56 protein-coding genes, 3 pseudogenes and 1 riboswitch (2 of these 60 running past the window's edge) are annotated in these 57,036 nt (G+C 59.9%); of the genes and pseudogenes, 46 read left to right on the forward strand and 13 right to left on the reverse strand.

Annotated elements, in window-relative coordinates:
- The 20 genes and pseudogenes from GT748_RS00530 to GT748_RS00620 form a co-directional block, all read left to right on the forward strand.
- On the forward strand, positions 1-632 hold the 3' portion of the coding sequence (locus GT748_RS00530) for a CHC2 zinc finger domain-containing protein (protein ID WP_368034033.1). The gene continues 13 nt to the left of window position 1, outside the view; the window shows 632 of its 645 coding nt (coding positions 14-645); the start codon falls outside the window, past its left edge; its stop codon occupies positions 630-632.
- A gap of 13 nt (positions 633-645) precedes the next feature.
- Positions 646-1,944, forward strand: a complete 1,299-nt coding sequence (locus GT748_RS00535) for a virulence-associated E family protein (protein ID WP_161213383.1) — start codon at positions 646-648, stop codon at positions 1,942-1,944.
- Between the two features lie 252 nt (positions 1,945-2,196).
- Complete coding sequence (locus tag GT748_RS00540; protein WP_005933759.1) at positions 2,197-2,394, forward strand: hypothetical protein; 198 nt, start codon at positions 2,197-2,199, stop codon at positions 2,392-2,394.
- Between the two features lie 5 nt (positions 2,395-2,399).
- Positions 2,400-4,064: a recombinase family protein gene (locus GT748_RS00545; protein ID WP_161213382.1), complete on the forward strand. Its 1,665-nt coding sequence runs from the start codon at positions 2,400-2,402 to the stop codon at positions 4,062-4,064.
- A gap of 90 nt (positions 4,065-4,154) precedes the next feature.
- Positions 4,155-4,241: pseudogene (locus tag GT748_RS00550) on the forward strand (Maff2 family mobile element protein); the annotation flags it as partial.
- A 66-nt stretch (positions 4,242-4,307) separates the two neighbouring features.
- Positions 4,308-5,174, forward strand: coding sequence for a VirB6/TrbL-like conjugal transfer protein, CD1112 family (locus GT748_RS00555; protein ID WP_021661448.1), 867 nt, complete (start codon positions 4,308-4,310; stop codon positions 5,172-5,174).
- A 14-nt stretch (positions 5,175-5,188) separates the two neighbouring features.
- On the forward strand, positions 5,189-6,091 hold the full coding sequence (locus GT748_RS00560; RefSeq protein WP_044993544.1) for a hypothetical protein: 903 nt from the start codon (positions 5,189-5,191) through the stop codon (positions 6,089-6,091).
- Positions 6,092-6,514: a PrgI family protein gene (locus GT748_RS00565; RefSeq protein ID WP_021661450.1), complete on the forward strand. Its 423-nt coding sequence runs from the start codon at positions 6,092-6,094 to the stop codon at positions 6,512-6,514. It begins immediately after the preceding gene.
- Positions 6,444-8,867: a VirB4-like conjugal transfer ATPase, CD1110 family gene (locus GT748_RS00570; RefSeq protein WP_044993546.1), complete on the forward strand. Its 2,424-nt coding sequence runs from the start codon at positions 6,444-6,446 to the stop codon at positions 8,865-8,867. The genes GT748_RS00565 and GT748_RS00570 overlap by 71 nt, the downstream gene beginning before the upstream one ends.
- A 2-nt stretch (positions 8,868-8,869) precedes the next feature.
- Entirely contained in the window at positions 8,870-9,505 is a 636-nt protein-coding gene (locus tag GT748_RS00575; RefSeq protein ID WP_044993548.1) for a hypothetical protein, read from the forward strand.
- Entirely contained in the window at positions 9,493-10,509 is a 1,017-nt protein-coding gene (locus GT748_RS00580) for a DNA cytosine methyltransferase (protein ID WP_021661453.1), read from the forward strand. The genes GT748_RS00575 and GT748_RS00580 overlap by 13 nt, the downstream gene beginning before the upstream one ends.
- A complete protein-coding gene (locus GT748_RS00585) occupies positions 10,510-12,408 on the forward strand; it encodes a C40 family peptidase (protein ID WP_021661454.1) in 1,899 nt (632 codons plus the stop codon). It begins immediately after the preceding gene.
- Positions 12,409-12,431: 23 nt separating this feature from the next.
- Positions 12,432-12,713, forward strand: coding sequence for a DUF4315 family protein (locus GT748_RS00590; protein WP_003510898.1), 282 nt, complete (start codon positions 12,432-12,434; stop codon positions 12,711-12,713).
- Positions 12,703-13,215: pseudogene (locus tag GT748_RS15870) on the forward strand (SH3 domain-containing protein); the annotation flags it as partial. The gene GT748_RS00590 and the pseudogene GT748_RS15870, both read left to right, overlap by 11 nt.
- Positions 13,216-13,329: 114 nt before the next feature.
- Positions 13,330-13,881 (forward strand): annotated as a pseudogene (locus GT748_RS15875) (DUF4366 domain-containing protein); the annotation flags it as partial.
- A complete protein-coding gene (locus tag GT748_RS00600) occupies positions 13,878-15,974 on the forward strand; it encodes a type IA DNA topoisomerase (protein WP_021661456.1) in 2,097 nt (698 codons plus the stop codon). The pseudogene GT748_RS15875 and the gene GT748_RS00600, both read left to right, overlap by 4 nt.
- On the forward strand, positions 15,964-16,491 hold the full coding sequence (locus tag GT748_RS00605; protein WP_021661457.1) for a hypothetical protein: 528 nt from the start codon (positions 15,964-15,966) through the stop codon (positions 16,489-16,491). Before GT748_RS00600 ends, GT748_RS00605 begins: the two co-directional genes overlap by 11 nt.
- Before the next feature lie 12 nt (positions 16,492-16,503).
- Positions 16,504-18,363, forward strand: coding sequence for an antirestriction protein ArdA (locus GT748_RS00610; protein WP_021661458.1), 1,860 nt, complete (start codon positions 16,504-16,506; stop codon positions 18,361-18,363).
- Positions 18,364-19,030: 667 nt separating this feature from the next.
- Positions 19,031-19,696, forward strand: coding sequence for a class I SAM-dependent methyltransferase (locus GT748_RS00615; RefSeq protein ID WP_161213381.1), 666 nt, complete (start codon positions 19,031-19,033; stop codon positions 19,694-19,696).
- Entirely contained in the window at positions 19,693-20,508 is an 816-nt protein-coding gene (locus GT748_RS00620) for a class I SAM-dependent methyltransferase (protein ID WP_021661461.1), read from the forward strand. The genes GT748_RS00615 and GT748_RS00620 overlap by 4 nt, the downstream gene beginning before the upstream one ends.
- Before the next feature lie 96 nt (positions 20,509-20,604).
- On the opposite strand, the gene GT748_RS00625 is transcribed toward GT748_RS00620, so the two are convergent.
- The 3 genes from GT748_RS00625 to GT748_RS00635 all read right to left on the reverse strand — a co-directional run bounded on the left by GT748_RS00625 (position 20,605) and on the right by GT748_RS00635 (position 22,672).
- Entirely contained in the window at positions 20,605-20,940 is a 336-nt protein-coding gene (locus tag GT748_RS00625) for a DUF6050 family protein (RefSeq protein WP_044993578.1), read from the reverse strand.
- 92 nt (positions 20,941-21,032) lie between these two features.
- Positions 21,033-22,382 carry a relaxase/mobilization nuclease domain-containing protein gene (locus GT748_RS00630; RefSeq protein WP_021661463.1) on the reverse strand — a complete coding sequence of 450 codons (1,350 nt, stop codon included), beginning with the start codon at positions 22,380-22,382 and terminating at the stop codon, positions 21,033-21,035.
- On the reverse strand, positions 22,343-22,672 hold the full coding sequence (locus GT748_RS00635) for a plasmid mobilization protein (protein ID WP_021661464.1): 330 nt from the start codon (positions 22,670-22,672) through the stop codon (positions 22,343-22,345). The genes GT748_RS00630 and GT748_RS00635 overlap by 40 nt, the downstream gene beginning before the upstream one ends.
- A 360-nt stretch (positions 22,673-23,032) precedes the next feature.
- On the opposite strand from GT748_RS00635, the gene GT748_RS00640 reads away from it, so the two are divergent.
- From GT748_RS00640 to GT748_RS00670, 7 genes are all read left to right on the forward strand, one after another.
- The gene (locus GT748_RS00640) at positions 23,033-23,623 is read left to right on the forward strand and encodes an MptD family putative ECF transporter S component (RefSeq protein WP_073261251.1); all 591 of its coding nucleotides are present in this window, start codon (positions 23,033-23,035) and stop codon (positions 23,621-23,623) included.
- A complete protein-coding gene (locus GT748_RS00645; RefSeq protein ID WP_021660624.1) occupies positions 23,623-24,345 on the forward strand; it encodes an energy-coupling factor transporter transmembrane component T in 723 nt (240 codons plus the stop codon). The genes GT748_RS00640 and GT748_RS00645 overlap by 1 nt, the downstream gene beginning before the upstream one ends.
- A 13-nt stretch (positions 24,346-24,358) precedes the next feature.
- Positions 24,359-25,822: an ABC transporter ATP-binding protein gene (locus tag GT748_RS00650; protein WP_073261249.1), complete on the forward strand. Its 1,464-nt coding sequence runs from the start codon at positions 24,359-24,361 to the stop codon at positions 25,820-25,822.
- A gap of 7 nt (positions 25,823-25,829) precedes the next feature.
- Complete coding sequence (locus tag GT748_RS00655; RefSeq protein WP_083546628.1) at positions 25,830-26,783, forward strand: helix-turn-helix domain-containing protein; 954 nt, start codon at positions 25,830-25,832, stop codon at positions 26,781-26,783.
- 111 nt (positions 26,784-26,894) lie between these two features.
- The gene (locus GT748_RS00660; protein WP_161213380.1) at positions 26,895-28,661 is read left to right on the forward strand and encodes an ABC transporter ATP-binding protein; all 1,767 of its coding nucleotides are present in this window, start codon (positions 26,895-26,897) and stop codon (positions 28,659-28,661) included.
- A 1-nt stretch (position 28,662) separates the two neighbouring features.
- Positions 28,663-30,411: an ABC transporter ATP-binding protein gene (locus GT748_RS00665; RefSeq protein WP_161213379.1), complete on the forward strand. Its 1,749-nt coding sequence runs from the start codon at positions 28,663-28,665 to the stop codon at positions 30,409-30,411.
- A gap of 22 nt (positions 30,412-30,433) precedes the next feature.
- A complete protein-coding gene (locus GT748_RS00670; protein ID WP_073261312.1) occupies positions 30,434-30,805 on the forward strand; it encodes a metal-dependent transcriptional regulator in 372 nt (123 codons plus the stop codon).
- Positions 30,806-30,866: 61 nt separating this feature from the next.
- Here GT748_RS00670 and GT748_RS00675 read toward each other — a convergent pair whose 3' ends face one another.
- The gene (locus GT748_RS00675) at positions 30,867-31,196 is read right to left on the reverse strand and encodes a helix-turn-helix domain-containing protein (RefSeq protein WP_021661500.1); all 330 of its coding nucleotides are present in this window, start codon (positions 31,194-31,196) and stop codon (positions 30,867-30,869) included.
- Between the two features lie 489 nt (positions 31,197-31,685).
- Here GT748_RS00675 and GT748_RS00680 point away from each other — a divergent pair, with 489 nt between their 5' ends.
- From GT748_RS00680 to GT748_RS00705, 6 genes are all read left to right on the forward strand, one after another.
- Positions 31,686-32,111, forward strand: a complete 426-nt coding sequence (locus GT748_RS00680) for an RNA polymerase sigma factor (protein ID WP_021661499.1) — start codon at positions 31,686-31,688, stop codon at positions 32,109-32,111.
- Positions 32,104-32,346, forward strand: a complete 243-nt coding sequence (locus tag GT748_RS00685; RefSeq protein WP_003510855.1) for a helix-turn-helix domain-containing protein — start codon at positions 32,104-32,106, stop codon at positions 32,344-32,346. Before GT748_RS00680 ends, GT748_RS00685 begins: the two co-directional genes overlap by 8 nt.
- Before the next feature lie 393 nt (positions 32,347-32,739).
- Complete coding sequence (locus GT748_RS00690) at positions 32,740-32,952, forward strand: excisionase (protein ID WP_438819071.1); 213 nt, start codon at positions 32,740-32,742, stop codon at positions 32,950-32,952.
- Between the two features lie 88 nt (positions 32,953-33,040).
- On the forward strand, positions 33,041-34,234 hold the full coding sequence (locus tag GT748_RS00695) for a site-specific integrase (protein WP_021661497.1): 1,194 nt from the start codon (positions 33,041-33,043) through the stop codon (positions 34,232-34,234).
- Between the two features lie 322 nt (positions 34,235-34,556).
- The gene (locus tag GT748_RS00700; RefSeq protein WP_021661495.1) at positions 34,557-34,739 is read left to right on the forward strand and encodes a hypothetical protein; all 183 of its coding nucleotides are present in this window, start codon (positions 34,557-34,559) and stop codon (positions 34,737-34,739) included.
- A 26-nt stretch (positions 34,740-34,765) separates the two neighbouring features.
- Positions 34,766-35,077 carry a spore coat protein gene (locus tag GT748_RS00705; protein ID WP_044993598.1) on the forward strand — a complete coding sequence of 104 codons (312 nt, stop codon included), beginning with the start codon at positions 34,766-34,768 and terminating at the stop codon, positions 35,075-35,077.
- Between the two features lie 573 nt (positions 35,078-35,650).
- Here GT748_RS00705 and GT748_RS00710 read toward each other — a convergent pair.
- Positions 35,651-36,493 (reverse strand): mechanosensitive ion channel family protein, encoded by an 843-nt coding sequence (locus GT748_RS00710; protein WP_021661492.1) that lies wholly within the window; start codon positions 36,491-36,493, stop codon positions 35,651-35,653.
- Positions 36,494-36,755: 262 nt separating this feature from the next.
- On the opposite strand from GT748_RS00710, the gene GT748_RS00715 reads away from it, so the two are divergent.
- Positions 36,756-37,109 (forward strand): OadG family protein, encoded by a 354-nt coding sequence (locus GT748_RS00715; protein WP_021661490.1) that lies wholly within the window; start codon positions 36,756-36,758, stop codon positions 37,107-37,109.
- A 33-nt stretch (positions 37,110-37,142) separates the two neighbouring features.
- Positions 37,143-38,309, forward strand: a complete 1,167-nt coding sequence (locus GT748_RS00720; protein WP_021661489.1) for a sodium ion-translocating decarboxylase subunit beta — start codon at positions 37,143-37,145, stop codon at positions 38,307-38,309.
- A 100-nt stretch (positions 38,310-38,409) separates the two neighbouring features.
- Here the strand turns inward: GT748_RS00720 and GT748_RS00725 are convergent, their stop codons facing one another.
- On the reverse strand, positions 38,410-38,655 hold the full coding sequence (locus GT748_RS00725; RefSeq protein ID WP_059003961.1) for a hypothetical protein: 246 nt from the start codon (positions 38,653-38,655) through the stop codon (positions 38,410-38,412).
- A 285-nt stretch (positions 38,656-38,940) separates the two neighbouring features.
- On the opposite strand from GT748_RS00725, the gene GT748_RS00730 reads away from it, so the two are divergent.
- The 9 genes from GT748_RS00730 to GT748_RS00770 all read left to right on the forward strand — a co-directional run bounded on the left by GT748_RS00730 (position 38,941) and on the right by GT748_RS00770 (position 47,674).
- On the forward strand, positions 38,941-41,316 hold the full coding sequence (locus tag GT748_RS00730; RefSeq protein WP_021661486.1) for an ATP-dependent helicase: 2,376 nt from the start codon (positions 38,941-38,943) through the stop codon (positions 41,314-41,316).
- A gap of 13 nt (positions 41,317-41,329) precedes the next feature.
- Complete coding sequence (locus GT748_RS00735; protein ID WP_021661485.1) at positions 41,330-41,992, forward strand: dTMP kinase; 663 nt, start codon at positions 41,330-41,332, stop codon at positions 41,990-41,992.
- 23 nt (positions 41,993-42,015) lie between these two features.
- Entirely contained in the window at positions 42,016-42,906 is an 891-nt protein-coding gene (locus GT748_RS00740; protein WP_021661484.1) for a DUF2156 domain-containing protein, read from the forward strand.
- A complete protein-coding gene (locus GT748_RS00745) occupies positions 42,906-43,760 on the forward strand; it encodes a GNAT family N-acetyltransferase (protein WP_073261314.1) in 855 nt (284 codons plus the stop codon). Before GT748_RS00740 ends, GT748_RS00745 begins: the two co-directional genes overlap by 1 nt.
- Before the next feature lie 51 nt (positions 43,761-43,811).
- The gene (locus tag GT748_RS00750) at positions 43,812-44,351 is read left to right on the forward strand and encodes a DJ-1 family glyoxalase III (RefSeq protein WP_021658630.1); all 540 of its coding nucleotides are present in this window, start codon (positions 43,812-43,814) and stop codon (positions 44,349-44,351) included.
- Positions 44,352-44,921, forward strand: coding sequence for a 5-formyltetrahydrofolate cyclo-ligase (locus GT748_RS00755; RefSeq protein ID WP_021658629.1), 570 nt, complete (start codon positions 44,352-44,354; stop codon positions 44,919-44,921).
- 21 nt (positions 44,922-44,942) lie between these two features.
- A complete protein-coding gene (gene mltG, locus GT748_RS00760; protein WP_021658628.1) occupies positions 44,943-46,019 on the forward strand; it encodes an endolytic transglycosylase MltG in 1,077 nt (358 codons plus the stop codon).
- A 3-nt stretch (positions 46,020-46,022) separates the two neighbouring features.
- Positions 46,023-47,252 (forward strand): peptidase U32 family protein, encoded by a 1,230-nt coding sequence (locus tag GT748_RS00765; protein ID WP_244273544.1) that lies wholly within the window; start codon positions 46,023-46,025, stop codon positions 47,250-47,252.
- 86 nt (positions 47,253-47,338) lie between these two features.
- The gene (locus GT748_RS00770) at positions 47,339-47,674 is read left to right on the forward strand and encodes a hypothetical protein (RefSeq protein WP_143161661.1); all 336 of its coding nucleotides are present in this window, start codon (positions 47,339-47,341) and stop codon (positions 47,672-47,674) included.
- Between the two features lie 254 nt (positions 47,675-47,928).
- Here GT748_RS00770 and GT748_RS00775 read toward each other — a convergent pair whose 3' ends face one another.
- The 3 genes from GT748_RS00775 to GT748_RS00785 all read right to left on the reverse strand — a co-directional run bounded on the left by GT748_RS00775 (position 47,929) and on the right by GT748_RS00785 (position 51,119).
- The gene (locus GT748_RS00775) at positions 47,929-49,920 is read right to left on the reverse strand and encodes a fructose-bisphosphatase class III (RefSeq protein WP_021660707.1); all 1,992 of its coding nucleotides are present in this window, start codon (positions 49,918-49,920) and stop codon (positions 47,929-47,931) included.
- 14 nt (positions 49,921-49,934) lie between these two features.
- On the reverse strand, positions 49,935-50,738 hold the full coding sequence (locus GT748_RS00780; protein WP_161213378.1) for an alpha/beta hydrolase: 804 nt from the start codon (positions 50,736-50,738) through the stop codon (positions 49,935-49,937).
- Positions 50,739-50,825: 87 nt separating this feature from the next.
- Positions 50,826-51,119, reverse strand: a complete 294-nt coding sequence (locus tag GT748_RS00785; RefSeq protein WP_021660709.1) for a hypothetical protein — start codon at positions 51,117-51,119, stop codon at positions 50,826-50,828.
- A gap of 288 nt (positions 51,120-51,407) precedes the next feature.
- Here GT748_RS00785 and GT748_RS15120 point away from each other — a divergent pair, with 288 nt between their 5' ends.
- Together GT748_RS15120 and GT748_RS00790 are read left to right on the forward strand one after the other, a co-directional pair.
- Positions 51,408-51,566 (forward strand): hypothetical protein, encoded by a 159-nt coding sequence (locus GT748_RS15120; RefSeq protein WP_186336292.1) that lies wholly within the window; start codon positions 51,408-51,410, stop codon positions 51,564-51,566.
- 35 nt (positions 51,567-51,601) lie between these two features.
- Positions 51,602-52,123 carry a hypothetical protein gene (locus tag GT748_RS00790; RefSeq protein WP_021660712.1) on the forward strand — a complete coding sequence of 174 codons (522 nt, stop codon included), beginning with the start codon at positions 51,602-51,604 and terminating at the stop codon, positions 52,121-52,123.
- Between the two features lie 293 nt (positions 52,124-52,416).
- Here the strand turns inward: GT748_RS00790 and GT748_RS00795 are convergent, their stop codons facing one another.
- From GT748_RS00795 to GT748_RS00810, 4 genes are all read right to left on the reverse strand, one after another.
- Positions 52,417-52,896 carry a methylated-DNA--[protein]-cysteine S-methyltransferase gene (locus tag GT748_RS00795; protein WP_021660714.1) on the reverse strand — a complete coding sequence of 160 codons (480 nt, stop codon included), beginning with the start codon at positions 52,894-52,896 and terminating at the stop codon, positions 52,417-52,419.
- Positions 52,893-53,456 carry a bifunctional transcriptional activator/DNA repair enzyme AdaA gene (locus GT748_RS00800; RefSeq protein ID WP_161213377.1) on the reverse strand — a complete coding sequence of 188 codons (564 nt, stop codon included), beginning with the start codon at positions 53,454-53,456 and terminating at the stop codon, positions 52,893-52,895. Before GT748_RS00800 ends, GT748_RS00795 begins: the two co-directional genes overlap by 4 nt.
- A gap of 130 nt (positions 53,457-53,586) precedes the next feature.
- The gene (locus GT748_RS00805; RefSeq protein WP_161213376.1) at positions 53,587-56,535 is read right to left on the reverse strand and encodes a leucine-rich repeat protein; all 2,949 of its coding nucleotides are present in this window, start codon (positions 56,533-56,535) and stop codon (positions 53,587-53,589) included.
- Positions 56,536-56,581: 46 nt separating this feature from the next.
- A riboswitch (cyclic di-GMP riboswitch) is annotated at positions 56,582-56,658 on the reverse strand.
- 160 nt (positions 56,659-56,818) lie between these two features.
- Positions 56,819-57,036, reverse strand: partial view of an IreB family regulatory phosphoprotein gene (locus tag GT748_RS00810; protein ID WP_021660717.1) — the 3' portion only. Its footprint extends 28 nt past the window's final position; the window shows 218 of its 246 coding nt (coding positions 29-246); its start codon lies beyond the right edge, outside the window; the stop codon is at positions 56,819-56,821.

Raw genomic sequence — 57,036 nt, forward strand, 5'->3', positions numbered from 1 at the left:
AAGCCGTGAAGCAGTCTGTTACCACCCGGCAGGCCGCTGAGCATTACGGTATCCGGGTAGGAAGAAACGGGATGTGCGCCTGCCCCTTCCATAACGATAAAAACCCCAGCATGAAGGTTGACCGGCGCTTCCATTGCTTCGGCTGTCAGGCAGACGGGGATGTGATTGACTTTGTTTCCCGTCTGGAAAATATCAGCCCCAAGGAAGCCGCCCTCATGCTGGCGCAGGATTTCTCCATCCCCTATGAGGATAAGGAGCCGCCAAGCAGGAGCCGCCGCCCCCAGCCCCGGCAGGAAAGCCCGGAGCAGCAATTCAAGCGCATGGAGCGCCACTGTTTCCGGGTACTGTCCGACTATCACAATCTGCTGCGCCGCTGGAAGCGGGACTATGCCCCCAAGACGCCGGACAAGGAATGGCACCCGCTTTTCGTGGAAGCCTTGCAGAAACAAGCCCATGTGGAATATCTGCTGGATGTGCTGCTGTTCTCCGGCATGGAGGAACGGGCTGCCCTGATTGCCAGCTATGGAAAGGAAGTGAGGAACCTTGAGCGGAGAATGGCAGACCTTGCCGCCCGGACTGCGGCAGACCGTGACAGACACCATCGAAGCCGTACCCCCGCCCCGGAGCGTTGAGGAAGTCAAGGCCATGCTGGAGGGCACCGAGAAAGGCGGCGTGCGGAACAGTATCCACAACTGCCTGACCGTGTTCCAGTATGACCCCATCCTTTCCGGGGCGGTTGCGAAAAATCTCCTGACCGAGCGCATTGACCTTCTAAAGCCCATCGGCAGGAAACGCAGAACCGGCAGCAAGGCCATGACCGACACGGACATGAAATATATCCGGCTGTATCTGGAAGATACCTACGGCCTGACCAGCGAGAAAAAGATAGCAGACGCCGCCGATCTGGCCGCAGACGCCAACAGCTACCATCCCATCCGGGACTACCTGAACGGCCTTGTCTGGGACGGGAAAGAGCGTATCCGCTACTGCCTGCGGCACTTTCTGGGAGCCGACACGGACAACTACACCTTCCAATCGCTGCGGCTGTTCCTGCTGGGAGCCATCCACCGGGCGTTCTGCCCCGGCTGTAAATTTGAGGTCATGCTTTGTCTGGTGGGCGGTCAGGGAGCCGGGAAGTCCACCTTCTTCCGGTTGCTGGCGGTAAAAGACGAGTGGTTTTCCGATGATTTGCGGAAGCTGGACGATGATAACGTGTACCGCAAGCTACAAGGCCACTGGATAATCGAAATGTCGGAGATGATTGCCACCGCCAACGCCAAGAGCATAGAGGAAATCAAGTCATTTTTAAGCCGCCAGAAGGAGGTCTATAAAATCCCCTACGAAACCCACCCGGAGGACAGGCTGCGGCAGTGCGTGTTCGGCGGGACTTCCAACGCCCTGGACTTCCTGCCCCTTGACCGTTCCGGGAACCGGCGCTTCCTGCCGGTCATGGTCTACCCCGAACGGGCCGAGGTACACATTTTGGACGATGAAGCCGCTTCCAGAGCCTATATCGAACAGGTATGGGCGGAAGCCATGACAACCTACAAAAGCGGCGATTTCAAGCTGTCTTTTACCCCCGAAATGATACAGTACCTCAAAGAACACCAGCGGGATTTCATGCCGGAGGACACCAAGGGCGGGATGATACAGGCGTACCTTGACCGCTACACCGGCAGCGCCGTCTGCTCCAAGCAGCTTTTCAGGGAAGCCCTGAACCACCCCTTTGACGAGCCGAAACAGTGGGAAATCCGGGAAGTCAACGACATTATGAACCACAGTATCACGGGATGGAAGTATTTCTCCAATCCCCGGATATTTGAGGGATACGGCAGACAGAAGGGCTGGGAACGGGAAGCCCCGGCAACGGGCGCTGACAACGGGCGTGAAAAAACGCCGGACGGATTTGTGGAAGTCACAGAACAGATGGAGCTTCCCTTCTGAAAAATCCGGGGAAATGACAGCCGGTTGCCGACCCCGTTGCTATCCCGTTGCCGGGCCGGTTGCCGGGAAAAAGCCCGTAACTGCGGGCTTTTCTCCCCTCTGACAACCAAAGCAACAGAAAAATAAAAGAAAAAGTAATAATAACCAAACCGCCAGACAGAGATTGTTTTCGAGGTTTTTTGAAGCCCGTTGCCGGACTTCGTTGCCGACCCTCTCCTGTCTGGCTCATTTCATTTATGGAGGTAACTGCCTATGGCAAAAAACAAAACTGAAATCCATGTCACAACGGTATTTGACGGCGAACTGGACGCTACGGACGTTTTCGTGAGCCTGATTGCACAGAAATACAGCCAGAGAAATGATAAAGAATATCTTGTGAAAAAGCAAGATTTAGGATATAATAAAGACAAGGTTCAGAGTGACCGTGTTCCGTCTGGATTGTGCGGGTAACGGTTATGATGAACGGATTTGAATATACAGGCGTAGACGCAATACTGGCAGGCAGCTTCCGGGCGGCTATCTATTGCAGGCTTTCCAAGGACGATGACCTTGACGGGGAGAGCGCCAGTATCGCAAACCAGCGGGCTATGCTGGAAACCTACTGCGAGAAGCAGGGATGGGAGGTTGTTGCAGTCTATCAGGATGATGGCTACACGGGGCTGAACATGGAGCGCCCTGACCTAAAACGGATGTTGAAAGCCATCGAGCGCAGGCAGATAAACCTTGTGGTCACGAAAGACCTATCCAGACTGGGTAGGAATTACTTGCAGACCGGCTTCCTGATTGAAGATTTCTTCCCCCGCAACGGCGTACGGTATATCGCCATGAATGACGGTATCGACACCATGCGGGACAACAACGACATAGCGCCGTTCAAGAACATCCTCAACGAGATGTACAGCAAGGACATTTCCAAGAAGGTTCATTCCTCTTATCTGCTGAAAGCGCAGAAAGGCCAGTTTACCGGCTGCCTTGCCCCCTTCGGCTACCGGAAAGACCCGGAGGACAAAAACCATCTGCTGATTGATGAGGAAACGGCTCCCATTGTCCGGCGTCTGTTTGCGTGGGCGCTGGAAGGACACGGCCCCAACTACATCCGGCGCAGGCTGGAAGATGAAAAAATCCCCTGCCCGACCTACTGGAACCGGGTACGGGGCTTTCGGAACGTGTCAACCAAGTGGGAAAAGAAAGACCCGGTAAACGGGCGGTATATGTGGGACTTCTCCGTAATTAAGGACATCCTGATGAACCCCGTCTACACCGGCGCTATCGCTTCCCAGAAGAAGGAATACCGCTTCAAAATCGGCACCATCGGGGAGAAAAAGCCAGAGGAATGGATTGTCGTGGAGAACCAGCATGAGCCGCTTGTTGACCGCAAGACCTTTGACATCGTGCAGCGCAAGCTGAAATCCCGGCAGCGCCCCCGCCAGACCGGGGAAATCAGCCTGTTTGCGGGGCTTATCAAGTGCGGCGAGTGTGGAAAGTCACTGACAATCCGCTACACTAACGACAAGCACCCGAAACAGATTTATTCCTGTAAGACCTACAACGCCTACGGCAAGCAGCACTGTACCCAGCACCGGGTTGAATACGACACCCTTTACAGCCTTGTGCTGAACAAAATCCGGGAGTGCGCCAGAGCCGCCCTGATGGACGGGGAAGCCGTTGCCGGGAAGCTGACCGACACCTGCGAAGCCGAGCAGAAAGGCCAGCGGGAAGCATTGGAGCGTTCCCTTACCAAAGACGAGGAACGGATTGACGTTCTGGAAAAGATGGTGCTGCGGCTGTATGAGGACATGGTTGCCGGGCGTATCAGCGAAGCGAACTTCAATCTGCTGATGGAAAAGACGCAGGCGGAACAGGCCGAGTTGAAAGCAAAGGTCACGGAAGGCCGGAAGAAGCTGGCCGATGAAATCCGGCTTGCGTGTGACGCCCGCCAGTGGGTGGAAGCCATTCAGGAATACGCCGACATCACGGAACTGGACGCCGCCACCTTAAACCGCCTGATTAAAGAAATCGTTGTCCATGAGAGCATAGACAGCGATAAGACAAGACACATTTCTATCGAAATTCATTTTAATCTTAAACCCATCCCGGAAGTGGAGCAGGTCACAGCCTGACCTGCCCCGCCGGGGCGGTTCTTAAAAACTCCATAGATATTTCTTGACACGCCGCCGCCCGCCATCGAGCCGTTTTCCTACACCTATTTGGGGATAAAACAGCTCATGGCCGGCGGCGGTGTCGCCCTCATCGGCCTGACCCTGATCCCCCTGCTGTCCGGCCTGCTCTCCGCCTGATGTCTGCCAGTAAACCCCACGGGAGGCCCCGGCCCACGGGGCCTCCCGGAAAGGAGGTGATCCCCGTTGATCTTTGACGCGATACAGGAGTGGTTCCAGGAACTGCTCATCGACGGTATCATTTCAAACCTGACCGGGATGTTTGATACCCTGAATACCAAGGTGGGCGAGATCGCCGGAGAGGTGGGTATGACGCCCTCCGCGTGGAACAGCGGCATTTTCAACATGGTCCGCAATCTCTCGGAGACCGTGATCGTCCCCATCGCCGGCATTGTCCTCACCTTTGTCATGTGCTATGAGCTCATCCAGCTCATCGTAGAAAAGAACAACCTCCACGACTTCGACACCTGGATCTTCTTCAAGTGGATCTTCAAGACCTTCTGCGCGGTGCTCATCGTCACCAACACCTGGAACATCGTCATGGCGGTGTTTGATGTGGCGCAGAACGTGGTCAGCCAGAGCGCCGGCGTCATCATCTCGGACGCAGGCATCGACATATCCGGCGTGACCGCCGACCTGGAGACCCAGCTCGCGGACTGGAGTATCGGCGCCCTGCTGGGGCTTTGGTTCCAGAGCATCTTCGTGGGGCTGTGTACGCAGATACTTTCCATCTGCATCTTCCTGGTGATCTACGGAAGGATGATTGAGGTGTATTTGGTGACCTCGATAGGTCCCATCCCCTTTGCCACGATGGTGAACCGGGAATGGGGCAACACGGGGCAGAACTATCTCCGCTCCCTGCTGGCCCTGGGCTTCCAGGCGTTCCTCATTATGATCTGCGTGGGCATCTACGCGGTGCTGGTGGAGGGCATTTCCCTGAGCGGCGACAATATTTCCGGCGCCATCTGGGGGTGCATGGGGTACACGGTGCTCCTGTGCTTCACCCTTTTCAAGACCGGCAGCCTCGCAAAATCACTGTTCGGGGCGCACTAAAAGGGGGTGGCTGATTGAAAATAGGATTGATAGACGTGGACTCCCACAACTTTCCCAACCTCTGCCTGATGAAGCTCTCCGAGTACCATACCAGGCGGGGCGACCGGGTGGAGTGGTGGAGCCCCAAGGGACGCTATGACCTGGTTTACAAGAGCCGGGTGTTCACGGACACCTACTCCAAGGACACCATCGTGGTAAACAACGCGGAGAAGGTCATCCAGGGCGGCACCGGCTACGAGCCGGGCGGAAAAGACCTCCCCTATGAGATCGAGCACATCCGGCCGGACTACTTTTTGTATCCGCGGTTTTTGGGAACGGCCTACGGCTTTTTGAGCCGGGGCTGTCCGAGGAACTGCGGATTTTGCATCGTCAGCGGCAAGGAGGGGCGCAGGAGCGTCAAAGTCGCTGACCTGTCTGAATTTTGGCGCGGTGAGGATGAGATCAAACTGCTGGACCCCAACCTGCTGGCCTGCCCGGACCATGAGGCGCTGCTGGAACAGCTTGCCGCCAGCCGGGCGCTGGTGGACTTCACCCAGGGGCTGGACATCCGGCTGACGAACCCGGACAACATCGCCCTGCTGAACAGGGTGCGGACCAAGGCGGTGCATTTCGCCTGGGACAACCCGGAGGAGGACCTGACGGAGCACTTCAAACGTTTTGTGGCGCATACCGCCATCCGAAGCGACCGCAACCGGCGGGTCTATGTGCTGACTAACTACGGCAGCACCCATGAGCAGGACCTCTACCGGGTGAACACCCTGCGGGCCCTGGGGTATGACCCCTATGTGATGATCTACGAGCGTCCCACCGCTCCAAAGATCACCCGCCATCTTCAGCGGTGGGTGAACAACAAACGGATTTTTCACACGGTAAAAGATTTCAGGGACTATGCTCCCATGAAAAAGGAGGTGCATTGATTGGCCTATGTAACGATCCCGAAGGACCTGAGCAAGGTACAGAGCAAGGTCCTGTTCGGGCTGACCAAACGGCAGGTGATATGTTTCGGAGCGGCGGCGCTTATCGGCGTGCCGCTTTTCTTTTTGACCAAGGGGGCGCTGGGCACCACTACGGCGGCCCTGTGCATGATCCTGGTGATGCTGCCCTTCTTCCTGTTCGCCATGTACGAGAAGAACGGGCAGCCCCTGGAGGTGTTCCTGGGACACCTCATTGAGAATAAATTTATCCGCCCAAAGACGCGGATCTACCAGACCAACAATCTCTATTCCGCCCTGGTGCGGCAATACGAACTGGAACAGGAGGTGAGAAAGATTGCAGGCAAAAACGGCAAGACCCGCAAAACCGGCAGGGGCAAGGCGCAAGCTGACCCGCGCCGAGCGTAAGCAGATCGAGGCGGTGGTTCGGCAGGCCAAAGGGGACGGGAAAGCCCATACGGTGCAGGAGAGCATCCCCTTCCGCAATATGTTCCCGGACGGCCTGTGCCGGCTGGAGGGCGGGACCTTCTCCAAGACCATCGCCTTCGAGGACGTCAACTACCGCCTGGCTTCGCCGGAGGACCAGCGGGATATTTTTGAACATCTCTGCGATTTCTACAACGGCTACGACCCCACCATCGGGGTGCAGGTGTCGCTCAGCAGCCGGTATGTGGAGCATGGGCCGGAGGAGGACCTGTTCGGCATCCGCGCCCAGGGGGACGACCTGGACCCCGTCCGGGAGGACGCGGCCGGGATACTCCGCTTCCAGTATGAGCGGGGCAGCAACGGCTATGTGAAAACCAAGTATGTGACCCTGACCATCGAGGCGGAGAACCTTCCGGCGGCGCGGGCTCGCTTCGCCCGCATCGAGACTGACACCCTGAACCGCTTCAAGGTCATGGGGGCCGCCGCCCATGTGCTGGACGGGAAGGAACGGCTGGAGCTGCTTCACGGTATCCTCCACCCGGAGGGAGGCAAGTTTGCCTTCGATTGGGACTGGCTGGCACCCAGCGGCCTTTCGGTCAAGGACTTCATCGCTCCGGCCTCCTTCCACTTCGGGGAGACCCGCACCTTCCGCATTGGCGAGATGTACGGGGCGGTGAGCTTTTTGCAGATCACCGCCCCGGAGATCCACGACCGCATTTTGGCGGAGTTCATGGAGACCGAGGGCAACATCCTGGTGACCATGCACATCCGCGGGATCAACCAGAACGAGGCTATCAAGATGGTCAAGCGCAAGATCACCGACCTGGACGCCATGAAGATCGCGGAGCAGAAGCGGGCGGTACGCAGCGGGTATGACATGGACATCCTCCCCAGCGACCTTGCCACCTACGGCGGCGCGGCAAAGACCATCCTCCAGGACCTGCAAAGCAGGAATGAGCGGATGTTCAACCTGACCTTCCTGGTCATGCACATGGCGGAGACAAAGCAGAAGCTGGAGATCGCCGTGTCCCAGGCAGCCAGTGTGGCGCAGACCTACAACTGCCTCCTGACCCGGCTGGACTTCCAGCAGGAGGACGGGCTGATGAGCAGCCTCCCCCTGGGCCTCAACCGCATCAAGATTGAGAGAAGTCTCACCACTTCGGCGCTGGCGGTGTTCGTTCCCTTCGTCACCCAGGAGCTGTTCATGGGCGGGGACGCCATGTACTACGGCCTGAACGCCCTCTCCAACAACATGATCCTTCTGGACCGAAAACAGTCCAGGAGCCCCAACGGGCTGGTGTTCGGCACACCGGGCAGCGGCAAGTCCATGAGCTGTAAGCGGGAGATCACCTTCATCATCCTGACCACCAAAGATAATGTCATCATCTGCGACCCGGAGGACGAGTATTCGCCCCTGGTGCGCCGGCTGGGCGGGCAGGTGATCCGGCTGTCCCCGTCCAGCACCGACTATGTAAACCCGCTGGACATCAACCTCAACTACTCGGACGAGGAGAACCCGCTGGCGCTGAAAAGTGATTTTGTCCTGTCCTTCTGTGAGCTCATCATGGGTAGCAAGACGGGGCTGGAGGCCATCGAGAAAACCGTCATCGACCGGGCGGTGCAGAAGATCTACCAGCCCTACTTCGCAGACCCCCGGCCGGAGAATATGCCCATCCTGGGCGACCTGATGGAGGCGCTGCTGGCGCAGGGCATCCCGGAGGCCGACCGTGTGGCCCAGGCATTGGACCTGTATGTCAACGGCTCCCTCAACTTCTTCAACCACCGCACCACCGTAGACATCCGCAACCGGCTGGTCTGCTTTGACATCAAGGGCCTGGGGAAAAACCTGAAAAAGCCGGGAATGCTCATCGTCCAGGACGCGGTGTGGAATACCGTCACCATCAACCGGGCTATCGGGCGCTCCACCTGGTATTTCGTAGATGAGTTCCACCTCCTGCTGAAGGAGGAGCAGACGGCGGCCTATTCGGCGGAGATCTGGAAACGGTTCAGAAAATGGGGCGGCGTGCCTACCGGGGCGACTCAGAACCCCAAGGACCTGCTCTCCTCCCCGGAGATCGAGAACATCCTGGAAAACAGCGACTTCATCTATATGCTCAACCAGGCCGCCGGCGACCGCAAGATTTTGGCGGAGCGGCTGGGCATCTCGGCGGAGCAGCTTGCCTATGTGACCAATTCCGAGCCGGGCCATGGGCTGCTGTTCTTCAACAATGTGATCCTGCCCTTCGCGGACAACTTCCCCAAGGACACGGAGCTTTACAAGCTGCTCACCACCAAGCCCAGCGAAGTGGAGCACGCGGCGGAAATGGAGGAATGACTATGAAAAACAAGATCTACATTATTGACGGCAAGACCTATCTCAATCACATCAACGATGAGGTCCACCTGTACGGCCTTCTCCACCAGCTCGCCTTCCTGGCGGGCCGGATCAAGGATGAGGAGGACGTGTTCCATGTGCTGGACGCGGCGAAGCGCTACGGCGAGATCGCCGAGGAGAAGTTCCAGGGCTGGGGCATCCCCGGCCGCTACCTGGTGTTCGGCGACCCCAGGGACCTGAAGGACCTTATGGCAAAGGAGCTGGCGGAGGCCACTCCGGTACCCGTGGAGGAGCCGAAGCCCAAGAAGTATAAGGATGAGTACATCATCCCCGGCTATGGCTTCCGTATGCTGGTGGGCGACATCCACCACCTGATCGTCCTCTACTATTCGCTGGCCCGCCGCCTGTCCGAGGCGGAAACGGAGAAGGACTTCCTCCGCCTGAAGAAAAAGGCCGGCGGCTATGAGAAGGTGCTGAAAAAGCTCTACCGCAGCCTGGGCCTCCCGGAGGACAGCAACGCCGCCCAGGACATCCTGGAGGAGTCCATCATCCGCCGCCATAACCTGGTCCGCCTGGAGGATGTGGAGGAGCCCCAGGACGAGGGAGACCTTGAAGGGGACGAGGTATGGAGCGACTGACCCATGTGAGCCTGTTCTCCGGCATCGGCGGTCTGGACCTGGCGGCGGAGGCGGCCGGGTTCGAGACCGTCTGCCAGTGTGAATGGGCGGACTATCCCTATTCCGTCCTGGAGCGGCACTGGCCGGATGTGCCGAGGTTCCGGGACATCACCACATTCACGAAGGAGGCGTTTTTTGAGAAAACAGGACTTGAAACAGTCACCATCATTTCCGGCGGTTTCCCCTGCCAGCCCTTCTCCACCGCGGGAAAGCGGAAGGGCTTTGCGGATGAACGCTACCTGTGGCCGGAGATGTGCCGGGTTATTGCCGAGCTGCGGCCCCGTTGGGTGCTTGGGGAAAATGTTGCTGGCTTCATCAATATGGGGCTCGACAAAACGATTTTTGACCTGGCAAAAGCGGGATACACTGTTCTCCCATTCGTATTTCCGGCTTGCGGCGTCGGCGCGTGGCATGAGCGCCAGCGAACTTTTATCGTCGCGGCTGATGTTTCCCACGCCCCTTGCCTCCGACAAATCCACCTGCAGGGACGCGGCAAACCTGGATGTGTTCCTGTCGGACAATGGGATCTTCCGCAAGCGGAACAGGGACGGGAGCATCTGGAGCCTGAGCCTTTCGGCGGCGGTGTTCTACCTGACGCCGGCGGCGTCGGAGGGCTACCGCTCCACCCTGAAACCCATGGCCTTCCGGGGCAAGCCCCCGTCCAGCAACCTTTCGGCCCAGGTGATCCACCAGGAGCGGCCCCTGTCGGAGAAGGCGGCGCTGAACCCGGATTGGGTGGAATGGCTCATGGGCTTCCCGAAAGGATGGACGGCCGTGTCCTCTGGGCCGGCGAGCCGGAGGGAGTCCCCCGCATAACGGAGGACACGAAGGACCGGGCCCTGCGGCTGAAAACCCTGGGCAACGCGGTCTGCCCGCCCCAGGCCTATCCCATTTTTCACTACATTTCGCTGATCGAGACCGGGGCGTGCGCTGGCATCTGCCCCTATGGAGGAGGTGACGGATAAATGCAGGAATGGAAAGCCTCCGAAAAGGAGGCCCAGAAGATGACCCGTGACGGGGCCATTTCGGTAAACCTGGTGACCGGCGAGGCCACCCATGTTTCGGACCGTCCCCCGGAGCAGGACTATTCCTCTGCTGATGAGACCGCCGGTGTGCTGAACCGGGCGGCGGACGAGGCGGCGGGCCATGTGGAACGCCGCCAGGCGAAAAAGGCGCGGCGCAAGCGGCGCGACACCTTCCGGGAGGGGGAGGCGGCCAGGGACCGCCCTTCCTCCCGTTTGCAGTTTTCGGAGGCAGACCGGGCGGCGCCGGAGCTGAAAAAAGCTGTCCGCAAGTCCGACAAGGCGGCGGATAAGCTGGACGCGGCAAAGGCCGCCGTCCCCGTGAAGCCCCCCGGCAAGGAGCATGGCAATCCCTTATCCCGGCCGGTGCAGGAGGTCAAGTCCACCCTCCACGGCGAAGTGAGCAAGGTGGAGGGCGACAACTCCGGCGTCCAGGCCGGCCACCTGGGGGAGCGGCAGATTGAGAAGGCCGTGGGCTATGGCGGCCGGCGCTTCCACCAGGCGCAGGCAGACCGCAAGCTGAAACCCTGGCGGGATGTATCAAAAGCGGAGCAGGCGGCGGTGAAAGCCAATGCCGATTTCTACTGGCGGAAGTCCGTCATGGAAAATCCCCAGCTTGCGTCCAGCAACCCCATCTCCCGGCTGTGGCAGAAGAAGCGTCTGCAAAAGCAGTATGCCGCCGCGCACCGGGCAGGGACCGGCGCGGCCCAGGCCGCGGGCAAGGCGTCCCAGACCGCCGCCTCCGCCGCAAAGAAGGGCGGCGGGACCATCGCCCAGAAGCTGGGCGGCTTCGTCACCAAAAACAAGCACACCCTCCTCATCGTGGGCGGGATCGGCTTGATCCTCATGCTCATCATGGGGCTGATGCAGTCCTGCACCTCCATGTTCGGGGGCGGGACCTCCGGCCTGGTGGCCTCCTCCTATCTTTCGGAGGACACGGACCTGACCGGGGCCGAGGCCGCCTACTGTGAGATGGAGGCCGAGCTGCAAGAATACCTGGACACCTACGAGGCCACCCACGATTACGACGAGTATCACTTTGACCTGGACGAGATCGAGCATGACCCCTATGTGCTGCTGTCCATCCTGTCGGCGCTTCACGAAGGGGTGTTCACCCTGGACGAGGTGCAGGGGGATCTGGAAATGCTCTTTGACAAGCAGTACATCCTCACCGAGACCGTGACCACCGAAACAAGGTATCGGACGGAAACGAGGACGGACAGCGAGGGCAACGAGTACGAGGTGGAGGTTCCCTACACCTGGTACATCTGCACCGTCACGCTGGAGAATTTCGACCTCTCCCATGTGCCGGTCTACATCATGGGCGAGGACCAGCTCTCCATGTACGCCGTGTATATGTCCACCCTGGGCAACCGGCCGGACCTGTTCCCGTCCTCCGGGTATGTGGGCAAGTATGTGGAGAACCCGCCCACGGCCTGGGACATCCCTGCCGAGTATCTGACGGATGAGCGGTTCGCTACCCTCATCACCGAAGCGGAGAAATACTTGGGGTATCCCTATGTCTGGGGCGGGAGCAGCCCGGAGACCTCCTTTGACTGTTCCGGGTTCGTCAGCTATGTGCTGACCAGCACCGGCCTGTGCAACACCGGGCGCCTCACCGCCCAGGGGCTCTACAATATCTCCACGCCGGTATCCGACCCCCAGCCGGGCGATCTGGTGTTCTTCGTGGGGACCTACGATACCAGCGGCATCTCCCATGTGGGCATCTATGTGGGCGACAATATGATGCTGCACTGCGGAGATCCGATTTCTTACACGAACCTGAACACGAGCTACTGGCAGTCCCATTTTTATGCGTATGCCAGACCACCCTACAATTAAAAACAGAAAGGAGTTTTGCGAACATGGCAACTGTTGAGAAGATCCGCCGTGACATTGAAAAGACCAAGGAGAAGATCTCCGAACAGCAGAAGCGCCTCCGCACCCTGGAGGCCCAGCTCACCGAGGAGGAGAACCTGGAGATCGTCCGCATGGTCAAGGCGGTGAAGATGGACAACCGGGAACTGACGGCCTTCCTGAAGGCCTACGCCAGCGGCCTCATCACCCTGCCGGAGGGCATGATGGAGGCGGAGGCCGCGGCGGACCCCGGCGAGAATGAGATGGAGGATACCGAGTATGAAGAATAAGAAGATCATCCGCCTGTTTACGGCGGCCCTGGCCGTGGCGCTCTGTGCCACGGCCTTTGCTGTCCCCGCTTTCGCCGGCGGTGGGGAGGGCGAACCCTACTACACCGAAACTGCCGGGACGGAGGCGGACCCTGCGGAGGACGCCGAGGCCCCGGAGGTCACTATCACTGATGAGGAAGATCCCGTCGGCGATGATAGCGCGGACAATAACACGGAGGCAGACGGGGACACCCTGGACCAGATCACCGAACTGCTGGGCGGCCTGGGGACTGTGACTGTCACCGAGGACGGTATCCTGTTCACCCCTGACACGGAGAAATGGGAAACCCAGCAGACCGGCACCGTGACCACCTGCGGCGGCAACCTGAATGTCCGCACCGGCGCTGGGCTGGATAACGACGCCTTCACCCAGCTTCCCGATGGGGCGCAGGTAGAAGTCATCGGCACCGAGGGCGAATGGGTCAAGGTGCTTCTGCCGGAGCGGGAGGGCTATGTTCATTCCGACTACCTGACCATCACGGACACGGGCAGCTTCTCCCTCTCCCTGGACGGGACGGACCTCTCCGCCCTGCTGGAGCTGTTCGCCTCCGGCCTCTCCGGGGGCGGAGGGGCAGCCCTGACCCCGGATGGGAACCTGTCCCTCATTGACGACCTGGGCGGGACATCCTCCGGCAAGCAGTTCATCACGGTGGAGACAAAGGGCGGCAACGTGTTCTATCTCATCATCGACCGGGATGACGAGGGGGCGCAGACCGTCCACTTCCTGAACCAGGTGGACGAGGCGGACCTCCTGGCACTGATGGAGGATGGCGAGGCCCTGGAGGCGCCGGCGGTCTGCACCTGTACGGAGAAATGCCAGGCCGGGGCGGTGAACACCTCCTGCGAGGTGTGCGCGGTGAATATGGCCGAGTGCGCCGGCGCGGAGCCGGAGCCGGAACCCGAACCGGAGCCGGAGGCGGAGAAGTCCGGGGGCATGGGCGCCCTGGCGCTGGTCCTGGCGCTGGTGGTGCTGGGCGGCGGCGGAGCCTTCGCCTATATCAAGTTTATCCGTCCCAAGCAGGCGTCCAAGGTCAGCGCAGACCCGGACGACTATGATTTTGCGGATGAGGAGGAGTATATCAACGAGGACGAACCGGAACCGGAGGAAGAAATGGAGGATACGAAATGAAGCTGGTGATCTGTGAGAAACCGAGTGTTGCAAAAGCCGTCGCGTCGGCCCTGGGTGTCACATCCAGGGCCGATGGCTGTTTTGAAGGAAATGGGCTCATCGTTTCCTGGTGCGTGGGGCATTTGGTGTCCCCGATGGACGCAGCCGGGTACGACCTTGGTTATAAGAAATGGAAGTATGATGACCTTCCCATCCTGCCGGAGCCCTTCCGCTATGTGCTGGCGAAGGGCAAGGAGGACGCCTTCCAGAACTTGAAGCACCTCATGGAGCGAGAGGACGTCACCGAGCTGGTCAACGCCTGCGACGCCGGGCGGGAGGGCGAGCTCATCTTCCGGCTGGTCTATGAGATGGCGGGATGCCAGAAGCCCTTCTCCCGTCTGTGGATCTCCTCCATGGAGGACGCGGCCATTCGGGAAGGCTTCCAGAACCTGCGCCCCGGCGCGGAGTACGACCCGCTGTACCAGTCTGCCCTCTGCCGCCAGAAAGCAGACTGGCTCATCGGGATCAACGCCACAAGACTTTTTTCTGTCCTCTACCACCGCACCCTGAATGTGGGGCGGGTGCAGACGCCCACCCTTGCCATGCTGGTGGAGCGGGACTGGAAGATCACCAGCTTCAAGAAGGAGAAGTATCACCATGTGCGGCTGTCCCTGGACGGAGCCGAAGCGGTCAGCGAGCGGATTACCGCCCCGGAGGAGGCGGAAACCCTGCGGGCGGCTTGCGCCGGCGCAGAGGCGGTCTGCACCTCTGTCACCCGTGAACAGAAGAAAGAGGCGTCGCCCAGGCTCTACGACCTGACCACCTTGCAGCGGGAGGCCAACCGTATCTTCGGCTACACGGCGAAACAGACGCTGGACTACGCGCAATCCCTCTATGAGAAGAAGCTGCTGACCTATCCCCGGACGGACAGCCGGTTTTTGACCGCTGATATGGCGGAGACCGCTTCGGCGGTCCTCCACCTGGCGGCCAAGCTGCCGCCCTTTGACGGGTGCAAGGAGTTCTTCCCTGATGTGTCCCTGCTGGCGAATGACAAGAAGGTGTCCGACCACCACGCCATCATCCCCACGCTGGAGCTGGAGAAGGCCAGTCTGTCCGAACTGCCCGTGGGCGAGCGCAATATCCTTCTGCTGGTGTGCCGGGAGCTGCTGTGCGCGGTTGCGGAGCCCTATGTGTACGAGGCGGTCACGGCGACTTTTACCTGCGGCGGGCAGACCTTCACCGCCAAGGGCCGCCATGTGCTGTCCCTGGGGTGGAAGGATATTGACCGCATTTTCCGCGACTCCCTGAAGGAGAAGCCGGAGGACGAGGCGGAGCCTGCCGCCCTGCCGGAGTTCACCGAGGGGCAGACCTTTGACCAGGTGGAGGCCGCTGTCACCGAACACTTCACCGCCCCGCCCAAGGCATACACGGAGGATACCCTCCTGTCGGCCATGGAGAACGCCGGGAAAGAGGAAATGCCGGAGGATGCGGAACGGCGCGGCCTGGGCACCCCGGCCACCAGGGCGGCGATCCTGGAAAAGCTGGTGGCGGGCGGGTTTGTGGAGCGCAAAGGGAAAAGTCTCATCCCTACCAAGGCGGGGATCAACCTGGTCACCGTCCTGCCGGATACTTTGACCTCTCCCATGCTCACGGCGGAGTGGGAGCAGAAGCTGACCGCCATCGCCAGGGGTGAGGGCGATCCCGCCGCTTTCATGGCGGAGATCTCTGACATGGCGCGGGAACTGGTGAAAACCTATTCCCACATCTCCGAGGAGGGTCAGAAGCTGTTCGCCCCGGAGCGGGAGGCCGTGGGTCTCTGCCCCCGCTGCGGCAAGCCGGTCTATGAGGGCAGGAAGAATTTTTACTGCTCCGACCGCGCCTGCCGCTTTGTCCTTTGGAAGGACGACCGCTTCTGGACCTCCCGCAAGAAGGAGCTGACAAAGAAGATGGCCAGCGACCTGCTGGAGAAGGGCCGCACCTCCGTCAAGGGGATGTGGTCTGAAAAGAAGGGCGCCGCCTATGACGCGGTGGTGGTGCTGGACGATACCGGCGAGAAGTATGTCCGCTTCAAATTGGAGTTCCCCAAACGGAAGGAGGGCGTGAATGGCAGATAAAGCAATCCCGGATATTTCCCTGGGCGGCGCTGAACAGAACATGAGCCGGGAGGAGCTGGCGGCGGTAGCGAAAGCCGTTGCCGCCCTATCCCAGGAGGACCGGGACCTTCTGGATGCTGTCCAGGAGTCCCCCTATCGGCTGACCACGGCGGAGCAGTTCCTGGAATTTGAGAAAAATGTGGACTGCTTCGTGCTGGAGCCCCATGTTCGGACCCTGGAGGACCTGGGCTGGGAGTACCTGGAGGAGAAACTGACCATCGGCCTGACGGACGACCTCCGGGCCGCCATCGACCCCGCCCCCTTCGGCCGGCGCGCCCTGGAGGAGAACCGGGGGTGCTTCACCAGCCGGGGGTATCTGTTCCCCACGGATGACCCATGGCAGCACGACCGCCCCCAGGCGAAGCAGGCGGACCGCAAGCCCTCCATCAGGGAGCGGCTGGAACAGAGCAAACAGGAGTGCAGGAACAAAAATAAGGCCCAGGCGCCCCGCAAGGGGAAGTCTGAGCCGGAGCTGTAAGGAGGTGCGTATATGCCCCATTATGAATATGACAAGGATTATCCCTTTGCCGCCTTCATCACCAACCTGGGCAAGTACAACGAGGGCGACCTGGTGGGCGAATGGGTGAAGTTCCCCACCACGCCAGAGGAGATGCAGAAGGTGTTTGAACGGATCGGCATTGGGCAGAAGGATGACTTCGGCCAGTCCTATGAGGAGTGGTTCATCACTGACTATGACTGCTATGTGGACGGCCTCTACGACAAGCTGGGCGAGTATGAGAGCCTGGATGAGCTCAACTACCTGGCCTCCAAGCTGGACGAGATGAGCCAGGGCGAGTACGAACAGTTCCAGGCGGCGATGGAGATCGGCGACCATTCGGGCAGCTTGCAGGAGATCATCAACCTGACCGAGAACCTGGACTGCTACGACATTTACCCCGACATCCACGACCACGACGACCTGGGCCGGTATTACATCGAGGAGCTGGACGCCATGCAGGTGCCGGAGCACCTGCGGAACTACATCGACTATGAGGCCTACGGCCGGGACGTCGCCCTGGAGGAGGGCGGCGAGTTCACCGACCTGGGGTATGTGCGGGATACCGGGAACAGCTTCCATGAGTATTACGACGGGGAGCATGGCAGCATCCCGGAGGAATACCGGGTGATGACCTTCCAGGACGCGGAGGAGCTGACCGAGGAGGAAAAATCCGAGTGGGCGATGGACATTGCCTACGACATGGACGAGTTCTTCCGCCAGCACGACCCGCAGTACGCCGCCGAGCACCCGGAGGAGCACGCAGCGAAAGAAGAAATCTATGAAAACCTGATGGCTGGCCGCATTTCCGCATTGGATGAGAAGCTGGCCGCCCTGGGGCAGACCCAGGAGGACTATCTGCCTTCCGAGATCGAGAAGTTCAAAGACGCCACCGGCTATGAGGAATTTCTTGACTTTGATCCGGCGGTGATCCGGGAGGCCATCCAGAACCCGGACAAGTCCCATGCGGACGAGATGCTGGCCTTTGCGGAGCAGGCGGGCCGGGAGTATGAGGCAGAGCTGTCCGGGCAGGCCCCGGCGCCCTCCCCGGATGACCAGGAGACCGGCGAAACGGTACGGACCCCCAGGGGGACCTTTTATGTGACGGATATGAGCCGGGAGCAGATGGAGGCGGCCGGGTACGGTCTGCACCATCAGTCTGACGATGGGAGGTATCTCATCATGGGCAACGGTTCCCGTTCCTTCGCTATCCGCAGCGAGGAGGCCCAGGAGCACGCCGCCCCGGAGAAGATGACCGTCCTGGTGGTGGAGCCCATGAAGGAGCCCTATGTGAAGGAGATCGACCCCGGCCTCCATGCGCTGCAGGCGGAAGTGGGTGGCGATATTGCCACCGCTTATCCCTTCTCCGACCCGGTGGGGCTGGTCTGCAACGATGAGGGCAAGCTCATCGGCCTGGAACTGAACCGTGGCCTGCGGGATGAGCATGGGGAGATTTACGACGTCATGGCCGGCACCTTCCTGGTGGTAGGGCTGAGTGAGGACAGCTTCACCTCCCTGACCCCGGAGCAGGTGCAGAAGTACACGGAACACTTCAAGCAGCCGGAACAGTTCATCAGTCTGAACGGGCAGATCATCGCCCTGCCGGTGGAGCCGGAGAACCCTCTGCGCACCGCCGAGATGACCCTGGAGGACGACTACGGGATGATCGACGGGGTGCTGAACAACGGCCGCAGGGGCGAGGAGCTGGAGAAGGCCCAGGGTGAGGCGCGCAGGACCACGCCGGAGAAGAAGCCCTCCATCCGGGAGCGGCTGGCGGAGGCCAAACGGGAGTGCGGCGAGCGCAAGCCCCCGGACAGGGCCCACCAGAAGAAGCCCCCGGAGCACGACCTATGAGCCGGAGCAAGAAGTGGCGGCTGGAGTGGGCCTTCTTCCTAGGTGAGAATGGCCGCCGCAGGTACAATAAGATCTGCAAGGGCTGTGTCCATCCCTGCAAGCAGAGCTTCCGGGCGGTCCTCATCGCCTGTCCCCATTACCAGTCCGCACGCTCGAAAAAGTGTGCAGATAGGGGTTGAAAATGGGCTAAAAAATCGTCTGTGGCGGCTTTTCCGGGAGCCGCCCTTATGATTTCCCATGTGGGTCTGCCCCTTCAATTTAAGGGGTGCAGAGAGGCTGTTTTGAACACTTTTCCATAACAGAGCGGGAGCGCCGCCTTCGGTTTGGGCCGAGGGTGACGCTCCCACTTCTTTTTTTGTTCTCTTTTTTCTCTTTCCATCAGGATCGGACAGGAAGGATGTTCGCAGCAGCAGGCGCTGTGGGAATGTGTGTAAACGGCCATGTCTGCGAAGCTGTGGGAAACGATGTTTGCGGGCTGTGGGAAAGCCGGCGGCTTTTCCATCGGGCCGTGAATATCTGTTTTCCATCGGTGGAGCGGCCGTTTTCCACATTTCCATAGCGCAAAATGGTCAGAGGACGCTCTTGTCTGTTGCGTTTCCGTGTAGGAAGATGTATAATGAGTGCGGTTAGTCTTTGCTAACTTAAATTTCAACTTCTGGAGGCAGTTATGGGGATATGGAAGGCTTTTTTCAATAATACCCGCAAGCCGGAAGGTTTGCTGGGCAAGTGTATGGTGGGCAGTATGAACCATGCCCATGCCACCCTCGCGGGTTGGGGCCTTAGTCATTTGCCGGAAACAGGTCCGGCCAGGATTGCGGAGCTGGGCTGTGGCGGTGGTCGGAACATTCGGGCGCTTCTGCGAAAATATCCGGCTGCGACTATTACTGCTCTGGACTATTCAGAAATAGCCGTGGAAAAGGCCAAGAGTGTGAACCGTGAGGGGCTCCAAGCAGGCCGCTGCCAAATTTTGCAGGGGGACGTGTCTTGCCTCCCCTTTGGGGATGGTTCGTTTGATCTGGCGACCGCATTTGAAACCGTATATTTCTGGCCCGGACCCACGGATAGCTTCCGGGAGGTGTACCGCACCTTGCGGCCAGGCGGCGCCTTTCTGATCGTCAATGAGGCGGACGGAGAAGATCCCCAGGCCAACAAATGGCTTTCTATCATTGATGGGATGAGGATTTTCAATCGGAGCCAGCTTGTCGGCTTTCTCACCGAGGCCGGTTTTTCTAATGTCATCGTGGATCAGGATGCAAAAAAGCACTGGCTCTGCGTACTGGCAATTCGGGAGGACACGGAGCACTTGAAAAACAAACAGGGAGACATCTTATGAAAAACGGCAGAAAAAAACAGGAGCAAATTCATCTTGGCGCTCACGGGGAGGACTATGGAAACTGGATGCCGGTCTCTATGCTCTGGCTGGTGGGCGGCTTGGCGGCTTTGGCTGCGGTGATCTCTCTGCTGTCCTTTGCGGTGTTCCATATCACGGCGCTGGGTGTGGTGTTCGTGATTGCCGCCCTTCTTTTGCTGGCGCTGCTCTTATGGATCACCTGGATCAGGCGGCAGTATGCCTTCTGGGGCGGCGGCATGATGGAGCAGGTCCACCAGATTGTTCTCTCTCATCTGGATTTTGACGGGCAGGGACAGCTTCTGGATGTAGGCTGCGGTTCCGGGGCCCTGTCCATCCGGGCGGCCCTCACCTGGCGGGCGGCTCAGGTTGTGGGTATTGACTATTGGGGCTCTGCCTACGGCTACGGCCAGGCCATGTGTGAGAAAAATGCCCGGAGCGAGGGTGTGGCCGCCCGGTGCTTGTTCCAGCATGGGGACGCCAACAAGCTGGACTTCCCGGATGAGAGTTTCGACGCCGTGGTGAGCAACTATGTCTACCACAATATCACGGGTGCGGATAAGCGGACCCTGTTGCGGGAAACCCTGCGGGTGCTGAAAAAGGGCGGCGTGTTCGCCCTTAACGATGAGATGAAGCCCCACATGTACGGGGACATGGAAGCCTTCGCCCAGGAGCTGCGGGATATGGGATATGAGGATGTGCAGCTCATCGACACGGCCCAGGAGGCCTTCGGCTCCCGCCGGCGGGCGGCCATGATGATGCTGGGTGCGTCCCGAATGCTGGTGGGACGGAAATGAGATCCATATAAGAGATTTCGCATGATGAAAAATCAGATTTAGACGATGAGGAAAGCCGGCTGGGATTGACCAGCCGGCTTTCCTCTATATCCCGGTTTAATGTCCCACGATCAGGCGGTAGATGGTGAGGGGCACATACCATGCCGCCACCAGCAGGCGCCACACCAGGACGAAGCCCCCGATGAGGCCGCCAATCACGAAGTTCAGCACGAACAGCGCGGCGCCGCCGCCCAGGGAGCCACTGCCCGGCACGATCCACACGCACATCCGATGGAGGCCGAAGGGCAGGCCGCAGAGTATCCAGAGCCAGAGAAGATCCAGCTCCCCATCCCTCATGCAGGCGGATTTGAAAATACAGTACAGCAGCCCGGCGATGGCGACGGGCAAAACCGCCTTCTTGAAAAATTCCTTGATGGTCTCGGTTCTTGTCATTGGCAGCACCTCCATTCCTGCCTCCATTATACCGGGAAAATTGAAACGCGCCCAGGGGCTTATGAAAAGTCCGGCAAAGCGCACAATCCCAGCTATTCCAGTTCGTTGCTCCGCTGCCTGTGCGGTTCGGCCTCCCTCGGTTTTTCCAGCAGGGCCTCTACATTCCGGCGGAGGGTGTCATACTCCTTTTCCTCCCGCTGGGCTTTCTTATATTCCGATTGCAGGGCTATCCGCCTGGCGGTGAGCTCGTCCATCTCGGCTCGGAGCCGTTTGGTGGCGGGCAGGGGTACGGCGTTCAGGCGTTTCAGCTCCCTTGCCGCCGCCTCAAACAGGATGATCTCCCCCTCATGCCCCCGGAGGAACTTTTCCTTGTCCCTGGACTGGCGGTATTCCTCATACAGGGGACGGAGCTGGCGATAGGTGGCGGCGTGCTTCATGGTGAGGGTCAGCCGCTCCATTTCCTTTTCTGTTGCTCGAAGGTCTGCCTTCACCCTGGCGGTGGCGGCCGCCGCCCCGTCGCACCGCTCGGACAGGTCCTCCAAACTTCCGATGCCATGCTCCGTTAGGAAGTTCAGCGTTTCCGCTGCCCGCTTCAAGTTCTCAATGGTCGCCCAATGCTTGTAGCCGGCGCTCTGCTGGGCTTTGATGTTGTTCTGGATGTCGATGAGCAGGCTGGGCTTCCCGGTGCGCTGCTTCGGCTGGCGGGAGGGGCTGGGCCTGCCGGCGATCCGGGCGGTCAGGGCCTCCTCGGCGTAGTCGGCGCCCAGGGTCTTCAGACGGGTGAACCGCTCCTGGCCCGGAGCCCTGGCGGAGATGTACTTGCCCCGTTTCAGCTCGTACCCTTCCCGCTGGAGGCGGCGGAGCAGGTCCTCCAAATCAGCGCAGCCGGGCAGGAGCCGGTCGATGGCGGCGCGCAGCTTCGCCTTGTAGCTGGTGCCGTTCTGTTCCGCCTGGTGCTCGATGTAGCTCTTGCCCTTGTCCCGGCCTGGGACGATGACGGACAGGCCATGCTCTTTGCAGATGCGGTCGCTGGTGCGGCGTATCTCATGGTAGCTCCGCTTGTTGGAGTGGTAGTGCCGGTGGTCCTGGAAACTGACCGCGTTGAAAATCAGGTGATTATGGACGTGATCCCTGTCTATGTGGGTGGTGAGGACAAACTCATACTTTCCGCCCAGGACCTCCCGCGCCAGCTCCATGCCGATCCGGTGGGCCTCCTCCGGCGTAACCTCCCCAGGTTCAAACGCCTGGATGAGATGCCGGCCCAGGTTCGTGCCCTTGTCGATGGCATGGCGGCGGGTCCATGCAAATTCAATGTCGGCGGTCTCCGCGGTGCATCCGAAGGAGGACACCAGCAGCTTCCCGTCCGTCTTGTCGGGATTGCAGATATAGTCGATGGCCGCTTTCAGCGTTGACTTAATAGGATGCGTCTTTGTAACTGCCATATCTGTTCCAATCTCTCCCGGATCTCCTCCATGTCGGCCTGATAAGCGGGGCCGCCGGCGTTCACCCGCCTGGCGATCTGATTGATGTTCCGGCCGATGGAGCCCAGGGCCTTGGTCATCTCCCTGATGTCGGTGGTGTCCACCTGGATGATGTACCCGTCAATCGCCATCTTCCGCAGGTATGCCCCATACCGCTTTGTGGGGAGCTGGCTCATCTTCTCATCGATGAGCCGCTTCTCCTCCTCCGTCACCCAGAACTTCATCTGGATGTTCCGTTTCCGATTTGCCATTCTGCTTCGCCTCCGTTTCTCATAAGGGTCTGGGACTATCCCAGCAAGCAATTTTTGTGTTTAGGGGCAGGGGTCCCCCTAAACCGAAAATCCGCCAGTGGGTACTCGCTGGCTGTGCTTGCTACCGTAACCCTATCCTCGTATTCCCCCCTACTAATACTACAATTTGAAGGGAGAAATTTGGCCACTATCAACGGAAAAGTAACACGCACAATAAAAACCAAATGGAGCGTTTTCAAACTAATCAGAGTAGCAGAAACCATTTGGACTGTGGTAAACTTAAACCATGCGAAATCCTGTTTCGCAAATTTTTAAGGGCATGAGTTAGCTCAGCCTAACTATAACGGAGGTATGTAGAGAATGGAAGCAAGAAGTAACAAACTACAAGCCAAAGACCTTATCAACGTAGGCATTTTCACCGCCATTTATTTTGTCATTTTCTTTGCGGGCATGATGCTGGGATATATCCCTATCTTCATCCCGCTGTTAGGATTGGTGTGCCCCATCCTGTGCGGTATTCCCTTTATGCTGTACTTAACGAAGGTCAAAAAATTCGGCATGGTATCTCTGACTGGCATTATCCTTGGCCTGCTCAATCTGGTCATGGGTAGCGGCGTGCTGGTTCTGATTTTTGGTATCATCTTTGGCGTTCTGGGCGATGTAATTCTGCGGGCCGGAAAGTATCAAAGCTGGAAATGCACGCTCCTTGGCAATGGCGTGTTCTCCCTTTGGATCATGGGATATGTAAGCCGGATGTTCTTAACTCGTGACACTTTCTTTGCTTCACTTGTAAGCAGCTATGGACAGGAATATGTAGATACCCTTATGTCCTATACTCCTGGCTGGACATATCCGGTTCTGTTTATTGTCACCTTCATCGGCGGTATTTTAGGCGCACTTCTTGGTAAAGCTGTCTTGAAGAAACACTTTGAAAAGGCAGGGATTGCCTGATGGATGCGGCGGTTGGAACGCTAAAATTTGAAAACAAAGCCGTTATTCCCACCGATCCGAGGACAAAACTGTTTTTGACTGTAACTGTCAGCACCATTATGATTACCGGCGGCACGGGCGGATTTATGAATCTGGTTCGCCCGTGCCTCATGGCGTGCCCGATTGTATTCCTGCTCCTTTCAAGAAAATGGGGAGCCGCAGCCAGATTTGCAGTTACATACGCTATTTTGTTTGCGTTGGAATTAACGGTATTACCACTGCTCACGGGCACATGGAATTTCATCTTGGGAGCCGCAGTCGGGATCTATACGCACATGCTCCCCGGATTTATCATGGGATATTATCTGGTGAGTACGACAACGGTCAGTGAATTTATTGCTGCGATGGAGAAGATGCACATTCCACAAAAAATCGTGATCCCTATGTCGGTGGTATTCCGATTTTTTCCCACAGTCAAAGAGGAATATGCAGCCATTCGGGACGCTATGAAGATGCGCGGCATCACTACCTTCCGCAGCCCCATGAAGATGCTGGAATATCGGATTGTTCCTCTGATGATTTCGATTGCCAAAATCGGAGAAGAACTGTCTGCGGCTGCTCTTACGCGAGGGCTTGGAGCGCCGCAGAAACGGACGAATATATGTAAAATCGGCTTTGGGCCTTTGGACATTTTCTTCTTCCTGCTGGCGATACCCTGTTGGGTCGGTTTCTTTATCTGTTAGGAGGAAGGCGTCTATGATTGAATTTCGCAACATCAATTTTCGATATGCCGGGGGAACGGATGCCGGCGGGCTTGTAAACATTAACTTAATCATCCCGGACGGGCAAGTTATCCTTTTGTGTGGGCAATCTGGCTGCGGAAAAACAACCCTGACCCGGTTGGTGAATGGGCTGATCCCAAATTATTATGAGGGCGAGTTAAGCGGTGAAGTCCTGCTGGATGGAAAGAACATCAGCAGACTTCCACTCTATGAAACAGCAAAATATGTGGGGAGCGTTTTTCAAAATCCCCGCACGCAGTTTTTTACGGTGGACTCTACCAGCGAACTGGCCTTTGGATGTGAAAATCAGGGCTTGCCTGAAGAAGAAATCATTCAGCGGGTGAAATCGACTGCGGAGCAGTTTGGGATGGAGAACCTGCTGGGGAAAAATATATTTTCTCTTTCCGGTGGGGAAAAGCAGAAAATCGCCTGCGCCTCGGTATCGACCAGTGATCCGCCCATCATTGTCCTAGATGAACCATCTTCTAATCTGGATATGTCAGCCACAAAAGATTTGCGCCGGATGATCCAGATTTGGAAACAACAAGGGAAAACAGTTATTATTGCGGAACATCGGCTCTATTATTTGAAAGAGCTGATAGACCGTGTTATTTATTTGAAAAACGGAAAAATCGAAAAAGATTATCTGGCTTCGGACGCCTTGAAACTGTCCGCAGCGCAACAGGCAGAAATGGGATTGCGGCCTTTCGACCTGGGGGCGTTCCCGGTGGTAGCACATTCTACTGTAAGCTGCGGTACTATCGAATGTGAGAACTTTCATTTTGCTTATACAAAGCAAAGGGATGCGCTGGATATTGACAGTCTTTCGCTGCCGCAGGCGGGCATTATCGCGGTGATCGGCCATAACGGAGCTGGAAAATCAACCTTGGCCCGGTGCCTCTGCGGATTAGAGAAACACTGTAAGGGCATTGTGAAAGTGGATGGGAAAACGTATAATAGAAAACAGAGGCTGTCCCTGTGCTATATGGTCATGCAGGATGTCAACCATCAGTTGTTTACAGAAAGCACAGAGGAAGAAATGCTTATCAGCATGGCGGAGCCAGCTTCGGATAAGGCGGATGCAATTCTTGACCGATTGGATTTGTTGCGGTTTAAGGAGCGGCATCCGATGGCGCTCTCCGGCGGCCAGAAGCAGCGAGTGGCGATTGCTACCGCCCTTGTTTCCGAGCGCAAGGTTTTAGTGCTGGATGAACCTACCAGCGGCTTGGATTTACAGCATATGAAGGAAGTGGCCGATGAACTCATAACGATACAGGAGATGGGAAAGACCTCTCTTGTTATCACCCACGATTATGAGCTGATCGTCAGTTGCTGCACTCATGTTCTGCATTTGGAACACGGTGTGGTACAGGAACAATATGCGCTGGATGCCGCAGGGCTTCAGCTCCTCAAAAACTTTTTTATTGAATCGAGGTGATCCCAGTTTGAACAGAAGCGACCAGTTTTTTTCGCAGCAAAATATGAATTTGCTCTGCCGGGACGAATCCTGTTCCGTTTATCAGATGAAAAACGAAACAGGAGATGGAACAGCAACCTACTATGAGGTGTATCCCGGAATTGGAGTTATATATAATGATTTCCACATGGCAAGTTGCCCGCCGAGGCGCTTCGACAACACTCACTATATTTCTATCCATCACTGCCGGGAGGGACGCATTGAGTGGGAAGTCAGCAATGGTGCTTATCTTTATCTTGCGTCCGGCGATATTATGCTGGACAGTTCTGCTACGGAAAACAACCATTGCAGCTTTCCCGTAAGTCATTACCACGGGATTACAATTACAATTTCTGTTCCCGAAGCTGCGGAAAGTCTCGGAGAGCTTCTGTCCCTATTTTCTATCGATCTGGAACAGATTGAACACCAATTTGCCTTAAAGGCTCGGCCTTTTATCATGCACGGGAATTCCGTTCCCGACCATGTGATTTCGGAACTCTACCAGGTGCCGGAAAATATCCGCTTGGAATATCTCAGGGTAAAGGTATTAGAACTGTTGGTCACGCTCAAGACAGTAGATCCTACGGTTTTAGGTGTGGAGCGCCCCTATTTTTATAAAACACAGGTAGAGAAAGTTAAAGCAATCATGGCATTTATGACGGAGGAGCCAGAACGTCACTTCACAATGGAGGAACTATCTGAAAAGTTTGATATTTCTACTTCTGCCCTAAAGCAGTGCTTTAAGGGAGTTTACGGCACCGCTATTTATACCTATATGCGGAATTATCGGATGGACCTGGCGGCGTCCCTTCTCACACAAACGGATGAACCGATCACAGTGATTGCCGGAAAAGTCGGTTATACGAACACCAGCAAATTCTCCGAAGCGTTCAAAAAAGTCAAAGGGAAAACACCGCTGGAATATCGAAAAATAAAAATCTAAATGGAGCAAAACGAGGCTTCGCAGAGTGGCAGACAAATTGAATACCTGTAATACTTAGAGAGTACCAAAGAGATTGGTGCTCTCTAATTTTTTGCTAAAGGAGGAAAGGAAATGAAGCAGAAAAGCTGGATTTCTATTGTGTTTTCCTTTGCTTCACAGTGCCGGGGCAAGATTGCCCTGTCCGTCTTATGTGCGATCATCAGTGTGGTTGCCGGACTGATACCCTATTGGAGTGTTTACCAAATTATCACGCTCTTTATCGGCGGTTCACCTGTGATGGCAGAGGTTTGGAAATGGTGCTGGATCGGACTTGGAGCCTATGCGGTGCGCTTCCTGCTCTATGGTATTTCAACGAGCCTGTCCCACATATCCGCATACACCATTTTGGAGAATATTCGTTTGACCCTTGCCCAGCGGCTGATGAAAGCGCCGCTGGGGACAGTCATCGGAGAGTCTGTGGGTAAGTTGAAAAGCGTATTGGTAGACCAGGTGGAAACGATTGAGCTGCCACTGGCCCACATGATCCCGGAGTGTATCTCCAACCTGCTGCTCCCCGTGGCAGTCTTTGTTTATCTGGTCTGCATTGACTGGCGTATGGCTCTGGCTATGCTGGTGACTGTACCTCTCGCTTTTATCGCCTTTGCCATGATGATGAAGAATTTTAATAAGCTCTATGCCGATTACATGGAGTCCAACAACTATGTGAACGGCGTGATTGTAGAGTATGTGGAGGGCATTGAAGTTATCAAAGCGTTTAATCAGTCCTCCAGTTCCTATGAAAAATTCACAAAGGCGGTTCAATCTTTCAAGGACTACACCCTCAAATGGTATCAAAGCACCTGGAAGTTGATGAATTTTATTTCTGCGGTATTGCCTTCCACCTTCCTGGGGACGCTCCCCATTGGTATGTATCTCTACTGGACCGGAAGCCTGGCCCCGCAGGATCTTGTTATGTGTCTGATCCTCTCGCTGGGGATTGTAGGCCCACTGATGAACTTTACCACCTATGTCAATGAAACGAAAACGGTTGAATATGCCGTACACGATGTAGACAAGCTGCTCCATGTGGAAGAACTGCCCGATACTGGAAAACCAGTGGAGGTGCAGGCCAAAGACATTCAGCTCCAGGATGTTTCGTTCTCTTATGATAAAGAGAGCGGTAAGCAGGTGCTTTCCCATATCAATCTGAAAATCCCGGAGGGAAAGTTTACGGCACTTGTCGGCCCGTCCGGTGGAGGTAAGTCCACCATCGCCCGCTTGATTGCCCGTTTTTGGGATGTGAACGATGGGAAAATCACCATTGGCGGTGTGGACATTCGCAGTATGCCGCTGGCCCAGCTTGCCGATATTGTCAGCTTTGTTACACAGGATAACTTCCTGTTCAACTGCTCCATCAAGGAAAATATTCGGCTGGGAAACCCTGATGCTACGGACGAAGAAGTATATGCGGCAGCAAAAGCCGCCTGCTGTGATGAGTTTATACGGAAATTGGACAATGGCTATGACACGATGGCCGGGGATGCGGGGAACCGGCTTTCAGGCGGTGAAAAACAGCGCATTTCTATTGCCCGCATGATTTTGAAAAATGCCCCCATCGTGATTTTGGACGAGGCAACCGCGTTCACCGATCAGGAGAACGAAGAAAAAATCCAGCAGTCTATCGCTGCTTTGACAAAAGGGAAAACGCTGCTGGTCATCGCACATCGTTTGTCCACCATCAAAAATGCCGATCAGATTATTGTCCTGCAAAATGGGCAGGTTGAGAATACGGGCACGCATCAGCAGCTTTTAGATGGTGATGCCCTTTATCGGGATATGTGGGAGGCTCATATCGGAGCGCAGAATTGGTCTGCCGGTTCCGGGAAAGGAGGTAACTGATATGTTTCGGATTGTAAATCGACTGATCCAATGGACAGGGAAATATAAACGGCGTATTTACATCGGTTTTGTCTACGCTTTCATCCACAGCATTTTTACCGCAATCCCTATTATGCTGGCCGCGAATGGATTAAGTGCTGTTCTGGATGACTGGGGTGGCGTCAAGCCAATGGAGGGCCGGGACATCTGGATCATTCTGGGGGCCATGATTTTAGCTGTATTGGGCCGATACCTGTTCTCATATCTCCGAGCTATTACGCAGGAAAGTGTCGGTTATGAAGCAACCGCTGACGAGAGAATACGGCTGGGAGATATTTTGAAACGGGTGTCGCTGGGCTTTTTCAGTAAGAATAATATGGGCGAACTGTCCGCAGCCGCTACAACTGACCTTTCGTTTATGGAAATGTTCGCCATGAATATGGTCAACACTGTTGTGAATGGCTATATCACCGTTATCGTCCTGATATTGTTCCTTACGTTTTATAGTCCTCTGGCGGGAGGGATTGCTCTGGTTGGTGTCCTTTTGTCTGCCCTGTTCCTTCATCTGCTGGAGGCGCGCAGCCACCAAAACGCTCCCATCCATCAAAAGGCACAGGACGATATGGTGGAAAATTCCATCGAGTATCTGCGGGGGATGCAGGTAGTGAAAGCCTTTAAGCAGGAAGGCGTGTCTATTGCCGGTATCCGCAAAGCATACAACGACAGCAAGAAAATCAATATCAAAATTGAAGTGGAATATATGCCATTCAACTGCCTGCACCTGTTTTCGCTGAAAGCTGCTTCCATTGCCATTGTAGCTGTGGCAGCTATGATGACCTATAACGGCAGTATGGAACTTCCTACCATGCTCATGTTGGATATGTTCTCCTTTATGATCTTTGGAAGTGTGGAAGCCATGAACAACGCCGCCCATGTATTGGAGGTCATTGACGCTACGCTGGATAAACTGGACGGCATTGAACACGCTGACATTATAGACAAAGACGGGAAAGATATTTCTCTGCTGAACACGGACATCGCTTTTCGTGATGTGACATTCTCCTACGATAAAATTCCTGTTTTGCGGAATATCAGCTTTTCCATCCCCCAGGGCAGCACTACGGCCATTGTAGGGCCATCTGGCAGCGGCAAGACCACGATTTGCAACCTGATCGCCCGTTTCTATGATGTGGACAGCGGCAAGGTCACAGTAGGCGGTGAGGATGTGCGGAACATGACCTGTGACAGTTTGCTCCGCAATATCTCGATGGTCTTTCAAAAGGTCTATTTGTTCCACGATACCATTGAAAACAACATCCGTTTCGGCAATCCAAGTGCAACAAAAGAAGAAATTATAGAGGCCGCGAAAAAGGCCCGGTGCCACGACTTCATAATGGCTCTTCCCGATGGATATGAAACCGTGATTGGCGAGGGCGGCTCCACGCTGTCTGGCGGAGAAAAACAGCGCATTTCTATTGCCCGCGCCATTTTGAAAAATGCCAACATTGTAATTCTTGATGAGGCAACAGCAAGTATCGACCCAGAAAATGAACATCTGATCCAGCAAGCAATCAGTGAACTGACCATCGGAAAAACGGTGATCGTTATCGCCCACCGTCTGGCAACGATTGAACACGCTGACCAGATTTTAGTGGTGGATAAAGGTCAAGTTGTTCAAAAAGGAACACATCAGCAGCTTGTTCAGCAGGAAGGACTTTATCGCCGTTTCATTACGATCCGTGAGCAGGCAGAGGGCTGGAGCATTGCCTGATAATTTGAGGGAGAACCGCAACATGAAACTTCATGCGTCCGGGGAGGACTATCTGGAAACCATCCTTGTTCTCCAAAAGAAACTCGGTATGGTGCGCTCCGTGGATGTCGCCCGGCACCTGGAGGTCACAAAGCCCAGCGTGTGCCATGCGGTGGCGACCCTGCGGGACGGGGGCTTCCTGACAATGGACAGCGACTATTTCCTGCACCTGACCGATGTGGGCCGGGAAGTGGCGGAGCAGATCTACGAAAAGCACCGCTTCTTTACCGACCGGCTGATCGAGGCCGGCGTAGACCCGGTAACGGCGGAAAAGGACGCCTGCCGGATGGAGCATGTCATCAGCCAGGAATCCTTCGAGCGTCTGCGCGATGCCTATAAAACAAAAAATGAATAAACTGCCCGCATAGCAAACGGGTGAAACAGTAACGCGGCCGGGCACATCGAACCCGACCGCGTTACTCGTCTTTCTGGAAGGCTTCCGCCTGTTTGCAGAGCGCGATAAATTTTTCGATCTCTGCTTCGCTTTTCCCGGCAAAGAAGTCCACAACTGTTTTCGAGACTGTCTGATTTACCATTTCCGGGAAGATGGCGGCGTCCACGCTGATATTCAGTTCTTTGGCGACAAGGACCACCGTTTCAAATTTCGGATTACTCTGGCAGGTCTCCAAATCTATGATCGTGCGGGGGTTCATACCGAGGCGTTCAGCCAACTGCTTTTGCGTCAGATGCTGGCGCTTCCGTTCTGACCGCACCTTCCATGCAAATAGATCCAGCGGATTGTTCACTACACATCACCTCTACATCATTGTAGGGTGTGCTTCCGCTCATATAAATAACCATAGAACTCATGTAAAGTGAGTTATAACTCATATTTCGGGGTAAAGGGAGATATGGATGAGAGCGCCAACACAAAGGAGGTCAAAATAAGGCGGGGTTTACCGCTTATGCGGCGGACGCCCATGCCACTACGAAAAATATTCCAATAACGCAGCAGCGAGCCATGCTCATGAAAGTGAGTTATGGCTCGCTTTTTATATACTGTGGCTCACATCTCACAAAACCCGTCCCTTTGAGCGCCTGGGCGTAGGCTGCCGCTCCCCGCCCCGTTTCGTTCCGGCCTGTCAACCCGAACGAAACGAAAGGAGCCAAGTATGAGCGGCAAAAAATTTTTTCAGATAGATCCAGAAAACCGGCCAAACCGGACCGTTAGTGAACGAGTAGTGAGCGAAAGGGGAAGAAAAGAACTGCCTCCCGGCACGAAGGGAGGTGAGAACTTGAAACCTGACCGCCACTACGAGCACAAGCAGTACGCCTTTGACAGCTACTGCAAGAAGGTGCTGAAATGCGAGGCGTGCAACGGCTATCGCCAGATCAGCCGCCGCCAGAAGCGTTTCACATCTTTGGAAGAACTGTCCGAGGCAGAAATGGCCCAGCTTGCGGCATATGACCGCTACCCGTGGGAATACACGACCTTCCCTGTGGGAGGGGCCGTGATCCTGATCGAGGACGACGGGCTGGCCGAGGCGCTTCTGGGGCTGTCCCAGGAGGACCGGGAAATCTTTATGATGCACTGGTTCCTGCGGATGACCGACGCACAGATCGCCAGGTACATAAACATGCCCCGCCGGACGGTCAATACCCGCAGGCATAAAGCCTATCGGCTGCTGAAGGAGCTGATGGGAGGTGAAGCGGATGACTAAATCTGCGTGCACGCGGGCATCGCTGATCCCTTACCCGGTGATCGCCGCCGCTGTCGGAGGAGACCCCGAAGCGGTGAGCCGGGTAGTCCGGCATTACTCCGGCTACATCGCCGCGCTGTCTACACGGACGAGCTATGGCCCTGACGGCTATCCCCGTCCCCAGGTGGACGAAGATCTGCGCGGTCGGCTGGAAGCAAAGCTGATTATTTCTATCCTGGATTTTGACCTGAGCTGATCCAGGGCCGGGCGCTGCGTGTTCCCCTTTCCACGCGGCGTCCCGTTATAGCTCCTTGACAAAGAAAGCCCGGCGGGAGGCCTCCGGCGCAGCATAGGGCAGACGGATACATTCTGTCCTGTATCGAGCCATACGGCCGGTGCGCCATGACCTCCCCTCCGGGAGCGAGCGATCCACACCTGGCCGCAAAGCGGACGCGGCACTCTGCGGGCGACGACATACAGGCAGGTCAAAGATACTCGCGCATTGGACGCCCGCAAAGCATCGTGCGCCGCACCCATCAGCATGGGCCGGGGTGAAATTCCCGTGGAGCTGTGCCAGCAGCCGTCCGTTTTCTGCCTCTTATTTTTTGCAACACCGTCCTCTGAAAGGGGACGCACAAATTTACAGGAGGTGTTGTATTTGAACACGAACGATATTCCTATCTGGCAAAAATACACGCTCTCCATTGAGGAGGCGTCCAGATATTTCCGCATTGGGGAAAAGAAGCTCCGCAGGTTAGCCGAGGAAAACCCTGACGCCAACTGGCTCATTATGAACGGCAACCGCCTCCAGATCAAGCGCAAGCAGTTTGAGAAAGTCATCGATGAACTGGAGGTTATTTGACGAAGCCGGCTGACAATGGGCCTGGGGCGCGGTATAATAATGGTAGCGTATCGAGGCTCATTCCAGCGATGGAAGGGAGCTTTACATCATGTCAGAGAAAAGACGCGATAGCAAAGGTCGAATTTTAAGGACTGGAGAGAGCCAGAGAAAAGACGGAAGATACGCTTACAAGTACACGGACGCCTGCGGTAAAACTCAATTCGTGTATGCCTGGAAACTGGTGCCCACCGACAAGACCCCCACGGGCAAGCGGGACGATGTTTCGCTCCGTGAGAAGGTGAAGGAGATCCTGCGTGACATTAACGATGGGATCGACACCATCGGCAAGAAGATGACGGTCTGCCAGCTTTACGCCCGGCAGAACAGCCATCGGAAAAATGTCAAGCGGAGCACCGAGAAGGGCCGGGAATACCTGATGTCCGTTCTGAAAGAGGACCCCCTGGGGTCCCGGAGCATTGACAGCGTGAAGCTGTCGGACGCCAAGGAATGGGCCATCAGGATGAGCGAGAAGGGCTACGCCTACAAGACCATCAGCAACTGGAAACGGTCTTTGAAGGCCGCCTTCTACACGGCGATTGAGGATGACTGCATCCGCAAAAACCCGTTCAACTTCGCCATAGCCGATGTCCTGGAGGATGACACGGAGGAAAAAGCCGCGCTGACCCAGGAGCAGGAGGACCGCCTCCTGGCCTTCGCCGGCAGCGACCCGGTCTACCGGAAGTATTGTGATGAGATCATCATTCTGCTGGGGACCGGTCTCCGCGTTTCCGAGTTATGCGGATTGACAACGGACCTGGATTTTGAAAACCGCTGCATCCATGTGGACCACCAGCTCCTGCGGGACAGTGAGCTCGGCTACTATGTGGACGAGCCCAAGACCAAAAAGGGTGCGCGGCAGATCCCCATGAGCGAGAAGGTCTACCAGGCATTGAAGCGGGCTGTGAAGAACAGAGGCAAGGCCGCCCCGGTCAATATCGGGGGCTACACCAATTTCCTGTTCCTCAACCAGAGCGGCCTTCCCAAAACGGCGTCCTGTTACGAGAGCATGTTCCAAGGGCTTGTCAGGAAGTACAACAAGCACCACAAGCCAGAAGAAGCCCTGCCGAACATCACGCCCCATACCATGCGCCATACATTCTGTACCCGCCTCGCCCACGCTGGGATGAACCCCAAAGACCTGCAGTACATCATGGGACATTCCAATATCACCATGACGCTGAACTATTACGCTCATGCGGATTACACCTCCGCAAAGGCGGCGATGGACAGGCTGGCGGCGTAGTAGTAAGCCGCCGTTTCTACTACGGTTTTACTACTTTTCAACGCCAAGTGAGGCTCCGAAATGCCATGATATGCGGGGTATCTTCCGAAACGCAAAATGCCGGAAATGCTTGATATTCCAAGCCTTTCCGACATTTGCGGAGATTTGAAAAGATAATCAGAAAATCGGTAGAACTTTTATCATGAAAAAAGCGGATGGACTTCCATCCGCTTTTTTGCATCTTCCCCGCCGGACTGCGCAAACTGATAGGGAAGAAGCGGCCGCCGCGGCTGCAGGGACTGCGACGGCTGTTTTTTCCAAGCAAAAAAAGGGGGAATGACCGGTGGAGAACATTACAGAGAAAGAGCTGTCCGGCATTGAGGACAGCCTGACCATGGAGCAAAACCTCATTGCCAAGTACCAGATGTACGCCTCGATCTGCGCCGACCCGCAGGTGAAGAGCAAGTGCGAGCAGATGGCCGCCAAGCACCAGAACCACTTTGACAAACTGCTCTCCTGCCTGTAAGGCAGATGGGGAAAGGGGAACGGAAGATGAACAACATGATGGATGACAAGTCGATTTTGACCGACATGCTGAGCTCGCAAAAACAGATCACCGGCATCTACAACACCTTTGCCGACGAGTGCGCCACCAAGCAGATGAAGGGCGTGATGATGGACATCCTCACCGAGGAGCACCAGATCCAGATGGAGGTCTTCGAGGAGATGCAGAAGCGGGGCTGGTACCAGACCCCCGCCGCCCAGGCCGACAAGGTCAACCAGGCCAAGCAGAAGTTCACCAAGGAAAACGCCCAGTGCAACGCCGAGTGCGAGCACGAAATCAAAATCGACACCGCCCGCTAAAGCCGCCCGCACCGCAGAAGAGCTGCCGCCGAGAGAATCGGCGGCAGCTCTTTTTGGGCTCAGAAGGCAAGGTGGCGGAGAAGTTTGTTGCCGCACCCGCACGGGGCGCGACAATATATTTCAATCATACGGCCATAGACAATGACATTTCAATCCACGCACCTACACGAGGTGCGACCGGTGCCACCGCCGCCACCCTCCATGAGACCATCAATTTCAATCCACGCACCCGCACGGGGTGCGACAGCAAACTTGTATAAAAGCGAATACCTGTTTGCCATTTTACTATATCTTTTGTACAGACCCTTGTCAATCTTCTCGCAATTTCTTTTGCCGCCCATCCTTTTTCTCCTATTTTTTAGTGCAGACCTGCCGGGAAATCCTTGTGCACTTGCCATTCGCACTGCCTTGAACGCAGATCCCTTCTCTCTGTTTTCTCCAAAAGGCCATTGCTTGCAAGGGCTCGCGTTGGCGGGGGAAGTGCAGCGGCGGAAATGGCCCTCTGTCTGGGGCGACAAAAAGCCGCCCCGGCGCTGTCCAGCGCGTCAAGGCGGCCATAAAAAGCGGCTTTTCCTATTTGACCAGCGTCACATCCAAATGGGGGTAGGCGATGGGGATGCCCTCCCTGTCGAAGGTGCGCTTGATCTCCTCGAGCAGGTCGTATTTCAGGGGGAAGACCTTCGCCGGTTCGGTCCAGACCCGCACGGCGATCTCCAGGGCGCTGTCCCCAAACTCCGACAGCCGGATCAGGGGGGCGGGCTCCTTGTAGCTGTCCGGGTGGGCGTAGACGATCCCCTTGAGCAGCTCGATGGCCCGCTCAAAGTCGGCCTCGTAGGGGATGGGGACCACCAAGTCCAGGCGGCGGCTCTCCTCGCTGGAGGCGTTGATGATTTTGGAGCTGGTCACCTGGCCGTTGGGGATGTAGATGCCCCGGTTGTCGATGGTCAGCAGCTTGGTGTAGACCACTCCGATTTCCAGCACCGTGCCCGAGGTGCCGTCGAGATCGACAAAGTCCCCCACCCCAAAGGGCTTGGTGATGAGGATCTGCAGCCCCCCGGCCACATCGGTCAGGCTGTCCTTCACCGCCAGGGAGACGGCGATGCCGGCCACGCTGAAGATGGCCAAAAAGCTCGACAGTTCGATGCCCAGGGAGCTGCCGGCGGTGAAGAGCACCAGGAACCAGAGGACGATTTTGAGGACGGAGGAGAAAAACTTGTAGGCGCTGGGGGAGAGGTTGCGGCGTTTGACCACCCGGTCCACCAGCCGCAGGATCACCTTGATGGCGATATAGCCCACCAGCAGGATGAGGGCGGCTTTGGCCAGCGAGGGCAGCATACTCAAAAACCAGTTCCAGACCCCCTCCAGGGTGAGGCCCTGGGGGATTTCCGGCAGATTGACGGCGGAAGATGTGTCCATAGCGGGGTCCCTCCTAACACAGACGGTTTTGACGACTTCACCCTATCACATTTTGCGCAAAAAGGCAATCGCCGCCCCGCCCGGTGGAGAGGGGGGAGGGGAGTTGGACGAGTTTGACAAAACAAAGACAACTTCTCCGTTAAAAAATCGGCAGTCATTTGTTAAAAAATTATTCACTCCGAATTGAAATAGACAGGCCCTTGGGGTATAATGTATTCGATTGGAATTTTCACAAAATGAATATAGAAAAGGAGATCGCGATATGGACTTTGCAATTCTGGTCACCATTACCGGCATGGTCGTGGTTTTTGCGGCCCTCATCTTTTTGACCTTCTGCATCTGGCTGATGGGCAAACTGTTGAGCAGCTTCACCAAGCCGAAGCAGCCCGCCGCTCCCAAAACCGAGGCCAAGCCCGCCGCTCCCGCCCCCAAGGCGCCCGCTCCGGTGGCAAACGCCACTGCCGGCATCCCGGGCGAGGTCGTGGCAGCCATTTCCGCCGCAGTTGCCAGCATGATGGGCGGCAAGCCCTTTGCCGTGCGCAGCATCAAGCGCAAAAAGCAGACCCGTCCCGCCTGGGGCGCCGCCGGCATTGTGGAAAACACCCGCCCCTTCTAAATCCCGTAACCGAAACAGAAAGGAAATGAAGCCATGATTCAACAAGCTTTGGACGCCATTGGCGGCATCCTCACGTCGTCCGGCTTTGCCAACTGCAGTTGGCAGAACCTGGTCATGATCGCCATTGCCTGTGTGCTGATCTATCTGGCCATCGGCCGCGGGTTCGAGCCGCTGCTGCTGCTCCCCATCGCCTTCGGCATGCTGCTTGCCAACATCCCGGTCGCCAACCTCAACTCCTACGCGGCCCCCTACATAGACCCAGTGACCGGCAAGGAGATGGCCGGCAGCCTGATCTACTACCTCTATCAGGGCGTGAAACTGGGCATCTACCCGCCGCTCATCTTCCTGGGCATCGGCTGTATGACCGACTTTGGTCCCCTCATCGCCAACCCCAAGAGCTTCCTGCTGGGCGCTGCCGCCCAGGGCGGTATCTTCTTCACCTTCATCGGCGCCACCATGCTGGGCTTTACTCCGCAGGAGGCCGGCTCCATCGGCATCATCGGCGGCGCAGACGGCCCGACCGCCATCTTCGTCACCAGTAAGCTGGCCCCCGACCTGTTGGGCGCCATCGCCATTGCGGCCTACTCCTACATGGCCCTGGTCCCCATCATCCAGCCGCCCATCATGAAGCTGCTCACCACCAAGAAAGAGCGCGCGGTGGTGATGGAGACCCTGCGGCCGGTCTCGAAGATCGAGAAGATCGTCTTCCCCATCATGGTCACCCTCATCGTCTCCTTCCTGGTGCCGGATGCCGCCCCGCTGGTCGGTATGCTGATGCTGGGCAACTTGATGCGGGAGAGCGGCGTGGTCGAGCGCCTCTCCAAGACCGCCCAGAACGAGCTGATGAACATCATCACCATCTTCCTGGGGGTCACCGTCGGCGCCACCGCCACGGCCGAGCGGTTCCTCGACCCCAAGACCCTCAAGATCATCGCCCTGGGCCTCATCGCCTTCTGTGTCGGCACCGCCTGCGGCGTGCTGCTGGGCAAGCTGATGTACGTCCTGAGCAAGGGCAAGCTCAACCCCCTCATCGGCTCGGCCGGTGTCTCGGCTGTGCCCATGGCCGCCCGCGTCTCCCAGAAGGTCGGCCAGAAAGAGAACCCCGCCAACTTCCTGCTGATGCACGCCATGGGCCCCAACGTGGCCGGCGTCATCGGTTCGGCGGTCGCGGCCGGTGTCCTCATCAACATCTGCAAATAGCCATTTCGCGGCAATCTCCCCTGCACTTAAAAGAGCGCCTGAAGCCTTGTGCTTCGGGCGCTCTTTCTCTCTGTGCCGCCGCCTGAAAGGGGAGGGGCCTTTACCGCATGGACACCGCCACCAGGGCCACCCCCAGGGCAAACAGCCCGCACAGGTAAAAGACCACCACCAAAAAGGTCTTTTTCTCCTTCACGGCGCGCCACCCGGCCACAAAGCTGATGACGCTCAACAGCCCCAAGATCACCGGCATCCACAGGTCCATGGCCAGCACCTGCGCCAGGCAGAGGGCGGAGAGGACCAGCACCAACACCGCCAAGATCAGCTGTACGAGACTTTCCTTTTTCACGGTGAAACACATCCTTTTCGGCCGGCGGCAGCCCCGAGGAGAGAGACGACAAACCGCCCTTTTTTTCTATTATACGACCAATTTCGCCATCTGTCCACGCCGCCGAAAGGAGAGGGTCAGCATCCAATTTGCGGGCCGAAAATCGGCGCTTTTTCTTTTATTGGATGGGGAGATGTGGTACAATAGGGGAGAAAACGCGGCCCCCCTTGGCGGCGGCCGCCCCGCGCCCCGCCCCTTTCCGGCGGCGCCGGCGCGCCCTCCCATCACACCCGCAAGGAGATTTTTATGACAGACTACCAGTCCCAATTCTTGACCCTGCGCAAGCAGTATATCGACTACCGCTTTCGGGGCCTCAACGAGATGCAGAAAAAGGCCGCCCTCACCACCGAGGGCCCCATCCTGATCCTGGCCGGCGCCGGCAGCGGCAAGACCACCGTGCTGGTCAACCGGGTGGCCAACCTGGTGGCCTTCGGCCAGGCCTACCACAGCGACAAGGTCTACGGCACCCCCACCGAGGAGGACATCCTCAACCTGGAGAGCGCCATCCAAAACGGGGACGAGATCCCCGCCGAGACCTTCCGCAAGCTCTCGGTGAACGCCCCCCGGCCCTGGAACATCCTCGCCATCACCTTTACCAACAAGGCCGCCGGCGAGCTCAAAGACCGGCTGATCGCCATGATCGGGGAGGAGGCCAGCGACATCCAGGCCAGCACCTTCCACTCGGCCTGCGTGCGGATCCTGCGCCGGGGCATCGACCGGCTGGGCTTTACCTCCAACTTCACCATCTACGACCAGGACGACGCCCTGCGGCTGCTCAAGACCATCTTGAAGGAGATGCAGGTCGACGACAAGATGTTCCCCCCCAAGGCGATGCTGCACAACCTGGGCCGCCTCAAGGACAGCATGGTGGACTGGGAGGAGTACGCCGCACAGGAGCACCCCGACTACAAGCTCCGCGTCACCGCCCAGGTGTACAAGCGCTACCAGGACGCCCTCAAGCGGGCCAACGCCGTGGACTTTGACGACATCATCTACCACACGGTGCGGCTGTTCCAGCAAAACCCCGACGTGCTGGAGTACTACCAGCAGCGCTACCGCTACATACTGGTGGACGAGTACCAGGACACCAACCGGGTGCAGTTTGAGCTGGTGAGCATGCTGGCCAGGGGGCACCAAAACCTCTGCGTGGTGGGGGACGACGACCAGTCCATCTACAAGTTCCGGGGCGCCACCATCGAGAACATCCTCAACTTTGAGGGCACCTTCCCCGGGGCCGAGGTGATCCGGCTGGAGCAGAACTACCGCTCCACCCAGAACATCCTCGACGCGGCCAACAGCGTCATCGCCAACAACACCGCCCGCAAGGGCAAAAACCTCTGGACCGACAAGGGCGACGGCGCCAAGATCACCGACTACACCGCCCGGGACGAGTTCGGCGAGGCCGAGTTCATCGGCGACACGGTGGTGAAAAACGTCTCCGAGGGGCGATACCGCTACGGCGACCACGCCATCCTCTACCGGATGAACGCCCAGTCCAACGCCATTGAAAAATATTTCGCCAGGGCGGGGGTACCCTATAAAATAATCGGCGGCCTGCGCTTTTACGACCGCAAGGAGATCCGGGACCTGGTGGCCTATCTGAGCGTCCTCAACAACCCCTCCGACGCCATCCGCCTCAAGCGGATCATCAACGAGCCCAAGCGGGGCATCGGCGAGGCCACCGTGGCCAAGGCCGAGCAGATCGCCGCCGGGCTGGGCCTCAGCCTCTACGAGGTGCTGCGGGAGGCGGAGAGCTACCCCGCCCTCTCCGGCAAAAAAAAGGCCATCGCCGCCTTTACCCAGGTGATGGACGGGCTGATTGCCGCCAGGGAGAGCGAGAAGATGTCAGAGCTCACCCTGCGCCTTTTGGAGGAGACCGGCTACGCCGCCTCCCTGCGGGCCCAGGGCTTTGAGGGGGAGACCCGGCTGGAAAACATCGAGGAGTTCGTCTCCAACGTGGTCCGCTACGAGCAGACCGCCGAGGAGCCCAGCTTGCAGGAGTTTTTGGAGGAGATCGCCCTCATCACCGACATCGACAACTTCGACCGGGAGGCCGACAGCGTGGTGCTGATGACCATGCACGCCGCCAAAGGGCTGGAGTTCCCCAACGTCTTCATCGCCGGGATGGAGGACGGCATCTTCCCCGGGCGGCAGTCCCTCTACTCCCCCGAGGAGCTGGAGGAGGAGCGCCGGCTGTGCTACGTGGGCATCACCCGCGCCAAGGAGAACCTCTACCTGCTGCACACCCGGCAGCGGATGCTCTTCGGCCAGACCCAGCGCAACCAGCCCAGCCGCTTTTTGCAGGAGATCCCCGAGGAGTATGTGGAGCACGAGGGGGCGGAGGAACTGCCCACCGGCCTCTTCGGCGGGGGCGCCGCCAAACAGGTGGGCCACTTCCGGGCCCAGAACAACCTGGGGCTGGAGGGGCAGACCGGCCGCCCCGCCGCGGCCGGGGGCGGCAATACCTACCAGACCGACGACCTGGTCTCCCACAAGGTGTTCGGCCGGGGGCGGGTGCTGCGCACCACCCCCATGGGGGGCGATACCCTGCTGGAGATCGCCTTTGAGGGCGCCGGGGTGAAGAAGATCATGGCGAATTTCGCCAAATTGGAAAAACTGTGAGGAGGTCTTGCCGGTGAGCGGCAAACTGTTTGTCATCGAAGGGCTTGACGGCAGCGGCAAGGGCACCCAGACGGAGCTTTTGACCCGGCGGCTGCAGGGGGAGGGGCGGGCGGTGCGAAAGCTCTCCTTCCCCCGGTACGGGGACCCGGCCGCCGGGGCCCTGACCGAGTACCTGCACGGCAGCTACGGCCAAAAGCCGGAGGACGTCAACGCCTACGCCGCCTCCACCTTTTTCGCCGTGGATCGCTACGCCAGCTTTCGCCAGGACTGGCGGGCGGCCTATCTGGCCGGGAGCTTGATCCTCTGCGACCGCTACACCACCTCCAACGCCGTCCACCAGACGGCCAAGCTCCCGCGGGGGGAGTGGGACGGCTTTCTCGACTGGCTCTACGACTTTGAGTTCGGCAAGTTGGGCATCCCCCGCCCGGCGGCGGTCTTCTACCTGGACATGCCGCCCGAGGCCTCGCAGAAGCTGATGGACAAGCGCTACGCCGCCAGCGGCGAGAAGGACATCCACGAACAGGACCTGGCCTACCTCAACCACTGCCGCCAGGCCGCCCTCTACTGCTGCCAAAAGCTGGGGTGGACGGTCATCGACTGCGCCCGGGGGGGCGTTCCCCGCCCGGTGGAGGAGATCGGCGAAGAGCTGCGCGGCGCGGTCGAGGCCGCCCTGTAACAAAAAAAGGAGTTAAAAATTGTATGTTGTCATTTAAAACGCCGGAGATCGAAGACCGAAAATGGGTCCAGCCCCTGCTGGACCAGAGCCAGTACACCAGCGATGAGTACACCTTCAGCAACATGTTCATGTGGTGGGAGGGGTACGGCATCCAGTTCACCGAGTACGAGGGGATGTTTCTCGCCCGCAGTGTGGAGGGGGAGACGGTCAACTACATGTTCCCCGCCGGCGCGGTGGACGTGGGGGTGTGGTACGCGGCCTGCAAGGCCGACGCCGACGCCCTCGGCAAACAGCTGACCATCGGCGGCGCGGGCCCCAAACAGGCGGCGCTGCTCACCGGCCATTTCGGCGACCGGGTGCGGTTGGAGTACAACCGGGACTTCTACGACTACGTCTACTTACAGGAGAAGTTGGCCACCCTTTCGGGGAAAAAGTACCACTCCAAGCGCAACCACATCTCCTACTTCGAGCAAAATTACAACTGGCGTTTTGAGATCATCGACGAGGACAACATGGCCGACTGCCTGGCCATGAACGAGGAGTGGTGCCGCCAGAACGGCTGCACCCAGAGCGAGAGCCTGCAGATCGAGTACTGCGCGGTGAAAAAGGCCTTTGCCCACTGGGACAAGCTGGGTCTCTTCGGTGGGCTGATCCGGGTGGACGACCGGGTGGTGGCTTACAGCTTCGGCCACGCCCTCAACGACACCATGGTGGACGTGCACGTGGAGAAGGCCTTCTCCGACTACCGGGGGGCCTACCCCATCATCAACCGGGAGTTCGCCCGCAACCTCTGCGGGGGCTACACCTACATCAACCGGGAGGAGGACCTGGGCGAGGAGGGGCTGCGCAAGGCCAAGCTCTCCTACCACCCCGAGTGCATGGTGGAGAAGTTCATCGCCCGGGTGGCGGACTGATGCTCCGCCTGGCAGGGCCGGGGGACTTCGCGTCCCTCTGTGCGATCTGGCGGGCGGGCTTTGGCGACGGGGAGGAGTATGTCCGCCTCTTTTGGCAAAATTGGCGGGAGAGCTGCCGCCCCTACCTCTGGCAGGACGAGGCGGGCCCCGCCGCCGCCCTTTTCCTGCTGCCGGTGGAGTACCGCCGGGGCGGTGAGCGGGTCCCCCTCTGGTACCTCTACGCGGCGGCCACCCTGCCCCAGCGGCAGGGGGAGGGGATCATGTCCCGGATGCTGGAGGAGGTCTACCGCCGGGAGACCGGCGGGCGGGCGGGCATCGCCCTGGTGCCGGGGGAGCCCTCCCTCTTTTCCTTCTACGGGGCCCGCGGCTACCGGGAGTGGGGCGGTCTGCGGCGGCTGACGGTGGCGCGGGGCGAGTGCCCGGGGGCGGGCTGCCCCTTGACCCCCCTCTCGCCGGAGGCGCTGGCAGACCGGCGGGAGGCGGCCTTTCTGGCCGGCGGCTACCTGGCCCACGGCCCGGCGGGCCTTCGCCACGCAGTGGCCGACTGCCGCTTCTGGGGGGGCGACGCCCTGGGTTTTGCCGGCGGGCACCTGCTCTACCAGAGAGACGGGGAGGAGCTGGCCGTCAAGGAGCTGGCCGCCCCCGACGACGGGAGCGCCTTTGCCGCCCTTGCCGCCCTGTTCGCCCGGACGGGGGCCGCCCGGGCCCGGCTGGTGCTGCCGGTGTACTCCCCCCTCTTTGCCGGCCGGGGGGAGGTCGGGCGCTTTGCCCAACTGCGGCCGGCGCCCAGCGCCCCCGACTGGCTGTTGGGGGCGAAGACAGAGAGCTGTTACGCCGGTCTCCTCTACGACTGACCGGCGGGGAAACGCCCCCCTTTTGGGGGGCGAGAATGGAGGTTTCGCGCGATGATAGCAGTATTTTTGGCAGAGGGATTTGAACAGACCGAGGCCCTGGCCCCGGTGGACGCCCTGCGGCGCGCCAAAAAAGAGGTGCGGACCGTGGGCATCGGCGGCCGGGAGATCACCAGTTCCCACGGGGTGACGGTGCGCTGCGACCTGGCCGACAGCGCCTTCTCCCCGGGGGAGGAGCTGGAGATGATCGTCCTCCCCGGCGGGCTGCCCGGCACCCTCAACTTGGAGAAGAGCCCGGTGGTGCAGGGGGCGATCGACTTCTGCCTGGAGCGGGAGATCCCCATCGCCGCCATCTGCGCCGCCCCCTCCATCCTGGGGCACCGGGGGCTGCTGGACGGCCGCAGGGCCACCGCCAACCCCGGTTTTCAGGACCAGTTGGGAAAGGCCGTCTGCACCGGCGAGGCCGTCTGCCGGGACGGCCGCTTCACCACCGGCCGGGGCGCCGGGGTGGCGGTGGAGTTCGGCCTGGCGCTGGTGGAACAGCTCTGCGGCAGAGAGGCCATGGAGGCGGTCAAAGCCTCTATGGCGATTTGAGTGGCCGAGAAGGCGGTCTCTAAAAAGGAGGCCAGGGAGCTGGCCCGCAGCTACCGCCAGGGGCTGCGGTCAGGGCCCAAAAACAAGATGGACACCGCCATTGCCCGGGGCTTTTTCGAGGGGGCGGGCGGGGATGAACGGGGCGCCGCCCTCTACTACTCCCTCCCGCAGGAGGTGGACACCCGGCGGATCATGCGCCGGCTGTTGGCCGAGGGAAAGCGGGTCTACCTGCCCCAGACCAGCCCCGCGGGGAAGATGCGGATGGCCCGCTTTGAGGGGTCGCGGCAGCTTGCCAAAGGCCCCTACGGCATCCTGGAACCCACCGGCTCCTCCGTGTTGGACAAGCGGATGGCGCTGCCCATCCTGGTGCCCGGGCTGGCCTTTGACCGCCGGGGCCACCGGGTGGGCTACGGCGGGGGCTACTACGACCGATACCTGAAGAACTACCCCGGGCTCAAGGTCGGCCTGTGCTACGAGGCCTGCCTGCTGGACGAGATTGAGGTTGATCCCTGGGATCAGCCGGTGGACATCCTCCTCACCGAGAGGGGAGAGTACGCGGCAGAGCGATAGCCGCCCGATAGGAGAAAGCGCATGGAACACCTGAACAAGCAAACCGCCGGAAAGAAGAAAAAGACCCTGCTGATTGTGGCGATCGCCCTGGCAGCGCTGCTGCTCATCGCCGGGGGGCTGGGCCTCTACGCCGCGTCGGAGATCGGCGGCTGGGGGGGCGACGACAGCCAACTGGTGACGGTGACGGTGGAGAAGGGGGTCTCGACGGCGGCCATCGCCTCGGCCCTCAAAGAGGAGGGGGTCATCGGCAGCAAGACCCTCTTTCGCCTCTACTCCAAGTTGAACGGGGGCGACGGCACCTACCAGTTCGGCAACCACGAGCTGCCCAAAAAGGCGGCCTATAAAGACGTCATCGCCGCCCTCCAGCAGACGGCGATCAACGAGAATGTGGCCACCGTCACCATCCCCGAGGGGTACAGCCTGCCCCAGATCGCCGCCGCCCTGGAAGAGGCGGGGGTCTGCAAGGGGGACGACTTTCTGCAGGCCCTGCAGACCGGCCGGTTCGAGGGCTCCTTCGAGGCGGAGGTGAGCGACTCCCCCCTGAAGATCTTGAAGATGGAGGGCTACTGCTTCCCCGACACCTACCAGTTTGAAAAGGGGAGCGACCCGGCCGCCGTGGCCCAGACCATGCTGGCCCACTTCGACAGCCAGATCACCGCCGAGATGCGGGCGCGGATGGACGAGTTGGGGATGAGTTTGGAGGAGACGGTGACCCTGGCCTCCATCATCCAGAAGGAGTCCTTCACCAACGAGGACATGAAGCAGGTCTCCGGGGTGTTTCACAACCGGCTGGCCGCCGGCAGCAGCCTGCCCATGCTCCAGTCGGACGTGACCATCGTCTTTTTGCGGGCCTACGACGCCTACGGCATCCCCTATACCGAGGAGCAGTCGGAGGCCTACAACACCTACACGGTCACCGGCCTGCCCATCGGCCCGGTGGCCTGCCCGGGCAAGGCCGCCCTGGAAGCCGCCCTCTGGCCGGCCAGCCACGACTACTACTACTTTGTCACCGACGCCGACAACAACTACCTCTACGCCAAGACCTATCCCGAGCACCAGAAGAACGTGGCCCAGGCCGACGCGACCCGGGGGAAGTAGGCGGTGCTGAAAAAACCGGAACTGCTGGCCCCCGCCGGGGATGAGGAGCGGTTGGAGGCCGCCCTCCTCTACGGGGCGGACGCCGTCTACCTGGGCGGCCGGCGCTTTGGCATGCGGGCCGGGCCGGAGAACTTCTCCCCCGACGGGCTGCGGCGGGCGGTGGCCCTGGCCCACCAAAAGGGGGTCAAGGTCTACCTGACCTGCAACACCCTCCCCCGGCAGGGAGAGCTGGCCGCCCTGCCCGCCTTTCTGGCCGATGCGGCGGAGGCCGGGGTGGACGCCTTCATCATCGCCGACCTGGGGGTGATGGAGGCCGCCCGGCAGGCGGCGCCCCAGGTGGCGCTGCACGTCTCCACCCAGTTGGGGGTGGTCAACGCGGCCACCGCCACCGCCCTCTATAAAATGGGAGCCAGCCGGGTGGTGCTGGCCCGGGAGCTCTCGCTGGAGGAGATCGCCTCCATCCGCCGGGAGACCCCGCCCCAACTGGAACTGGAGGCCTTTGTCCACGGGGCCATGTGCATGTCGGTGTCCGGGCGGTGCCTCCTCTCCCAGTACCTGGCCGGCCGGGATCCCAATCGGGGGGACTGCGCCCAGCCCTGCCGCTGGCGCTACCGGCTGGAGGAGGAGAGCGCCCCCGGGGTCTACCACGAGATTGGCGAGATCCCCGGCCAGGGGAGCTACCTCCTCAACGCCGGCGACCTGCGGATGATCGAGCACATCGGCGCGCTGGCGGCCGCCGGGGTGGGCAGCTTCAAGATCGAGGGGCGGGCCAAGTCGGTCTACTACGCGGCGGCCGTCACCAACGCCTACCGCATCGCTATCGACCGCTGGGCCGCCGCGCCGGACGAGCCCTGCCCCGACTGGCTGGTGGGGGAGACCGAGGCGGTGAGCCACCGGCCCTACACCACCGGCTTCTACTTCGGCCAGCCCCGCCAGTTCACCGAGAGCGGGCAGTACCTGCAGAGCTGCCAGGTGGCGGCTGTGGCCGAGCGCTGGGCGGACGGCCGCCTCTGGTGCCGGATGAAAAACCGGCTGCGGGAGGGGGAGGAGCTGGAACTCCTCCTCCCCGGCCGGGCCCCGCTGGCCCTGCCGGTGGCCGACCTGCGCGACGGCGCGGGGGAGCCCATCCGCGAGGCCGTCCACCCCCACATGGCCTTCTCTCTGCGCTGCCAGGAGCCCGCCCCCCGGGGGGCGATCCTCCGACGGCGGCTGGAAGGGGCCCCTCGCCGGTAGGATAGAGGGGAGAAAAAGAGGGGAAGCGGACGGCTTGGCGGCTGTTTTTGCTGGCCGGCCCCCCGCCCTTGCTGGGCAGTGTGTGTGTGGTGCGGCGGAGGCAGCAGACCTATCCCGAGACCGTGGGCGCACGATGTGGGGCCGCTCTGGCGGGAACGCTGCTCCGGCTCTCCCCGGCGGCAGCCCTCCCCTTTTTGCAGGTGCTGGCGGCCACGGGCTGCGGGCGGCTGCGGGGGGAGTGGGCCTGGGTGCAGCTCGCCCTTCTGGGCTGGTCGCCGGCTGTCCCTGCCGCCCCCCTTCCCCTGCCCCTCTACGCAAGCCCCGCCCCCTTCGTCCTCTGGCTGGTCTCGGCGTCGGCCTCCCTCTGGGGGGCTGGCCACGGCCCTGCGGGCGCGGCAGCCCGGGGGCGGGTAGGCGGATAGATAAAAAAGAGAAAGCGCTGTGAGAAACCGTTTCTCACAGCGCTTTTTTGCGGTGCCCGCGCCCCCGTGTTGCCGGGGGAGCCACCATCGCTCTCTCTGCACCAAAGGGGGCCGAAGGCGGGAAGGGGGGAGCGGGCTGCGGACGGCGCGCGTCCCGCTCCCGGCCTGCCGTCGGCGCATGTGACCCGCCCCGCCGCCCCCCGCAGGGGGAGGCCCCGCGCCCCCCGTTCCACCGGCAGTCCCGACTGCGGATTTCAGTGGGAGTGGTCCTGTTTGATGAGCCCCATCCGGTAGGCGGCCAGCAGCTTGCGCAGGCCGTCGATGTTCTCGCGGATCTCCTGCCCCACGTCGGTCTCCCCCACCTGGATGCGGTGCTCGGTGGCCTGGGTGAGGACGGTGGTGGAGAGGATGTCCCGGTCCTGGCGGATGGCCTCCTTCACCCCCTCAAAGGGGCTGTGGGAGACGATGCGCAGCCCGTAGGAGTTGTAGATGAGGGTGTATCCGGCGATGCCGGTCTTGGGCTGGTAGGCCTGGCAGAAGCCGCCGTCGATGACGATGAGCTTCCCCCCGGCCTTGACCGGGTTCTCCCCGTCCTTGGTCCGCACCGGCACGTGGCCGTTGACGATGTGGCTGCCCGGCCCCCCCAGACCGAATTCCCGCAGGATCTTCTCGCAGATGTCCGGCCGCTCGTAGAGGAGGTAGTAGGGGTTCTTGGGCTCCTCCCAGGTGCGCTCGTCGTCGCAGAGCAGCCGCTCGAAGGTGGCGATGCGCTCCCGCCCAAAGAGGGGGGAGTTCTTGCCGCACCACAGGTACCAGAGGTAGTCCTTCCCCTGCTGGCGCTGGGGGGAGTGGGGCTGGGCGTAGTAGCCCTGGCGGGCCACCCCCTCGGCGTAGTCGAGAAAGGCCCGGCCCGCCAGCTCCTCCCCCTCGCAGGAGAAGGGGAGGAAGCTGCCGTCCTCTCGCAGGGGGACGCAGCCGTGGAGGAGCAGGTTGTCGTTGAAGCACTTGTAGAGCCCGCCCTTGGCGTAGAGGAACCGGACGTGGCGCTGCAACTTCTCGCTCTGCAAAAAGGAGAATTTCAGCTGTTCCATCACCCGGGCTTCCTCCTCGCTCAGGGCGTAGGGGTCGGCGGGGTCGACGGTGGGGAAGTCGGTGTCCTTGAGGGGGACGTTCCGCCCGTCCAGGCGGACGGTGCCCCGCTCCCGGTCGATCTTGTGCAGCAGCATCCGCTCCCCCATCAAAAAGCCGGGGTTGCGCAGGATGATCTGCCCCTCCAGCTTGAACTGGATGACGGCGATGGCCTTGTGCATGCAGGCCACCCGGTGGATGTCCTTGGGGCTGTAGCCGCGGGTGGCCTCCCCCTTGGGGAGGAAGGCGGCCATGTCCCGGCCGCCGTAGGTCTCGGCGGCGAAGAGGGCCAGGGGCCGCAGGCTGATGCCGTAGCCGTTCTCCACCACCTCCAGGTTGTTGTAGGTGATGGAGTTGTTGAGGACGTTGGCGATGCAGGTGCGGCTGCCGGCGGCGGCCCCCATCCAGAGGACGTCGTGGTTGCCCCACTGGATGTCCACGCAGTGGTGGGCCATCAGCGAGTCCATGACGATGTCGGCCCGGGGGCCCCGGTCGTAGATGTCCCCCACGATGTGCAGCCGGTCGACGACCAGCCGCTTGATGGTGCCGCAGAGGGCGGCGATAAAGGCGTCCCCCCGCTCGATCTCAATGATGGTGGCGATGATGTTTTCGTAGTAGCGGCCCTTGTTGCGCTCGTCGTAGGTGGTGTGCAGCAGCTCGTCGATGATGTACTCAAAGTCGGGCGGCAGGGCCTTGCGCACCTTGGAGCGGGTGTACTTGGAGGCCACCAGCCGGCAGACCTCCACCAGCCGCCCCAGGGTGAGGCGGTACCACTCGCCCAACTCCTCCTGCGGGGTCTCCTCTTTGACCTCTTTGAGCTTTTGTTCCGGGTAGTAGATGAGGGTGGCCAGGGCCGCCCGCTGGGCCTGGGAGAGGGTGTTCTGGTAGAGCAGGTCCACCTTTTCGCGGATGGCGCCGGAGGCGTTGCCCATGATGTGCAAAAAGGCCTCGTACTCCCCGTGCAGGTCGCTCATAAAGTGCTCGGTCCCCTTGGGCAGGTTGAGGATGGCCTGCAGGTTGATGATCTCGGTAGAGGCCGACTGGATGGTGGGGTACTGGCGGGCCAGCACCTTTAAAAAACGCAGGTCGTCCAGCACCTGGCGGCGGGTGATGTTCACAGCGCGGCCCCCCTTTACAGCCGGGGGAGGGGCAGCCAGGCCAGCACCTTTTGGATGAACTCGTCCCAGAAGGCCCAGTCGTGGACGCCGGGCCCCTCCTCCTCGGTCACGTCAAAGCCCAGGGCCCCCAGAAAGTCGGCAAAGGCGGGGGTGTAGGGGTAGAGAAAGTCCTCGGTCCCGCAGCAGAGGTAGGCGGCAGGCAGGGGGGCGTCGCTCTCGGCCAGCCCCTGGGCCAGGGCGTGGAGGTCGTGCTCGCTCCCCGCCACCTGGTCCAGTTCGCCAAAGGCGGCGGCGATTTTGGCAAAGGCGGGGTCGTCCTTCCACTGGCCGGCCAGGGCCGCCGCGTCCAGCGCCCCCGAGAGGCTGGCGAAGGCGGCGTAGCGCTCGGGCAGGGTGAGGGCCAGCTTGGCCGCGCCGTACCCGCCCATGGAGAGCCCGGCAATGAAATTCTGCTCCCGCCGGGTGGAGAGGCCGAAGGAGGCGCGGCAGAAGCGGGGCACCTCCTCGGCGATGTAGGTGAAGTAGGGTCCGGCGGGGGAGAGGTCGCTGTAAAAGCTGTTCTGGGCCGAGGGCATGACGAGGGTCACCCCCGCCTCGGCGGCATAGCGCTCAACGCTGGACTCGCGCAGCCAACTGGTGCAGTCCCCCGAGAGACCGTGCAGCAGGGTCAACACCGGCAGCCTGTCCTGCACCGGGGCGTAGAGCTGGTCGATGGGGGTCTCCTTGCAGACGTAGTCGGGGGGCGAGGGGAGGCAGACGGTCAGCTCGGTGGGGGTCTGCAACACCTTGGAGAAAAAATGACAGTGAAACAGGGACATATGGAACACTCCTTCCCGTTTGGTCGGGGAGATAGTTGCACAAAAGGCAGAGGACGATGATGTCCCCTGCCTTTTTGCAAACTCGATCTACTTTTCTTCTGCGTTCGCGCGCTCCAGCCAGATATTGGCGATTTCCAGCGCCCCCCACAGCCCCTTCTTCTCGCTGCTCTTGATGATGCGCTCGATGGGGGAGAGGTTGGTGTCGGTGAGCATGAGGGAGAGCCGCACCTTGTCGGCCATCTCCTCGCCCTGGTAGGTCTGCTTGCTCAAGATCTGCATATACACGATGTATTTATCGTCCATGCTGCCGAAATACAGCTCGTCGCCGCAGCGGGCGAGGGGTTTCCCCTGGTATTTCAGCGCCGTTTGCACCTGTGCCATCCCGGTGACCTCCTTTATTTGTTCTTCACTAGAGATAGGCAACGCGGAGAGCCCTCCCCGCGTTGCCGCACAACTCCCTATTGGGTACTTTTTATCAGTATACCATCGCCCTGCGGGTTTGTAAAGGGAAGGGGCTGTCGGTTCCTGTCGCGGGCGGGTGCCTCAACAGCGAAGTTCTGTCGCTCCCGCCAAATTGCCTTGAAAAAAACAGGTCTGTCAGGTATCATGAAAAAAGGGTTCCTTTTAGGCAGAGAGGGCGCACGGGAACAGTGGGAGGGGGAGACAGGTATGAAAGGATTTTATTGGGTCCTGCTCATCGTGGCGGTCTGCTTTTGTGTGGCCGGGCTGATGGGGCATCCCGCGGCATGGGGCGCCGCGGCCCTGTGCTTTTTTGCGGCCGTCATGGTGATCGTCGGACAGCAAAAAAAGCACGGCGATGGGAAATAGCCAACCCCCAGCCGGCATTTGTCGAGGAAAAATAGATGAAGAAAACATTGGCCTTTATACTGTCATGCGTGATAATGTTCCATTTTACAGGGTGTCAAAACGGCAATAAAGGGGATATGGGCAACGGCAGCAGCCCAGGGGAAAACAGCAGCAGCGGGTCAACTGAAATCACTTGGGACGAGATTTCAGCAGATGGCGTAGACGAAGAAAAGCTGATGGGGGCCGTAGACACAGCAGTCTTGGAACGGGTGGCTGCTCTGTTGCAGGAGTTGACCGGCGAAATAGAGAAAAGGGAAAGAGAAGACCCGGAATTTGCTTTTGGCGCCGGTTGGTACACCTACACATTGGAGAGCGAGCAGTTTCAAGAAGTCTTAGAGATGGGGAACGCAGCGGCAAAACCGCTGTACTTGATCCTGTACAAGAGCCCGCATCAAGGCCTCTATGAGTATATCTGCTGCATGGCGTTGGAGAGGATCACCCAGGTGGAAATGGATGATTGGAAGAACGCAAAGGATTTCACAGAGCAGTTCAGTAGCAGGGTCATAGAGAAGAACTAGCGCAGGAGGGGCCTGTAAAAATGACGCTTTTGTTGGGCCGAATGGCCCACCGCCCAATAAGCCGGTCTCTACCCCCCATTGCCATTGGGCATTTCCAGCATATAAGGACAGGCAACAAAGAGACAGGCGCGACTTGTAAAAGTCGCGCCCGTCCCTTTATTTGTCCGGCCATTTTGGGGAAGGACCGCCCCTCCCGCGCAATGGCAACGCGCTTTCACAACAGGGGAGGGCTTGCCGGACAGGACGAGGGGGGAGGGCAAGGGCGCAAGGGGGCAAGGGAGGGGGCAGGCGGCTCAGCCCTTTTGGGGGCGGTTTTGCCGCTCCAAGTCCAGCAGCAGCCGCTTTCTGTCCAGCCCGCCGCCGTATCCGGTGAGGGTCCCCCCCGCGCCGATGACCCGGTGACAGGGGATGACGATGGGGATGGGGTTGCGGTGGTTGGCCGCCCCTACCGCCCGGCTGGCCTTGGGCCTGCCCACCCGGCCGGCGATCTCCCCGTAGCTGCGGGTCTCGCCGTAGGGGATCTCCTCCAGCGCCCGCCAGACCGCCTGCTGAAAGGGGGTCCCGGCCGGGGCCAGGGGGAGGGAGAACTGCCGCAGCTCGCCTGCGAAATAGCGCTCCAACTGCGCCCAGGCCTCCTCCAGCAGGGGGCTCTCCCCCTCGCGGTAGCCCTCGGGGGGCTGCTGCCCCGCAAAGAGGATCAGGGTGATGGCGCCGTCCTCCTCCCCCACCCCCAGGGGGCCGATGGGGCTCTCTCTCCAACAGATGGTCTTCATAGACACCTCTCCTTTGACAACGCCTTTCGGCGGTACTGCCCCGGCGACAGGCCGACCTGCCGCCGGAAAGCGGCGTAAAAGGCCGACAGGCTGGCAAAGCCCACCGCCTGGGAAATCTGTAAAACGGGCGCGTCCCCCTCTTTCAGGGCCCGGCAGGCCGACTCCACCCGGCGGCGGGTCAGAAAGGCGGCGGGGGTCTCGCCCCACTGGCGGCGAAAGAGGGCCCGCAGGTGGTCGCCGTTTACCCCCAGGGCCCCCGGCAGCGTGCGCAGCGCGTCGGGCTGGGAGAGGTGCTCCTCCAGCCACCCGGCGGCGGCCCGCGCCAACTCCTCCTCCGGCCGGTAGGCGGCCAGGTCGGGGCGGCAGCGCTTGCAGGGGCGGAATCCGGCCTCCTCGGCGGCTTTGGCACTGGGAAAGTAGCGGATGTTCTGCCGGTCGGGCAGGCGGGAGCGGCAGGAGGGGCGGCAGTAGATGCCGGTGGTTTTCACCCCGTAGAAAAAGCGCCCGTCCCAGGCGGGGTCGCAGTCCCGCACTGCCCGCCATCTCTCCTCGTCGTCCATCTGCCGCACCCCTCTCTGCCTCTCAGTGTACCATGTTCCGGCCCAAAAATCTTCCTGTTTGGCGGGAAGAAATTCGGCGGGGCAGAAAAAATGGCGGGGCCGCAAAAGGGCCCCGCCATCGGGTGCAGGTTTACCGCCGCTTTCGGGCGCGGGAGAGGGCGACCGCCCCCGCGGCGAGGAGGGCCAGCGCCCCCGCAGCCAGGGGGAGACCGGCGTCGCCGGTCTCAGCCGGCAGGCCCTCGTCAGGGGTGGGAGCGGGCGAGGGGGCGGGGCGCACTTCTCCATCCGGTGTCCCCTCCAGGGGGATCCACCGGGGGTACAGGGTGAGCTCCCCCTCCACCCGGTCGGCGGCAAAGTCCCATGGGAGGGTGCAGCCCTCGTCCTGGTACCAGCCGCCAAAGCGGTACCCCTCCCTTGTCGGATCCGCCGGTTGGGGCAGCAGGCTGCCGGCGGCGGCCTCTGTGTCCGCCAGCCCGGTCCCGGCAAAGTGGACGGTGCAGCGCTTGGGGGCGACCGCCTCGTCCCGGTAGATCAGGGTGTAGGTGGAAAAGCGGTCGGTCAGCACGGTGACGGTGGTGGCGCTGCCATCCACATCCTCCAAGATCTCGGCCGACCAACTGCCGTCGGGGGCCTGGTGGGTGCGCAGAACGGCGTGTGTCCGGGCGATGCCGTCGGGCGCTTGCAGGGCGGGGGGAAGGGTGAAGGTGAGGGAGATGGGCGCGGCGAGCCGTTCGACCGGCACCACCTCGGTGTCTTCCCCCCGGGTGATGATTTTTTGCAGGGTGAGGCTGTGCTGGTCGGCCAGGACGTACCCCTGGGCGGCGGTCTCGATGGCCGCTTGCTCCCGGCCGTCGGGGGCGGCGCTGCCGCGCTGCAGGGAGAGGCGGTAGTGGCTGATTTCCCCCGCCTGCAGGGCGGCCGCCTCCTCCTGGCTCATGTTGGAGAGGAGGGCGGCGGGCCGGTTTAGGGTGAGGGCGGGGTGATCCGGCCCCTCCACCGCCACGGTGGAGAGCTGGGCCAGGGCGGCGTTGAGGGTGTCCTGCGCCCCGGCGGAGAGCGCGGTGCCGCCCTTTTTCAGGGCCTCGGTGTGCACCTTGGCGGCGAGGACGGCCTCCTCTGCCGCGGCCTGCTCTTCGGGGGCGAGATTGCCGTCCAGCGGGGGCAGGGTGCCGATCATCTCCTCGGCCTCCTCCGCCCACAGGGGGGCAAAGGTGACCTGCAGGGTGTGGGGCCCGCTGATTTGGGGGAAGGTGTAGCGCCCTGTCGCTGCCACCGGGACGCCGTCCGCCAGAACGGTGTCCACCCGGTAGCCGGGGGCGGGGGTGAGGCGGTAGACCGCGTCCTCCCCCCAGAGGCCCTCTCCCTCCCGGCTGACGGCGCCGCCCACCCCCGCCTCGACGGCGATGGCCGGGGCCGGGTGGAGGGTCAGCGCCACCTCGCCGCCGGTGCCCCGGTAATTGCCGCTGTCGGGCTCAAAAGTCCAGCGGTAGTTGGCGGTGCCGGCCACCGGGGTCTGGCCCTCCTCCCAGGCGATGGCGCCGGGGGTGCTCCCCTCGCCCAGAGCCAGGGAGGGAAGGCCGGACTCCAGCGGGGCGTCCCCGGCGCAGACGGGCAGCACGGTGGCGTCGGCCGGCTGGATGTCGAGGTAGAAGTAGTGGGTCTGGCTCTTGTAGAAGTTGGTCTTGGTGGCGTAGTCGTAGCCGTAGACGGTCACCTGGTACCAGTCGCCGCCACCGGGGGCGCTGTCGGCCACATCGACGGCGGTCCAGCAGTTGTCGGTGGACCACCTGTCTTTGTCCTTTTGGTAGTTGTGGACCTTGGTCCACATGCAGTAAAAAAAGACCTTGTCGCCCTTGAGGGGGTGGGAGATATCGATTTTCAGCTCGACGGGCTGGCCGTCGTACACCTTGGAGACCCGGCTGTCGCTGGGGGTCAGCACCGGGTCGGCGTAGCCGCGAACGGGGTAGAGGGTGGCGCCGCTCACCGCGCTGGCGGGGGAGACGGTGCTCCCCCCCTCGGCAAAACTCCACCGGGTCAGGTAGCCGGTGCTGCCGTCGTCCGCCGGCAGGGCAAAGCCGCTGTCCGTCGCCCAGTGGCCGTCTGCGCCCTTGACCAGGTTGAGGGGGCGGCCGAAGAGCCGCTCAAGGGCGGGGGCCGAGCCGTCGGCATAGGAGACGCTTATCGGGTAGCCCAGCAGCTTTTTGGCGTCGGCATAGGTGAGGGACTTGGCGTAAGCGGCGTAGTTTTCCTCGGTGCAGAGGAGGGCGGTCAGCCGGGCACAGTTGCGAAAGGCGGTGCCGCCGTTTTCCAGAACGACCGTGGGGTCTGGGGGGAGGACGGCGGTGGAAACGTTGGTCCCGTAAAAGGCCTGGGAGCCCAGGAAGGTCAGCTCTTCGGGCAGGGTCAGGGTGCCGGTGAGGGCGCTGCAGGACTGAAAGGCCTGGGCGCCGATCTTCTTGAGGGACTTTGGGAGGGCCAGTTCCCCCGACAGACCGGTGCAGCCCGAAAAGGCCGCGTTTTCAATGGTGGTCAGCCCGGCGGGAAAGCGCACCCCCGTGAGACCGGTGTTGTACTTGAAGGCCCCCTGCCCCAGGGTGGTGAGGGCGGCGGGCAGGTCGAGGGAGCCGGTGAACCGGCAGCCCATAAAGGCCTGTTTGCCGATGGTCTCCAGCGAGGCGGGGAGGGCCAGCGGGCCGGTGAGCTCGCTGTGGCTGTCAAAGGCCATCTCCCCGATCTGGACCAGGTGGGTCGCCTGGGAGAGGTCCAGCGAGGTGAACCGGCAGTCCTTGTACGAGGGGTGGGTGTTGTTGTAAAAGGCCAGATCGCCGATGGCGGTCACCGGCTTTCCGCCGATGGTTTCGGGGATGATGATGGCAATGTCCCCCCTCTGCGCCTCGGTGAGGGAGGCGAGGTAGCCGTCGTCAAAGCCGGTGACGGCGACCCCGCCCCCCGCCTCCGCCCAGGTGAAGACCGCCCCGGTGTAGGGGGCCTCCTCCGCCCAGGTGGAAAGGGACAGGACAGCCAGCGCCACCAGCAAGACAAGGGCGACTGCCCCCCGCCGCCTCTTTGCAAATCTCACAGTAAAACCCCCTCTTTTTGCCAAGTGTCCTCGCGGCAGGGCCGAATGCGGCAACCGGCTGTCGTCCCTGTGCGAAAGAAGACCCTGTGGCTTTGCACCCCTGCATGTTTGCCCGTTTAGTTCACTTTATAAAGTGTGAAATTATGACTCCTTTATGATACACCTTTGTCAGGGCTTTGACAAGGAAAACAAAAAAGGGGCGCGAACTCCCGAGGGGGGAGTCCGCGTCCCTTTACCGCCGCCCCCGGCGGGGGCGACAGACGGATGTTGGATGGCAGAGCGCCTATTCGCCCAGGTAGGATTTGACCAGGGTGCGCAGCAGCTCGTCGCGGTCCAGCTTGCGCACCAGACTGCGGGCGTTGTCGTAGGTGGTGATGTAGGTGGGGTCCTCGGACAGGATGTACCCCACGATCTGGTTGATGGGGTTGTAGCCCTTGTGTTTCAGGGCGTCGTAGACCTGGGTGAGGATGCGGCGGGTCTCGTCCTCCTTGTCCTCATAAA

Source organism: Bittarella massiliensis (ex Durand et al. 2017), from assembly GCF_009876955.1.
GTDB classification, from domain to species: domain Bacteria; phylum Bacillota; class Clostridia; order Oscillospirales; family Ruminococcaceae; genus Bittarella; species Bittarella massiliensis.

Excerpts from the sequence above, each read along its gene's own strand:
- GT748_RS00590 (WP_003510898.1), top strand. The coding sequence starts at position 12,432 with ATGGCAACTGTTGAGAAGATCCGCCGTGACATTGAAAAGACCAAGGAG.
- GT748_RS00545 (WP_161213382.1), top strand. The coding sequence starts at position 2,400 with ATGATGAACGGATTTGAATATACAGGCGTAGACGCAATACTGGCAGGC.
- GT748_RS00730 (WP_021661486.1), top strand. The coding sequence starts at position 38,941 with ATGACAGACTACCAGTCCCAATTCTTGACCCTGCGCAAGCAGTATATC.
- GT748_RS00575 (WP_044993548.1), top strand. The coding sequence starts at position 8,870 with ATGAAAAACAAGATCTACATTATTGACGGCAAGACCTATCTCAATCAC.
- GT748_RS00630 (WP_021661463.1), bottom strand. The coding sequence starts at position 22,382 with ATGGCAGTTACAAAGACGCATCCTATTAAGTCAACGCTGAAAGCGGCC.
- GT748_RS00600 (WP_021661456.1), top strand. The coding sequence starts at position 13,878 with ATGAAGCTGGTGATCTGTGAGAAACCGAGTGTTGCAAAAGCCGTCGCG.
- GT748_RS00585 (WP_021661454.1), top strand. The coding sequence starts at position 10,510 with ATGCAGGAATGGAAAGCCTCCGAAAAGGAGGCCCAGAAGATGACCCGT.
- GT748_RS00645 (WP_021660624.1), top strand. The coding sequence starts at position 23,623 with ATGGATGCGGCGGTTGGAACGCTAAAATTTGAAAACAAAGCCGTTATT.
- GT748_RS00670 (WP_073261312.1), top strand. The coding sequence starts at position 30,434 with ATGAAACTTCATGCGTCCGGGGAGGACTATCTGGAAACCATCCTTGTT.
- GT748_RS00785 (WP_021660709.1), bottom strand. The coding sequence starts at position 51,119 with ATGGCACAGGTGCAAACGGCGCTGAAATACCAGGGGAAACCCCTCGCC.
- GT748_RS00605 (WP_021661457.1), top strand. The coding sequence starts at position 15,964 with ATGGCAGATAAAGCAATCCCGGATATTTCCCTGGGCGGCGCTGAACAG.
- GT748_RS00685 (WP_003510855.1), top strand. The coding sequence starts at position 32,104 with ATGACTAAATCTGCGTGCACGCGGGCATCGCTGATCCCTTACCCGGTG.
- GT748_RS00800 (WP_161213377.1), bottom strand. The coding sequence starts at position 53,456 with ATGGACGACGAGGAGAGATGGCGGGCAGTGCGGGACTGCGACCCCGCC.
- GT748_RS00635 (WP_021661464.1), bottom strand. The coding sequence starts at position 22,672 with ATGGCAAATCGGAAACGGAACATCCAGATGAAGTTCTGGGTGACGGAG.
- GT748_RS00695 (WP_021661497.1), top strand. The coding sequence starts at position 33,041 with ATGTCAGAGAAAAGACGCGATAGCAAAGGTCGAATTTTAAGGACTGGA.
- GT748_RS00795 (WP_021660714.1), bottom strand. The coding sequence starts at position 52,896 with ATGAAGACCATCTGTTGGAGAGAGAGCCCCATCGGCCCCCTGGGGGTG.
- GT748_RS00780 (WP_161213378.1), bottom strand. The coding sequence starts at position 50,738 with ATGTCCCTGTTTCACTGTCATTTTTTCTCCAAGGTGTTGCAGACCCCC.
- GT748_RS00705 (WP_044993598.1), top strand. The coding sequence starts at position 34,766 with ATGAACAACATGATGGATGACAAGTCGATTTTGACCGACATGCTGAGC.
- GT748_RS00625 (WP_044993578.1), bottom strand. The coding sequence starts at position 20,940 with ATGACAAGAACCGAGACCATCAAGGAATTTTTCAAGAAGGCGGTTTTG.
- GT748_RS00790 (WP_021660712.1), top strand. The coding sequence starts at position 51,602 with ATGAAGAAAACATTGGCCTTTATACTGTCATGCGTGATAATGTTCCAT.
- GT748_RS00750 (WP_021658630.1), top strand. The coding sequence starts at position 43,812 with ATGATAGCAGTATTTTTGGCAGAGGGATTTGAACAGACCGAGGCCCTG.
- GT748_RS00620 (WP_021661461.1), top strand. The coding sequence starts at position 19,693 with ATGAAAAACGGCAGAAAAAAACAGGAGCAAATTCATCTTGGCGCTCAC.
- GT748_RS00535 (WP_161213383.1), top strand. The coding sequence starts at position 646 with ATGCTGGAGGGCACCGAGAAAGGCGGCGTGCGGAACAGTATCCACAAC.
- GT748_RS00745 (WP_073261314.1), top strand. The coding sequence starts at position 42,906 with ATGCTCCGCCTGGCAGGGCCGGGGGACTTCGCGTCCCTCTGTGCGATC.
- GT748_RS00740 (WP_021661484.1), top strand. The coding sequence starts at position 42,016 with ATGTTGTCATTTAAAACGCCGGAGATCGAAGACCGAAAATGGGTCCAG.
- GT748_RS00660 (WP_161213380.1), top strand. The coding sequence starts at position 26,895 with ATGAAGCAGAAAAGCTGGATTTCTATTGTGTTTTCCTTTGCTTCACAG.
- GT748_RS00650 (WP_073261249.1), top strand. The coding sequence starts at position 24,359 with ATGATTGAATTTCGCAACATCAATTTTCGATATGCCGGGGGAACGGAT.
- GT748_RS00615 (WP_161213381.1), top strand. The coding sequence starts at position 19,031 with ATGGGGATATGGAAGGCTTTTTTCAATAATACCCGCAAGCCGGAAGGT.
- GT748_RS00720 (WP_021661489.1), top strand. The coding sequence starts at position 37,143 with ATGATTCAACAAGCTTTGGACGCCATTGGCGGCATCCTCACGTCGTCC.
- GT748_RS15120 (WP_186336292.1), top strand. The coding sequence starts at position 51,408 with ATGAAAGGATTTTATTGGGTCCTGCTCATCGTGGCGGTCTGCTTTTGT.
- GT748_RS00715 (WP_021661490.1), top strand. The coding sequence starts at position 36,756 with ATGGACTTTGCAATTCTGGTCACCATTACCGGCATGGTCGTGGTTTTT.
- GT748_RS00710 (WP_021661492.1), bottom strand. The coding sequence starts at position 36,493 with ATGGACACATCTTCCGCCGTCAATCTGCCGGAAATCCCCCAGGGCCTC.
- GT748_RS00580 (WP_021661453.1), top strand. The coding sequence starts at position 9,493 with ATGGAGCGACTGACCCATGTGAGCCTGTTCTCCGGCATCGGCGGTCTG.
- mltG (WP_021658628.1), top strand. The coding sequence starts at position 44,943 with ATGGAACACCTGAACAAGCAAACCGCCGGAAAGAAGAAAAAGACCCTG.
- GT748_RS00640 (WP_073261251.1), top strand. The coding sequence starts at position 23,033 with ATGGAAGCAAGAAGTAACAAACTACAAGCCAAAGACCTTATCAACGTA.
- GT748_RS00610 (WP_021661458.1), top strand. The coding sequence starts at position 16,504 with ATGCCCCATTATGAATATGACAAGGATTATCCCTTTGCCGCCTTCATC.
- GT748_RS00540 (WP_005933759.1), top strand. The coding sequence starts at position 2,197 with ATGGCAAAAAACAAAACTGAAATCCATGTCACAACGGTATTTGACGGC.
- GT748_RS00665 (WP_161213379.1), top strand. The coding sequence starts at position 28,663 with ATGTTTCGGATTGTAAATCGACTGATCCAATGGACAGGGAAATATAAA.